Below are 57,671 nucleotides of genomic sequence, written 5' to 3'. Positions count from 1 at the left end.
TTGTGGTGGTTTAGGCGATGATGGGGGCGATGGCACGAATGCAGGCGTCGGCTGCCGTAAAAGTGGTGCTATCGTCGCTGACGATAAAGATGATTTTGCCTTTAATGCCAAAGTCGCCGATCTCGCTAAAGAGCACGTACGGCTCCTTGTCAAAGCCAGAGATGGGCGAGACGGCCGTTTTGGTTGCGCTCGTGAGCTCGTCTGCCAGCGCGTCAAGGGAAGCCCACTTAGACGTGTCCTTTACGGCAACGGGCACGGCCACGCGCCCAAAGGGCATCAGATGCACGAGCGTGTTCTTGGAGATGTTGGAGTTGGGCACAATGATGGTCTGCCCGCAGGCGTCCTCGATGGTCGTGTGACGCCAGGTGATATCTTGGACCACGCCCGACACGCCGCCGACCTCGATATTGTCGCCGGGTTTGATAATGCCCATAAAGGTCACCTGCATACCGCCGATAAGGTTCGACAGCGTGTCCTGAAAGCCGAGCGAGATGGCGATGCCGCCGACGCCAAGAGCGGCGACGAGGGCGTTTGCGTTGATGCCAAAACAGTTGTCGAGGATAAAGCTGCCGCCGATCATCCAGATGACGGCGCGCGCGATGTTGATGAAGATGCTCGATGCTGGGAGCGGGTTATCGTCGCGGTTAAGCAGGTGGTGCAGGGTCTTGGACGCGACTTTGGCGGCAACGGCGGTGCCGATGGCCAAGATACCGGCCCAGATGATGTTGTGGACCCATCGTTGTGCAAAGAAATGAAGAATTGGCTCAAACAATTCCATGTAGGGAAACCTCCTCATGATCATCCAACCATGATACCCACCAAGAAGCCCGTCCGATCAAATTCGGACGGGCTTCTGTGCTCGATATAAGGTTTACGCGGCGGGGCTGCAAGGACCGGCGGTGTAACTTAGCGTCGACGCTTCCAGATAATGCCGAGAATGATGGTGACGATGCCGCCGATGAGGCATGCGCCGATCACGGCCAGCGTGCGGTCTCCCGTTGCGGCGAGCTTGCCGGTCGTCTTCTTGGTGATGACCTTCGTGGTCGTCGCGTCCGTCTTAGGCGAGGGCTCAGGCGTCGGGGCCGGTGTGGGCGTGGGGTCCACGGCAGCGGAGCCAAAGCTGATGGTGCCCGCGAGCGAGGCCATCTTGTTCTCCCAGCCGTTCTGCCCGATCAGCGCCCTAAGCGCTGACTCGCAGGTACCCCACTCGGTGTGCTTGGTGGCGTTTGCGAAGGTGGGGAAGTCAGTCGTGTTGGTGATGATGTAGTTGTTAGTGGCGACGGTATAGTCCTTGGCGGGATCAAGTGCCGTGCCGTCCTTGGTGAGTGTGGCGCTCACGATGCGCTTGCCTTCGGGCTGCGTCCAGTCGATCGTTACGTTAATGCCACCGAAGGAAAGGACGCTACCGGAATCGTTGCGCCACTTGTACTTGTCTTGCGCCTCCTGCTCGGTGTGACCGGCCGCCACATAAGCCTGCTGAAGCTCGTAGCTGTGATTGCACTCGTCGCTGATCTGCAGCGAGTGCTCGAGCGCTGCCAGGAAGTCCTCACCGGTCATGGTCCAGGTCTCCACGGTGTTGCCGTAGGGCGAGATAGCGATGACGTTGCCGGCGGTCACATCGCCCGCAGCGATGCCGCCGCGGATGCCGCCCGCGTTCTCGATGGCAAGGTCCGCGCCCGTCAGGTCAAGATAGGAGCCGCAGATCACATGTCCGATGGTCTGGGCCTTGGTGGTGTCGCCTTCCTTGCTGGGGCGGAAATCGGTGGTGCGCACCATCTCCCAGCCGTGCGTGCCAGATGCGTTCTCGCCGTAGAAATAATTGGTAGAGCTCGTGCCGAGCACCTCGCTCGATGCGGCGCTAAAGGCATCGTCGAGCGGCTTGATCTTGTTGTCGTGGACCTCATCAAGGATGCTCTGATAGGTGGAGCCCTTGTTGGGGTCGGTCAAAAGAACGTTTACGTCCTTGGCGGTATAGAGCTTCTCGTCGCTTTTGCCTGCGTATACCGCCACCGTGTCATCGTCGGTGCTTTCGGTGCCCTTGGTGTCGTACTCGTAGGGGACGGAAAGCAGCCCCACCTCGGCAAAGGCACTGCCCGCCTCGACAACGTGGATTGTCTTGCCGTCGGCTCCCGTCACTTTCTCGTTAAGGTTGATGTGCTCGTGGCCTGCGATAAGGGCATCGACGCCACGGAGCCGCGTGGCAAAGGTCTTGGCGTCGAGCGTGTGCGCGATACACACAACAACATCGCAGCCCTCCTTGCGCAGCTGCTCTGCCTCGGCATTGATGGCGTCCGCGGCACTCGAGAAGCTGGTACCCGCGACCAGGTCCGCGCGCAGCGAGGAGCCAAGCGACTCATCCATGGCTCCTACAACGCCGACCTTGATCTGGTAGGCGAACGTTGAGTGACTTTCACTGTCCTCCCAGGTGCGGTTGAGCGTCTTCGTGATGCTCGAGCTCCATACGCCGTTCGAGGACGTTGCATTCGCGCAAAGCATGGCGAAGGGCGTGCTGGTGGTGCTGGAGCCGGTCATGGTGCGAAGCTTGTCCGCGCCATAGCTCCAGTCGTGGTTGCCTGGCGTGGTCGCGTCGTAGCCGTCGGCGTAGAAGGTGTCCATGAGCTCGGCGATGCTCTTGCCCTCGCTCATGGTGGCGAAGGACTGTCCGTGGAAGGTGTCGCCCGCATCGAGCAAAAGATCGGGGGCGTTGCCCTGGGCGCTATAGAGAACCGCCAGTCCGTCAAAGCCGACGGTGCCGGTGCCCTTGCTTTCGTTGTAGCTGTACTTGTAGCTGCCGTGGATGTCGTTGGTGTGCATGACGGTCACGGTGCCGTCAATAGCGGCAGGCAGGTTCCCCGCGAAAGCGAGGCTGGGTGCGCCAGTGAGCACGCCGGCAAGCAGCGCGGCGGTTAACGCAAGGCGGGGGACGAATCTTCTCATGGCAGTCTCCTTAGTCCTTAACAAAAACCACCACAAAGGTGCCTGTCCCCTTTGTGGTGGTTTTCTAAGTCGTTAGCTTAGTAGCATGCGGTCGTTGGCGAGCTCGCCGCCCGAGACCTCCTCGAACTTCTGCAGCAGGTCGGCTACAGTGAGCGACTTCTTCTCGTCGCCGGCCACGTCGTAGATCACGTGGCCCTCGTGCATCATGATCAGACGGTTACCCAGACGGATGGCGTCGTTCATGTTGTGCGTGACCATGAGCGTGGTCAGGCGGTTCTCGTCGACGATCTCCTCGGTCAGGTTGAGCACCTTAGAGGCCGTCTTGGGGTCGAGGGCCGCCGTGTGCTCGTCGAGCAGCAGCAGGCGCGGCTTGGTGAGCGTGGCCATCAGCAGGGTGAGTGCCTGGCGCTGGCCGCCCGAGAGCAGGCCGACCTTGGCGTTGAGGCGCGTGTCCAGACCAAGGTCCAGACGCTTGAGCAGTTCAACGTACTCGTCCTTCTCGGCCTTGGTGACGCCCCATGAAAGGCCGCGACGCTGGCCGCGGCGCTTGGCGAGGGCCAGGTTCTCGGCAATTTGCATGTCGGCTGCGGTGCCGCGCATGGGATCCTGGAACACACGGCCTAGGTACTTGGCGCGCTGCGACTCGCTCAGACGCGAGATGTCGGTGCCGTCGAGCTCAATAACACCCGAATCGAGTGGATACACGCCGGCGATCATATTGAGCAGCGTGGACTTGCCGGCGCCGTTGCCGCCAATCACGGTTACAAAGTCGCCATCGTTGAGGGTGAGGTCGACGCCGGTGAGCGCGCGCTTCTCGGTGACGGTGCCCTTGTTAAAGGTCTTCTTGACGTGCGAGAGCTTAAGCATCTGCCTCATCTCCCTTCGTGTAGGAGCTGCGGAGCTTATAGCGCTCCCAAACCACGGGCACGCACAGGGCCACGGCGACGATCACGGCGGAGAGTAGCTTCATGTCGTTGGCGTCCATGCCCAGCTGCAGCACGATGGCGCGGATAAGGAAGTACACCACGGAGCCAAAGACGGCGGAAGCAAGACGGACGCTAAACTGCGTGAGGCCGCCGGGCAGCAGGCGACCGAGCACCTCGCCGATGACGATGGCGGCAAGACCGATAACGATGGCGCCGGTGCCCATGCCAATGTCGGCGTACTTCTGGCTCTGGCAGATGAGCGCACCCGAAAGGCCAATGAGGGCGTTGGAGAGCACGAGGGCGATCATTTTGGTGGTGTTGGTGTTAACGCCCAGGGCGCGGATCATGTACTCGTTGTTGCCGGTGGCACGCAGCGCCGAGCCGATCTCGGTGCCAAAGAACCAGTACAGGATGGCGACGATGGCCACGGCCAGCACAATGCCTAGGATAATGGCAACAGTGGACTGCGGCAGGCCCGTCATGTTGCTGACGGATGAGAAGATAGTGCCCTTGGCAAGGATGGGCGTGTTGGACTTGCCCATGATGCGCAGGTTGATGGACCACAGACTGATCTGCGTAAGGATTCCGGCGAGGATTGCGGGAATCTCAAAGACGGTGGTCAAGATGCCCGTGACGGCGCCCGCGATGGCGCCGGCGCACATGCCGGCCAGCACGGCGAGCAAGGGGTCGACGTTATTGTTGACGATGAGCACGGCGCAGACACAGCCACCGAGGGCAAAGCTGCCGTCGCAGGTCATATCGGGGATGTCGAGCAGGCGGAACGTGATAAACACGCCAAGCACCATGATGCCCCAGAGGACGCCCTGCGAAACGGCGCCCTGCAATGCAATGAGCATGCTTCATACCTCCTAGGATAGGGTGGACACGTGATTTTCCATAATAGCGGTACCAATGCATAAAAGAGCGGCGGACAGACGTTTTGTTTTACCTGAAACAAGCAGGGCGAACGCCGGCCTTTAGCGTTCGCCCCAATGACTCAGATATTGAATAACGCGGCTGTGGCGCGCGTGCGGGCCCTAGACGCGTTACCGCGCATGGCGCTACTCGTCCAGAGCGGAAAGGTCGATGCCTAGGGCCTCGGCCATCTCGTCGTTCTTGACGACGACCAGGTCCTTGCTCGAGAGGTGCTTGATCGGCATATCCTCGGGCTTGGCCTCGCCCTTCAGGATCTTAACGGCCATCTCGCCTGCAGCGTAGCCCAGATCCTCGTAGTTGATGGAGAGGGTGAACAGGCCGCCGGCCTTGCACATGCCCTCCTCGCCAGTCACGAAGGGGAGCTTGTTCTCCTTGCAGATCTGGCCGACCTGCGAAGCACCCGCGGCGATGGTGTTGTCAGTGGGGGAGTAGAGTGCGTCGACCTTGCCCACGGCGGACTCGACGACGGACTGAATCTCGTTGGAGCTCGAGACGGTGAAGTCGGTGTACTCCAGGCCAAGCTTGTCGAGTTCCTTCTTGGCGGCCTTGATTTGGACGTCGGAGTTGGACTCGGCGGTGCAGTAGAGCAGGCCGACCTTCTTAACGTCGGGCAGGACCTTCTGCATCATCTCGAGCTGCTCGGCGACCGGGGTGAGGTCGGAGGCGCCGGTGACGTTGGTGCCGGGCTTGTCGTTGTCCTGGACCAGGCCGGAAGCGGCGTAGTCGGTGATGGCGCAGCCAACGATGGGGATATCAGCGGTGGCGCCGGCGGCAGCCTGCGCGGCGGGCGTAGCGATGGCATAGATCAGGTCGACGCCATCGCCCACGAACTTGTCGGCGATGGACTTACACGTGGACTGGTCGTTCTGGGCGTTCTTCTGGTCGATCTTGACCTTAAGGCCGCTCTCCTTGATGGCCTTGACGAAGCCGTCGTTGGCGGCATCGAGTGCGGAGTGCTCGGTGAGTTGCAGAACGCCGATGGCGTAGTCGGAACCGGCGGCAGCGGAGCCGGAACCAGAGTTGCCGCCGCATCCGGCGAGCGGGGCGAGCGCGAGCAGACCGGCGGAGACCAGAAGGCTCCTGCGGCTGATGGTGATGTCCTTCATATCATTACCCCCAGTATAAAAATGGCTGGAAACACTGCACTGGGACAAAGTGCAAGTGGAACTATAGTAGCGCTGATGTCCATTTTTACAACAGCCTGGCGGGTTTTTTAATACAGAATCGGATGGGCGGTACGGGTAGTCGAATGGGCGGCGGAGGGTCTTATGCGGCGGAGGAGGCATCGTCCTCGTCCAGGGCGGCGAAGAGCTTCTTGCCGTCGAGGAGACGTGTGGTGACGTTTCTCATTCGGCCGATCTCTACGGTACGCAACGTGTCATCGGCGCCTCGCGCGTCATAGACCGTTCCCAGCAAATACGAGATGCCGTCTCGTTGCTTGATGGCAAAGGGCCGGAGTGTCATCCGTGCCACTTCGACCTCTCCGCGTGCCGTGACACTCGAAATATCAAAACTCACCGTGGTTCCGTGGTCGATGGCCTGCTCGATGAGCTCGCAGGCATCGATGCGCTTGACAGGCGTGTGCGTGGTCTTGGTGGATTTGCCGCCCACGCTTGGAGCGGGTTCGGGTGCATCGAGGTAGCCGCGAACGTCGGCGCTCGCCATGGCGACCAAGTGCTGCGCCATGCTTTTTCGAATGGCGATGGGCGTAGAGCGGTTGCGCATGACCATGCCGTGGAGTCGGATGATCTCTTCGTCGGTGAGCGGACGGGTCAAGAGCCGATACCCCACGCCGCGCTTGTATTCAATTTCGTATCCGGCATGGCGAAGTGCGGAGATGGCGGTGTAGATGCTGCGCCGCGCCGCCGAGATGGGCATGCGGGCGGGGTCGTCGGGATGGGCGAGACGCCGGATCAACTCATCGGAAAGCATGGCCTTGTCCTCGCCGGTGTTTTCGCTTAATAGTTGCAGGATGCGAACGGCGCGATAGGCTGCCATCGAGGCGGCGCCTCTCGTCGTGGTCTCGTAAGTTTCAACAGCGGTTTCGGTCATGGCGTCCACGTCCTTTCCGTTTTGGGTGGCGACGGTATGGAGCCTAGGGCGCGGGGCTTTCCCAGGGGTGCAGGACACTCCGGGCGGTCGGTAGTCGTCGGCAAGCGGCGGGTCGAGTTTTCAACAGCCCTGCTCAACTGACCAAAATCTTGCCAAAAGCTTGACGGATACTGTTGAAAAAAGCGCCCCTCGGCTTGCCGAGAGGCGCTGGCGTGATGCGCTGGAACGCGTTCGGTGGCGCTGTGGCGATTAGAAGTCGGCGTTGCCCACGGTGCGCGGGTGCGGCAGGACGTCGCGGATGTTGCCCACGCCGGTCAGATACATGACCAAGCGCTCGAAGCCCAAGCCGTAGCCGGCGTGCTTGCAGGAACCGTAGCGGCGCAGGTCAAGGTAGTACTTGTACTGCTCGGGATTCATGCCCAGGTCCTTGATGCGGGCCTCGAGCAGATCCAGGCGCTCCTCGCGCTGGGAGCCGCCGATAATCTCGCCGATACCCGGCACCAGGCAGTCGGCGGCGGCGACGGTCTTGCCGTCCTCGTTCATGCGCATGTAGAACGCCTTGATCTCGGCCGGGTAGTCGGTTACGAAGGTCGGTCGCTTAAAGTGCTCCTCGGTCAGGAAACGCTCGTGCTCGGTCTGCAGGTCGATGCCCCAGCTGACGGGGTAATCAAACTGGTGGCCAGCAGCGACTGCCTGCTCCAGGATTTCGACAGCCTCGGTGTAGGTAACGCGGGCAAAGTCGGAGTTTGCCACATGGTCCAGGCGCTCGATCAGGCCCTTGTCCACAAACTTGTTGAGCATATTGAGCTCGTCGGGGCAGGTGGCCATAACGTCCTTAAGGACGTACTTGAGCATGGCCTCGGCGTTATCCATGTAGTCGTTCAGGTCAGCAAAGGCCATCTCGGGCTCGATCATCCAAAACTCGGCGGCGTGGCGCGTGGTGTTGGAGTTTTCGGCGCGGAAGGTGGGGCCAAAGGTGTACACGTCGCCAAAGGCCATGGCAAAGTTCTCGGCATTGAGCTGGCCGGACACGGTAAGGCTCGCGTGCTTGCCAAAGAAGTCCTGGCTCCAGTCGACCTCGCCGGACTCGGTGAGGGGCGGGTTTTTGGGGTCAAGCGTGGTCACGCGGAACATCTCGCCGGCACCCTCGCAGTCACTCGTGGTGATGATGGGGGTGTTGACGTAGACAAAGCCTTGCTCCTGGAAGAAGCGGTGGATGGCGGCAGCCGCGACAGAGCGGATGCGGAACACGGCGCGGAACAGGTTAGTGCGCGGGCGCAGGTGCTGCTGGGTGCGCAGGAACTCGACGGTTGCGCGCTTCTTCTGCAGCGGGTAATCCGGGGCGCTGACGCCCTCGACCTCGATGGAGGTGGCAGAAAGCTCGAAAGGTTGGGGCGCATCGGGGGTCAGCTTGACGGTGCCGGTGCAAATGAGTGCGGCCGAGACGTTTTGATGGGCGATCTCGTCGTAGTTGTCGAGTGCCTCGCGGTTCATGACGACCTGCAGGTCGCGGAAGCAGCTGCCGTCGTTGAGCGTAACGAAGCCAAAGTTCTTCATGTCGCGGATGGACTTGACCCAGCCGGCGACGGTGACGGTCTGGCCGCCGAGCGACTCGGCATCGGCATAGAGCTGCGCGATTTTGGTGCGGTTCACGTATCCTCCCATAACGGTTGAATGATAGTTATCCATACAGTTCGATATTCTAGCAGCTCGGCTCATTTGGGCTATACAGATAAGGCATTGGCGGGATGGTTTTTCAAACGAAAAGTGCCCGCGGCCAAATGGTCGCGGGCGCTTGACGAGGTGCCTTTTGGTTGTGTGGCGCGGGGCCTGGCTACTTGGTCTTGGCAACCAGCAGCGGGTCGCCAAGCTTGACGAGCGGGTTGCCGCCGATAAGCGTTCCAGACTCGCCGACATGGTCGATGCTCTTAAGACGATCGAGCTCGGAGACGATGACGGTCACGATGTCCTCGTGGCCGGCGGCCTTGATGGCCTCGCGATCGAAGCTGATGAGCGGCTGGCCGGCCTTGACCACATCGCCCATCTCGACAAAGCGGGCAAAACCCTTGCCGTTCATTTCCACGGTGCCCAGGCCAACATGGATGAATACGCGCAGACCGTCCTCGGTAATCATGCCGATGGAGTGGTTGGTGACAGTGGTGGCGCCGATGCGGCCGTTGGCGGGCGCATAGATGGTGCCGGTAATGGGCTCGATGCCATAGCCCTGGCCAAGCATGCCCGAGGCGATCGTCTCGTCGGGAACCTCGTCCAGGCTGACGAGCACGCCGTTGACGGGGGCATAGATGACGCCTTCGCGGGTGGCGAAGCTTGCTGCGGGCGGAACGGACGCCTCGCCGGTCGAGGTGAAGGTGGACTTAAGCGAATCGAGCAGACCCATAGTTGCCTCCAACTTAAATAGGCGCATATCGCGCGTTTGGTTTGCCGGAAACGTTTCATATCTGTTTCGCGGCTTGGTCAACACCCCCTATTCTACGCTGCTCAGCGATACCTCTGAGCTGGGATTATGTGATATATCAGTTGAAGGGAAACTTATTGCTGGCGTGTTTCTGCGTCACGGGTTCAAGTGGGGTACGCTTGAAGGCGAAAAACAATGGCGCTTAATTTGCGCGAAGGGAGCACATATGATTGTCGAGAACCATGCGCTGTGGGGCGAGGAGCCGACCGAGGAATATCCGGCGACGTTTACGTATTTGGGTGCCGAACCGCTGCCCGATAAACCGAATGGTCGCCGCCCTGCCGTGATTATCTGCGGCGGAGGTGCGTTTACGCATATCGCTCCGCATGAGCAGGATCCCGTGGCGTTTGCGTTTTTGGATCACGGTTACCAGGCCTTTGTGCTCAACTATGTCACAAGTTCTACGGGTGACGTGAGCTTTCCGCACCCCCAGGCAGATCTTGCCAAGATGGTCGCCACGGTGCGTGCGAATGCCGACGAGTGGCATGTCGATCCCAAGCGCGTGTGCGTCGTAGGCTTTTCTGCTGGCGGCATGATTTGCGCCTCGCTGGCAACGCAGTGGAAGACCGGCCCCTTCGCGGCACTTGCCGGGGCGCGTCCGGACGACATTCGTCCCGACGCCGTGGTGCTGGGCTATCCGTTGCTCGACCTTGCCTATGTGCGCGATATGCAGACGCGTGACCCGCGCATCGACCTGCGCGTGCCCAAGACGGGTGGCAAGACAGGGCGCGATTTGCTCAACGACTATCTGTCGATGGTGACGGGCGGCGAGGCGACCGATGAGCACCTGACCGACATTTGCCCTACCACGCATGTTTCGCGCCAGATGCCGCCGACCTTTGTGTGGGGCGTGTCCGACGACAAGACAGCGCCGATCGCACAGGTCTATCCGTTTGCGCAGCGCATGGCCGAGGAGGGCGTCGCTTGCGAGATGCACGTCTTTGACCAGGGCGGTCACGGCCTTTCGCTCGGCAACGCCAACACCGCGGTCGACAACGAGGACAAGCAGGTGGCGGTCCGTCCATGGATTCGCTTGGCCTTCCGCTTCCTGGAGCGCCACGGCTTCTAGTTACGCGGTTTTACCAAACCGCGTAACAGCTCGACGCTGCGCCTTTGGTTCCGCCGTTCTAACGAACGGCGGACCGGTCGACGCTGCAAGCCCGCCAGAGCGGCAATCTGACGTTCAGCTTCGGCGGCATGACCAGAAGGTCAATGCCGCCTCGCTTCGCGTCACCTTGCTCGCTCTGGCGGGTTTTCGCTGTCCGCGCCAAAACATCGGCGTTGCCATGGCCCAGATGCGGCACTTGGGGACGTTCCTTTTGTGCCGGTACTTGGGGACGGTCCTTGCACCGATCTGTTGATTGAACGTCGCTGTGTGTTCGCGCTATCATGCATGGTTACAATTGGTTAGCCATGGCAAACGGTTAGCCAAGATAAACAAAATGCAACGCCCAGTGGGCGCCGGGGGAGGAACGCGGACGTGAAGCTCGATACACTCGAGATCGGAAAGGACGCCGTTGTCGCATCGGTGGCATCGGACGATCAGGCACTCCGACAGCATATTTTGGACATGGGTCTAACGCCGGGCACCGAAGTCACCATGATGAAGTACGCCCCCATGGGCGACCCGCTCGAGATCCGCCTGCGTGGCTACGAGCTGACACTGCGCAAGGACGATGCCGCTCGCATCGAGCTCGTGGGTATTCACGACACCGATGCCGGCCCGCGCGTTAACGCCGCAATCGGCACGACGGAGCATCCGGCCCTGGGCGAGGGGACGTATTCGCCCCGTGCGGCAAAGACGGCCGTGCCCGAGGGCGCGCCGCTGCACTTTGCCCTCGCCGGCAACCAAAACTGCGGCAAGACTACGTTGTTCAACCAGCTGACGGGCTCCAACCAGCACGTCGGTAACTTTCCCGGTGTGACGGTCGACCGCAAGGACGGCACTATTCGTAACCACCCCGAGGCGAGCGTTACCGACCTGCCTGGCATCTATTCGCTGTCACCGTACACGGGCGAAGAGATCGTCAGCCGCCAATTCATCTTGGACGAAAACCCCGACGCCATCATCGATATCATCGACGCCACCAACATCGAGCGTAACCTGTACCTGACGCTGCAGCTTATGGAGCTCGACCGCCCCATGGTCATCGCGCTCAACATGATGGACGAGGTGACGGCCAACGGCGGCGCCGTGGACGTCAACCTTCTCGAGAGCCTGTTGGGCGTGCCGGTTGTCCCCATTAGCGCTGCCCGTAACGAGGGTATCGGCGAGCTGGTGGATCACGCCTTGCACGTGGCACGGTTCCGTGAGCGCCCCGGCCGCCTGGACTTCTACGCGCCCGATGGCCCAGACGGCGGCGCGCTGCATCGCTGCATTCACGGCATCGCCAACCTTATCGAGGACCATGCCGCGACGGCGCACATTCCCGTGCGTTTTGCGGCGACCAAGCTGGTTGAGGGCGACGAGCTGGTAACCGAGGCGCTTCACCTGGACCGTAACGAGCTTGACGCCATCGAGCACATCATTACCCAGATGGAAGGCGAGGCCGGCACCGACCGTCTATCTGCGCTGGCCGACATGCGCTTCGGCTTTATCGGCGACGTGTGTGGGCGCTGCGTCGTCAAGCCGCACGAGAGCCGCGAGCACGTGCGTTCCGTCAAGATCGACCGCATCCTGACGGGTCGCTACACGGCCATTCCGGCGTTCCTGGTGATCATGGGTCTCGTCTTTTGGCTGACGTTTGGCGTGATCGGCGCGGCGTTGCAGGGACTTATGGAGGACGGCATCGCTGCCATCATCGCCTCGGCCGATGCGGGCCTCAAGGCGTTCGGCACCAACGACGTGGTGCGCTCGCTGGCTGTCGACGGTGTGCTTACGGGCGTGGGCAGCGTGCTGACCTTCCTGCCGATTATCGTCGTGCTCTTTTTGTTCCTCTCCATTCTGGAAGACTCCGGCTACATGGCGCGCGTGGCCTTTGTCATGGATAAAGTGCTGCGTCGCTTTGGCCTGTCGGGCCGCAGCTTCGTGCCTATGCTCGTCGGTTTTGGCTGCACCGTGCCGGCTATCATGTCGACCCGTACGCTCCCATCCGAGCACGACCGCAAGATGACGGTCATGCTCACGCCGTTCATGAGCTGTTCGGCCAAGTTGCCGGTCTACGGTCTGCTGTGTGGGGCGTTTTTCCCGCAGGCGACGGTTCCCGCCATGGTCTCGCTCTATCTGATTGGCATTGCGGTCGGTTGCATCGCGGCTTTGGTACTCAACCGCACGGCATTTAAGGGCGACCCGGTGCCGTTTATCATGGAGCTTCCCAACTACCGCCTGCCGAGCATCAAGACGACGGTGATGCTGGCATGGGATAAGGCCAAGGACTTCATCACCAAGGCCTTCACCATTATCTTTGCCGCTACGGTGGTCATTTGGTTCCTTCAGACGTTCGACATCCGCTTTAATGTGGTCGCCGATCAGTCGCAGAGTCTGCTTGCCGGTCTGGGCAGCATTATCGCTCCGCTGCTGGCGCCGCTCGGCTTCGGCGACTGGCGCGCCTCGACGGCGCTCGTCACCGGACTTATCGCCAAGGAGAGCGTCATTTCGACCCTCACGGTGCTTTTGGGCGCAACGTCGCCCGCGGTGCTGTCAACCATGTTTTCGCCGTTTACCGCTTACGTGTTCCTGGTCTTTACGCTGCTGTACCCGCCCTGCGTAGCGGCAATCGGCGCCGTTAAGAGCGAGTTGGGCGCGCGCTATGCCGTGGCCGTGTTCGCGTTTCAGGTGACGGTCGCCTGGATCGTGGCGTTTGTCGTGCATTCGGCGGGCATATTGTTGGGGTTGGCTTAGCTATTTATTGACGGCGCAACCCCTGTGTATTGAGTTGATTGCGGTCCCGCATCTGTTGCTGACGGATGCGGGACCGTTGCTATATAATCGCCTCCGCTCAAAATGATTGGAGACGTTATATATGAGTCAGGCAAGACAAGATGGCATCTCACTCAGGCAGTGGCTCCCGCTTATCGGGCTCGCCTGCTGCGCATTCGTGTTCAACACGTCGGAGTTCATGCCCATCGGCCTTCTGACCGATATCGCCGCGTCGTTCTCGCTCACCGAGGCCCAGGCAGGCATCATGATCTCGGTCTACGCCTGGGGCGTCATGTTGCTGTCGTTGCCGCTTATGGTGTTTGCCTCGCGCTTCGAGTTCAAGCGTATGCTGCTGGGCGTGCTCGCCGTGTTCTCGCTCGGGCAGTTTCTGTCGGCCGTGGCGCCTACCTATCCTATTTTGGTTTGCGCGCGTCTGGTGGTCGCCTGCGCGCATGCCGTGTTCTGGTCGGTCGCCTCAATCATGGCCTCGCGCCTGGTTGACAGTCGCCACGGGGCGCTCGCCATTAGCATGATCGCCACGGGCTCGTCCATCGCGCAGATCTTTGGCCTGCCGATCGGCCGCGCCATCGGGCTGGCCGTGGGCTGGCGTATGACGTTTGCCGTGGTCGGAGCTTTTTCTGCCGTCGCGGTCGTCTACCAGGCCGCGGTGTTCCCGGCCATGCCGGTGGGCGAGCGCTTTACCGTTAAGCAGCTGCCCGAGCTGCTCAAGAATCCGTTCCTCATCGCGCTTTATGCGGTCACGGTCTTTATGGCGACCGGCTACTACGCGGGTTACAGCTATATCGAGCCCTTCCTGGCGCAGGTCGCCCATGTCGACGCAAGCGCCATCACCATGACGCTGACGGCGTTTGGCTGCTCCGGTCTGCTCGGAAGCTGGCTGTTCGGCCGACTGTTCGATGGCCATCGCTTTCCGTTCTTGGCTATCACACTCTCCGGCGTGCCTGTGGCTCTGCTGCTCATGGGTCCGGTTGCACCGTCGCTCGTCGCCGTTCTCGCTGTTTGCGCGCTATGGGGCTGCTGCTCCACGGCTTTTAACGTGGCGTTTCAGGCCGAGCTCATCAAGTACACGCCGGCGGATTCGTCGGCCGTCGCCATGTCGATCTTCTCGGGCCTGTTTAACCTCGGCATCGGCACGGGCACCGCGATCGGCGGCGCCGTGGTTTCGGGCCCCGGTATCTCCTGGATTGGCTTCGCGGGCGGGGCGATTACCGTCGTGGGCGTCATCCTCGCCATTACGGTGCTGTTTCCGGCCATACGCCGCGCAAAGCCCGTCGCCTAATCACGTTCCCTCATCAGTTGCGGTGGAATAGAGACTGTTTGCCCGGTTTATTGGTCTCAACAGTCCCTATTTCACCGCAACTTATTTTGGGGGAGGGGATGCACGGCAGGCATACAATGGATGGCGTTGTGTTGAGCTTACCGGGAGGCTGCTATGTGGGCATACGAGACGACGTTCTATCAGGTCTATCCGCTGGGCTTTTGCGGAGCTCCGCGCGAAAACGCCGCGCCCGTTGCCGAGGATGAACTCGCCCAGGCTGCCAACGCCGCGCCTAACCCCGATGCTCCCATTATGAAAATCGCCCAATGGGCCGGCTACCTGCAGGAACTCGGCATCGGTGCTGTGCTCATTAACCCGCCGCTCGAATCCGACAGTCACGGTTACGACACGCGCAGCCTGCGCCATATCGACCGTCGCCTGGGTGGGGATGCCGACTTTGCCGCCGTGTGCGAGACACTGCATGCCCATGGCATCCGTGTGGTGCTTGATGCCGTCTTCAACCATGTCGGTCGCGGTTTTTGGGCCTTCCGCGATGTTCAGGAGCGCAAGTGGGACTCGCCCTACAAGGACTGGTTTCACATTAGCTTTGACGGCGACTCCTGCTATGGCGACGGCTTTTGGTACGAGGGCTGGGAAGGCCATTTTGAGCTTGTGAAGCTCAACTTGCAAAACCCCGCTGTGGTCGATTACCTGCTTGAGTCCGTGCGTCGCTGGGCCGAGGGCTTTGGCATCGACGGCCTGCGCTTGGACGTCGCCTATATGCTCGATCGCGATTTTATGCGCCGCCTGCATACTTTTACCCGTGAGCTCAAGCCCGACTTTGTGCTGATTGGTGAGACGCTCCACGGCGACTACAACCAGATCGTCAATGACGAGATGCTTGACTCCTGCACCAACTACGAGTGCTACAAGGGCCTGTACTCCAGCTTTAACTCGGTCAACATGTTCGAGATCGCCCACTCGCTGCATCGCCAGTTTGGCGGTGACCCGTGGTGCATTTATCGCGGCAAGCATCTGCTGTCGTTTGTCGACAACCACGATGTGCCGCGCCTGGCGAGCATCCTTACCGACAAGTCCTGTCTGCGCCCCGCTTATGGCATGCTCTTTGGCATGCCGGGCATTCCGTGCGTCTACTATGGCAGCGAGTGGGGGATTCCTGGCGAAAAGGGCGGCCCCGATGGTGACTGGGCGCTGCGACCTGCGCTCGATGAGCCTGCGCCCAACGAGCTGACGGCCTTCATCAAGCAGCTCGCGCACCTGCGCTCGGCAGACGACGCGGCGGCCCGTGCCCTCAACTATGGTGCCTATCGCAACGTGGTGATCCAGAACAAGCAGCTGCTGTTCGAGCGCGCCTACGACGATGCGACGGTGCTCGTGGCGGTCAATGCCGTGAACGAGCCCTATACCTTTGGAGCCGGCGAACTCAACGGCTCCTTCGTCGACCTGCTTGCCGACGATGCACCCACGGTCGAGCTGCCGGGCTCCCTTGAACTTGCGCCCTATGAGGTGCGTTATCTGCTGAGAGCCTAGCCCATGCCTGTGTCTGACGAGGGCTATCAACATATTGAGCATGGGTTTGAGCCCGTGTTCGACCGGCGCTCGCGCGTTTTGGTGCTGGGGTCGTTTCCCTCGGTGCTCTCGCGCGCCAACACCTTCTATTACGGTAATCCCCAGAACCGCTTTTGGCGCGTGATGGCCGCGTGCCTCGGTGTGCCCGTGCCGCCCAACGAGGGAGACGCTTTGGCGAGCGGCGAGCCCGCGACGCTCGGCGCCTCGATTGCCGCCAAGCGATCCATGCTGCTGTGCGGTGGCGTAGCCCTGTGGGATGTGATTGAGAGCTGCGACATTAAGGGCTCGAGTGACGCCAGCATCCGTAACGTCGTGCCGGCGCGCATCGAGCTCATCACGAGCAACGCGTCCATTGAGCAAGTGATATGCAACGGCGGTACGGCGGGGCGCCTCTACAAGCGCTATCTGCAGGAGCGGACGGGCCTGCCCGCTGTCGTATTGCCGTCAACAAGTCCCGCCAACGCGGCATGGCGCCTGGAGCGCCTTGTTGAGCGCTGGGGTAGCGCCACGACCTGGGCCCTCTGACTTCCTCCCATGGGGATGGGCTCGTTTCGCGAGATTTTTCCTTTCCCGGGGCAGGTTCGAGGTTCGGTTTTATTGCGGTGAGAACGGGGGGGGTGCGAGGCGCACCCCCGGCCTTTTTGTGCGTAATGGTTTCCGGCTGATAGTTGCGTACGCTGCCAACGTCAAATTGCCCTATCGGACGGTTGAAGATGCCATTTTCTACGAACCAAGGCTACACAGAGTTTTGCAATTGTATATCGAGATTAAGCAATGGCGGAATTAGTTAAATTGCAATTCACCTTCGGGACTCGATTTGCTCTATGTTGCAAGCTATCTTGTCAGATTTGTCTCTCGGGATATGCCGAGAGCCGTCCGATAGTCAGCTGGCGTCAGCCCCGTGTCTTCTTTGAACTTGCGATAGAAGAATGACATGTTGTCGTATCCGACCTGCTTTCCTATTGCCGTCACGGCAAGGTCGGTATTTGCGAGCAGCGCCTTGGCAATGGAGATTCTTTGCCTCTGTAGTAACTTGTTGAAGCTGTCTCCCGTTTCGCGCTTGAGCATGCGTGAGAGGCTGTCGGGCGCCATGCCAAAATGTTCTGCGGCTCCTTTAAGGGTGCAGCATGAATATTCTTTTTCTATATATGTGAGTACTTCGAGTGCGGGATTTTGCCCGTGTGACGCGTTGGTGATGTCGCTTTCGTAGACGTTGGCAAGCTCGGCCACGATGGTTCCAAAAAGAGCTTGAAGCATGTTCTTGCTGTACCGGCTCGGCTCCATCCACTCACAGAGAAATTCCTTCATAAAAAGCGATAGCCGCCGGCTTTGATCGGAATGGAATAGAACGTAGCCGTCATGTGCGCGGTCCTTTGAAATGGAATTGGCAAAAAACGATCCCACGATACTTCCGCATTCGAGCTGAGAGAAGAAGCTCGGAGTTATGCCGCCCTTAGTGAGCTTGATAACGATCAAGATGTCGTTTTCGCCCAAGGGAAGCGTCGTGTGCACGGTGTCCGAGTCCACAATGAGCATTTGCCCCCGTTTGAGTTTGAAAGTTGAACCGTTAACGATTTCGGTCGCAGAGCCGTCATACATATAGGCAAGTTCAATTTCATTTTGGCGATGCAGGGGATATTCCCTAAAACGCGAGTGACGCTTGATGTAGAAGCCTGCAACTACTTGCTGGGGCGCAACTGCAGCGGAACGGGGGATGCCATCGGCCTCCGCAACCGATGGGTACGGCGTTACTTGGTTGGGGTCTATGCCCCGCTTATAGAGCTCCTCGTGTGCGCTGAGTTGCCTCAGCTGGGCATCCATCTGCTTGGGCGTCATCGCCGACCTTTCTCCAAACGGCATTCGATGATATTGATCATAGTGTCGGAAATGGATATATCAATCAGTTGATGTGGTTATACCGTTTATCCGAATGTAGCTACCGTTTGCCGATGAACTGGCAAAACTGAAGGTGGTTACTAAGCTCATTTTAATCAAACATAGCGGATTAACTGCGAAAACTATTAACAGTCTGATTTGGTCAATCTTCAACATATTTTGGTTATGTTGCATCAGTTTCTGAGCTGTTAGTTTTAAGCCAATGTCCAAGGGGGACATGAGGCCTCATAACAGCGTGGAGTTCTTGCGCCCGGACCGTTCATAGGGCGCCGTGCAAACCACCTGCGATATTCCGAAGGGAGCATTCATGGCTAAAAAAGACTATCCGGCGATTGCGTCGTCAGTTGTCGAGCTTGTAGGCGGCAAAGACAACATTTCTTCTGTCAAGCACTGCATTACCCGCCTGCGCTTTGTGCTTAAGGACCAGGACAAGGCCAAGACTGACGATATCAAGGCCGTTTCGGGCGTCGTGGACGTTGTTATTGGCAACGGTCAGTATCAGGTTGTTATCGGCCCCGATGTTGAGGATGCCTTTGACGAGGTCATCAAGCTGCTCGGCGCCGGCTTTGATGGCGGCGCAGTTGCCGCCGAGTCCGAGGACGAGGGCAAAAAAGGCAGCATCGTTGAACGCGCTGCCGACCTGGTTTCGAGCATCTTCATGCCTTGCCTGGGCGGCATGGCGGGTGTCGGTTTGCTGCGCGCTCTGCTGGTCGTCTTTACCAACACTGGTCTCATGAGCGCGGACTCCGGTGCGTATCAGATCCTGTACGCGGCTTCCGATGCCTTTATGTATTTCCTGCCGCTCGCGCTTGCCATCACGGCGGCCGATCGCTTCAAGACCAATAAGTTTACGGCGTTTGCCGTAGTCGGTGCGCTCTTGTATCCCGCGATTACCAAGGCCTATTCGGACGGCGCGGCGCTCGACTTCTTCGGTCTGCCGGTCAACCTTATGAACTATGGTCAGTCCGTGCTGCCGGCGCTCCTCACCGTCTGGGTGCTCTCCAAGCTTGAGCATGTGGTGAGTAAGTTCATGCCTAAGTCACTGCGTTTTATGCTTGTGCCCACCATCTGCGTCGCCGTCATGGTCCCTGTCGAGCTTATCGCGATCGGCCCGGTCTCCATGGTCATCGGTAACGTCTTTGCCGACGCCTTCATGGTTGTCTACAACCTGGCGCCGCAGGTCGCTGCCTTTATCTACGGCTGCCTGTATCCCTGTCTGATCATCTTTGGTGCCCACTGGGCGCTCGTTCCCATCGCCATGAACAACTATGCCGTGCTCGGCTATGACTGGCTCATGCCGCTCGGTTTTGGCTGCACGTACGCTATTGCTGGCGCCACCCTGGGCGTCATGCTCAAGACCAAATTCAAGCCCCTCAAGGAGCTCGCTGGCACCAATGCCGTCGTTGCCGTCTTTGCCGGCATTACCGAGCCCGCCATCTACGGTGTTCTTCTCAAGTACAAGCGTCCGTTTGTGTGCGCCTGCCTCTCTGCCGGCGTTGGCGGCGTGATCATCTCCATCGCTGGATTCCAACGTCTGGCCCAGGTTGGTCTCAACCTCTTTACCATCCCGGCCCTGGCTATGTTCCCTGGCGGCTGGAGTGTCCCGGTCTGCGTCGTGTTGAGCTTTGTCCTCTCCGTTGCGCTCACGTACTTCTTTGGCTTTAACGACAAGATGCTGTCCGAAGCCGATAAGAAGGCCCAGCAGGCCGAACTTGATGCGGCGTAGCCGACGCGCCCCAAACGATCGGTAGGTAGGCGGCGCGGGCCGCGGTGCAGGGGCGCCGCGGCCGGTCGCCTCTTTCTGTTTTCCAATCAACCGAAAGGATGATCCATGCCATTCGATTCGCTCTACCCGCGCACCACGGTAACCCGCCGTATCCAGGTACTCGACGGTACGTGGGATTTTGCCTTTGACCGCGAAAAGGTGGGCGAGGAACTGGACTGGCCTGCTAAGGGCCTTGTTGATGCTGTCGACATGCCGGTTCCGGCGAGCTTTGCCGATATCTTCACCGATAAGGAGAGCCGCGAGTTCTGCGGTGACGTGTGGTATGCACGTCGCATTTTTGTTCCGGGCGAGTGGCGCGACGGCAATGTCGATATACGCTTTGACGCCGCCACGCATCGAGCGACGGTCTACCTCAATGGCACGGAGCTGGCGGAGCACGAGGGCGGGTTTACGCCGTTTTGCGCCCATGCCAACGATGCCGTGCACTGGAACGACTGGAACCTGCTCGTTGTCAAGGTTAACAACGAGTTGAGTCATGAATCGCTGCCCCTCGGCCGCGTCAAAGAGCTGCGTGACGGCACGCGCATCAACCAACCTTACTTTGATTTCTTCAACTATTCCGGTCTTCAGCGCAACGTGCGCATGGTCTATACCCCGGCTGAGCGCATCGAGGACATGACCGTGGTGACCGAGTCGGTTATCGATGGTACGGCATACGTGCACTACGAGGTCACTACCAATGGGTCGCACGAGGTTGAGCTGACGGTCGCCGATGAAGACGGGAACGTGGTCGCACAAAAGCGCGGCACTTCCGGCGGCATCGAGATTGAAGACGCGCATCTTTGGAATCTGCGCGCTGCCTACCTCTACACCTTTACGGTGCGAATTGTGGACGGCGACAAAGTTGTCGACGAATACTATGAGCAGATTGGCTTGCGTACGGTTTCGATCGATGGCCGCGATTTTCTGCTTAATGGACATCCCGTCTATCTCAAGGGCTTTGGTCGCCACGAGGATAGCCCGATTCACGGCAGAGGGTTTGACCCCGTGGTTGCCCGCCGCGACTTTGAGCTCATGAAGTGGATGGGCTGCAATTCCTTCCGCACGAGCCATTACCCGTATGCGGAGGAAGAGCTTCAAGAGGCAGATCGCGAGGGCTTCCTGGTGATCGATGAGGTCGCGGCCGTAGGCTTTTTGGTTTCGACGCAGAATTTCGACGATGCCACCAAGACTTCTGTTTCTAAGACGCTCTTTGATCTTCCCGGCATCGAGAAGACGCTTGAGGTCCATAAACAGGCAGTACGCGAGCTTATCGAGCGCGATAAAAACCATGCGTGCGTTTGCGCTTGGAGTCTTTTCAACGAGCCGGATTTCTCGACCGAGGGGAGCCTTCCGTACGCGACGGAGATTTTCGACCTTGCTCGCAAGCTTGACCCGCAGAAGCGTCCCCGTTCCTACACCAATGTCACGCGTTGTCGTGCCGGTATCGACAAGTGCACGCATTTGGCCGACTTTATGATGCTCAACCGTTATGACGGCTGGTACGTGTCTCCCGGCCCCGAGATCGAGGATGCACGCGAGATTCTGATCGAGGAGATGCATAAGTGGGAGAAGCTTGAGCCCAACAAGCCGTTCTTCTTTACCGAGTACGGATGCGACACCATGGCCGGCGTTCACAAGCTGCCGAGCGTGATGTGGAGCGAGGAGTACCAGGTCGAGTATTTCAAGATGCAGCACGAGATCTTTGACATGTTCGAGTGGGTGGTGGGCGAGCAGCCCTGGAACCTGTGCGACTTCCAGACGGTCGAGGGCAAGATGCGCGTCGACGGCAACAAAAAGGGTGCGTTCACCCGTGATCGTCAGCCCAAGGCCGTCGCGTTTTTGCTGCGCGAGCGCTGGTGCAACAAGGCAGATTACGTGGACGGCTTTGATCCGCGCGCGATGCGATAGGAGAGAGCATGGCAAAGCTATCCGATTGGAAAAACCAGACAGAAGAGCTCCGGCGCATGGGCGTGAAGCTACCCCAATGCGATACTGACACAATCAAGGCTACGGGTTGGGAGCAGCCCAGGTGGATCCATTTTGGCGCCGGCAACCTCTACCGAGCCTTTCATGCCGCAATAGCCCAGGAGCTTGCCGACCAAGGAAAGCTCGACCGCGGCGTCGTGGTGGCAGAGACCTTTAGCCCCTTTACGCTCGTTGAAGTTTTTGCGCCTTACGGGAATGACGGCCTGCAGGTAATCATGAATGCCGATGGGACTCTTGACGAGCGCGTGATCGCTGTCAATGCGGGCGGCGTATTTGCAAACCCTCAGTGTCCTGAGGACTTGGCTCGCGCCGAGCGCTACTTTGAGAGCCCCGAGCTTGAGATGGCAACGTTTACCATCACCGAGAAGGGTTATGGGCTACGCGATGCGCGCGGCGAATTGTTGCCCTATGTTGCCGCCGAGCTCGAGGCCGGTCCGGAGGGCGCTGCGAGCACGATGGGTATTGTCTGCCGTCTGCTTTGGGCGCGCTATCGCGCCGGTGCAGCGCCGATCGCTATGGTTTCGACCGACAATTTCTCGCAAAATGGGCGGCGGTTTAAGGAGGCAGTGCTCACGGTTGCGCGTGGTTGGTTCGATTGCGGCCATGTCGACCAAGGCTTTATCGATTACCTCGACGATGAGGCGCGTGTGAGTTTTCCCTGGTCCATGATCGACCGCATCACGCCCAACCCATCACCCGAGACGGCTGCGGCGCTTGCCGAGCAGGGTTGGGAGGACTTGTCGCTCATGCCCACGGACGGTCCTGCGTTTGCGGGCTTTGCCAACACCGAGGCGGCGCACTACCTGGTTATCGAGGACTCCTTCCCCAACGGGCGCCCTGAACTCGAGGCAGCGGGTGTCATCATGTGCGATCGCGAGACAGCTGAGCGGGCCGATACCATGAAGGTCACGGCCTGTCTCAACCCGCTGCATACGTGTCTTGCGGTCTTTGGATGCCTCATGGGCTATGACCGCATCTGGAAGGAGATGGAGGACTCGCGTCTGGTCGCGCTTGTAAAACATCTAGGCTACGACGAGGACTTGCCCGTAGTGGTCGATCCGGGCGTGATTGACCCACGTGCCTTTATCGATGAGCTCGTGGGACAACGCCTTCCTAATCGCAGCCTTCCCGATGCGCCGCAGCGCATTGCAACGGATACATCCCAGAAGGTCGGTATTCGCTTTGGACACACCATCTGCTCCTATCGAGACCGGGGTTTCGATGTCGCAAACCTTACCTATATTCCATTGGCAATCGCCGGATGGCTGCGCTATCTCCTGGGCGTCGACGATGCGGGTAACGATTTTGAGCTGAGCCCCGATCCTTTGCTGCCCGAGCTTACCGAATGCGTCAGCTCACTCGCTCTGGGCGTGTGCGATGCGTCGGCCATTCATGATGCCGTATCGCCCATCCTTTCCAACGCCGAGATTTTTGGGCTTGATCTTTACGAGGTGGGCTTGGGCCGCAAAGTTGAGCATTTTTTGGCAGAGATGCTCGCTGGCCCGGGCGCTGTTGCCGCAACCATAGATATATATTGCAAGTAAGGAGGCAGAACTATGGAACTCACGTTTCGCTGGTACGGTCCCAAAGAAGAGAAAATCACATTGGAGCAAGTGCGCCAGATTCCGGGTGTGCGCGGCATCGTCGGTACGCTGTTCGACATCCCCGCGGGTGAGGTTTGGCCTCGCGGGCGCATTCACGCGCTTCGCAAGATGATTGAACACAACGGCCTGACGCTTAAAGTGATCGAATCCGTCAACATTCATGACGACATCAAGATCGGCTTGCCCACGCGCGATCGATACATCGAGAACTACAAGGAAACGATTCGCAACCTCGCTGCCGAGGGCGTCAAGGTCATCTGCTATAACTTCATGCCGGTGTTTGACTGGGTCAAGAGTGACTTGGACTATCGCTTGCCCGACGGGTCGTCAACGCTGGCCTTTATCAAGAAGAATATCCCCGATGACCCGCAGGAGATTATCGACACGGTTGCTCACGGTTCCGGCGATTTTACGCTGCCCGGCTGGGAGCTCGAGCGCTTGGCGCAGGTAAAGGGTCTGTTTGAGGCCTATCGAGATATCGATGAGGATAAGCTACGCGAGAACCTCGTCTACTTCCTCGAGGCTATTATGCCCACCTGCGAGGAATGCGACGTCAAGATGGCTATTCATCCTGATGACCCGCCCTACTCCATGTTTGGCCTTCCGCGAATCATCAAGAACCGCGAGGACCTCGACTGGCTCTGTTGTACTGTCGATATGCCCTATAACGGCATCACGCTCTGCTGCGGTTCGATTGCCGAGGAGCCTGGAAACGATGTCTATTCCATTCTTTCCGAGTTTACGCAGCGTGGGCGTATTCACTTTGTGCATATGCGCAATATCAAGTACATCGCGCCCGAGAACTCCGCTAACAAGGATTTCTACGAGGCGCCTCACCCGAGTGAATGCGGCTCGCTCGACATGTATCGCATGATGAAAGCTCTCCATGACAACGGTTTTGAGGGCTACATTCGCCCCGACCACGGTCGCATGATCTGGGGTGAAACCGGGCGTCCAGGCTACGGTCTCTATGATCGTGCCTTAGGCATTGCCTACATTAACGGCATGTGGGAAGCGCTTGAGAAGGCTGGTTTTGTCGACAAAGGACAGATATAGTCCACCGCATTTGATTGCTTATGGGTACGGAGCTTTGCTCTGTACCCGTTTTTGAAAAGGTATAGATCATGCTTTTAAATGATGACTTTTTACTCGCTACGCCATTGGCCCGCAAGCTCTATCACGACCATGCCGAGCACATGCCCATTATCGATTACCATTGCCATTTGGATCCCCAGCAGATTTGCGAGGACAAGCGTTTCGATGACCTCACTCGGCTTTGGATTTGCGATGAGGGGGCGGGCGACCACTACAAGTGGCGTCTCATGCGTGCAAATGGCGTGCCGGAGCGTCTGATCACGGGGGATGGAGAGCCGTATGACAAGTTTCTTGCCTACGTTCATACTATGGAGCGCGCATACGGTAATCCACTCTACGAGTGGAGCCATTTGGAACTGAGACGAGCATTTGGGATCGATCTCACAATTTGCGGAAAGAATGCCGCCGAGATTTGGGAGCGCGCAAACGCGAGAATCGCAGAACCCGATTTTTCAGCTCGGGGCCTGATGCGCTTATTTGACGTGCACTGTGTTTGCACTACGGATGATCCCGTGAGTGACCTTTCCTGGCATCGGAAGATGCGCCAGTCTGCAGGTGCTGCTGTGGTGCTTCCGACGTTTAGGCCCGACGGCCTGATGGGAATCGATAAGCCAACGTTTTCCGAGTATCTTGAGCAACTATCCAGTGCCGCGGGACTGGAGGTTGCAACTTGGGATGCGATCAAGGAGGCCGCTTCGGGGCGCGTAGGATACTTCCATGCCCAGGGTTGTCGTCTGGCCGATCACGGCATGAACTCCTTTAGGTTTGCTTGGGCGGACGATAGCGGGCTCCAGAGAATCGTTGACAACGCATTGTGCGGAAAGACGTTGTCGCATGAAGACGTTGATGCGTACCAGACGGCGTTGACGCTTCATCTGATGGGGGAGTATGAACGTCGTGGATGGGCGCTCCAATTGCATATGAATTGCCTGCGTAACGCAAACTCTGCCGGATATATGTCCGTAGGCGCGGATGCGGGATTTGACTCATGCGGTGATCAGGCGGGGTTTGTTTCCGAGCTTGCAAGCTTGCTCGATGCGGCTAATGGGGAAGGAGCGCTTCCAAAAACCATTCTCTATTCGCTGGACGAGAGCCAATGGATGGGCCTGGCGACGCTGATGCAGTCCTTCCAGGGAGGGTGTCGCCAAAAGCTGCAGTTGGGGTGCGCATGGTGGTTCCACGATGCGTTCGATGGCATCAGGAAGCAACTGAGCGTGTTTGCGCAGGAGAGCCTGCTTGGCAATTTCACTGGCATGTTGACTGACTCGCGTAGCTTTTTGAGCTATCCACGACACGAGTATTTTCGTCGCGTGCTCTGTGGCCTGCTTGCCGAGTGGGCGGAGCAGGGTCGCGTTCCGGATGACGAGGAGTGCCTGGGCAAGTTGGTGGAGGATATCTCTTACAACAATGCGCGCAGCTATTTTGGCTTTGACCTGAATCGCTAGGGGCCATATTGTTGCCTGGCGCGATTTGCTCGACCTGGCTAAAGTCGCCATCGGCAAAGAGGGCGGACTTAACCATCCGGGTACCGCCGCGGGCAATACTATTCTTGTCGCTGAGGTACTCATCGACGTTTCTCGCAGAGGATTAACGGCTCGCTAACCGCAGTGCCTTGTGGCTAAGCGCCAAAGCCAGGTGGGGATTGCCGGCTTGGCGGTGATGACGCCGTCCGGGTCAAAATTCGAGACGCCGCCACCGCCAAGCAGTTGTGCGTGCTCAACCGAGCAGCCCATGCGCACGGCGCCCACCAGCTTATCCATCGCTTCGGAAAATGGTCGGCGCAAGATGCCCATGCGTGGTGAATGGCGAAGCTTTGCGATGCCGCTGCCGGTGCAGGCGATAACGCCGCCGCACCACGTTAGCCTGCGGAGTTCGCAAGCTTGGCGTAGACGCTCGATGAGCATGCGTGCCCCTTCGCTGCGCTCACAGGCGGCCCGGACGACAACATAGACGCGCGTCCCCGTATCGCCAAAGCGATCGAGCGCTTTGGCGATGTCTGCCATTGCCTCGTCATCGGTCATATCCTCAACGGCGAGCACGATGCCATCGGCAGCATCGGCGCTATTTGCCTTCAAGTCGACTGGATGGGGGAGTACAGTGCCGGAAAGCTGTGCATAGGCCGCGATGGCATCCTGCAGGTCCCAGAGCAAAAACTCAAGATCGGCACTCTCGGGAATACTGACAAACGCGATGTTATGCAGTGTTTTTGGTACATTGCCGCGTGCGGTCGTCTCCATGCCGCCTCCTTTCCGGTTCATTTCCGTTTAGGTTACACCGCCCGGCGGTGTCTCGCCGCGCTATCCTAGTGCAACCCTTACGAAAGGAACGCCATGCGCCTGCCTATGAATACCTCGCTTGCCACGCTCAAGCCCTCCGGCATCCGCCGAATCAACGCGCTCGCCGCTCAGCATCCGGGATGTATCGCGCTTGCGCTCGGCGAGCCCGATTTTCCCACGCCCGATGTGATTAGCGCCGAGGTGACTGCTTCGTTGGACCGCGGCGACACGCACTATCCGCCCAACAACGGTCGCCCCGCCCTGCGTGAGGCGTTATCTGCCTACATGGGGGATGCGGGCCTTGCGTTTTCGGCCGACGAGGTCATCCTGACCGACGGCGCGACCGAGGCCCTGTCGGCAACATTCATGGCTATGCTCAACCCCGGCGACGAGGTTATTATCCCCACGCCGGCCTTTGGCCTGTACGAGAGCATCGTCGTAGCCAATCACGCCAAAGCGGTCTTTTTGGATACGGAGCCTGCGCAATTTCAGATTGACGAGGATGCGCTTCGCGCCTGTGTGACCCCGGCGACCAAGGCCATCGTCATCTGCTCGCCCAACAATCCTACGGGCTGTATCCTCAACGCGGCTTCGCTCGACGCCGTGGCGCACGTGGCGGAGCAGGCGGGCATCTACGTGGTCTGCGACGACGTATACAACCGCCTGGTTTATGTGGATGGCTACGAGCGCTTTGCCCAGCGGCACTCAGGGCTGCGTGAGCAGACGGTCGTCATCGAGAGCTTCTCCAAGCCCTGGGCTATGACCGGCTGGCGCCTGGGCTGGCTCGCAGCAGCGGCACCCGTCATCGCCGAGATCGCAAAAGCTCACCAATACCTAGTATCGAGCGCCGTCTCCTTCGAGATGGACGCCGCAGCGCGAGCCCTGACCGTCGACCCAACCCCCATGCTCAAAGTCTACCGAGCCCGCCGTGAGCGCGTACTCGCAGCCTTAGACGCCATGGGCCTCGACGTAGTAGAGCCCGCAGGAGCCTTCTACACTTTCCCGTGCATCAAAAAGTTTGGTCTAACCAGCGAAGACTTCTGCATCAAAGCCATCAAAGAGGCCAACGTAGCCCTAGTTCCCGGAAACTGCTTCGGAACCGAAGGCCACATTCGCCTCAGCTATTGCGTTTCCGACCAAGATTTGGACGAAGGCCTAAATCGCCTGTCCACCTTCATTTCAACCTTATAGCCCAACGGGACGCAACACATCAGCCCACCGACCCAAGCATTATGAGTGGGGGCGGCAGCCAACGAAAACCCGGGCTGCCCAAAGTCAACGCAGGCCGCGCCGCCAAAGGCCAGGCGCAAGGTTTTCGTAGATTCCGCACGAGCCGAAGAGCACTTAATGTGCTCTTCGTGCGAGCCAGGACTTGACCGAGCGAAAACCTTGCGCCTGGCGTTTGGCGGCACGGCCGGATGGTGGAATTGTGTGCAGCCCGGTTTTCCGTTGACCGACGCCGGGGTCCCCGCCATAATACTTTCGGTTCACGCACGAATCCGCTGCCAGAGACAGCCGGTGCAAACGGGCATCGCCCGCGAGCTTAATGGGATATCCCGCCAGCCGAGGTGGTCGAGTAGATATGTCTTCTCGCCCCCGTCGCTCATGCAGCGCGGGGGCTTTCTTTTTGGACATGCCCCCGTCACGTCCTTGTGGCGGACCGTGCCCGGAAAGAATTCGAGGAGGTGTAATTCATGCCCCAGCAGTACAAAATCGACAAGGTTGCAGAGATCGAGTCCCGTATCGCCGAGAACGCCGGTCTGTTCGTCGTCAACTACAACGGTCTGACGGTTAAGCAGGCTCAGGAGCTGCGTCATCAGCTTCGCGAGTGCGGCGCCGAGATGAAGGTCTACAAGAACAACCTGGTCAAGATCGCTCTCAAGAACCAGGAGCAGCCCGAGCTCGACGAGATCCTCGCCGGCCCCGTCGCTTATGTGTTCTACGAGTCCGAGCCGGTCGAGGCCGCTAAGGCCCTTAAGGACTTCTCTGCTAAGTCCAAGGGCGTCCTTGAGATCAAGGGCGGTATCTCCGACGGCAAGGCCGTTTCCGCTGATGATGTTAAGGCTATCGCCGAGCTGCCCACCAAGGATCAGCTTCTCGGCCAGATCGCCGGTCTCATCTCCGGTTTCGCTCGCGACATCGCTGTCTGCGTCAACGGCGTTTCCTCTGGTCTCGCTCGTTCGATCCAGCAGGTCTCCGAGCAGAAGGCAGCCTAGTCGCTGTTTTCACCCGCGGCGGCAACGCCGCACCCCTGGCGCATTCGCGCCGTGTTTTAACTGATCTCCGTGCACAGACACGGAAACCGAAAGGACTTAGAAATGGCTAAGCTTACCACCGATGAGATCATCGATGCTCTTAAGGAAATGACCCTTCTCGAGGCTTCCGAGCTCGTCAAGGCTATCGAGGACACCTTCGGCGTTTCCGCCGCTGCTCCTGCCGCTGTTGTCGCCGCTCCCGCTGCTGGCGCTGCTGAGGCCGAGGAGAAGACCGAGTTTGACGTCGTGCTCGAGGGCTTCGGCGACAACAAGATCCAGGTCATCAAGGCCGTCCGTGAGCTCACCAACCTTGGCCTGAAGGAGGCCAAGGAGGTCGTCGAGGGCGCTCCCAAGGCTGTTCTCGAGGGTGCCAAGAAGGAGGACGCCGAGGCTGCCAAGGAGAAGCTCGAGGCTGCTGGCGCTGCTGTCACCCTCAAGTAATCAGGCTTTCTCGCCAGATTTCTTTGCAGACGGGGTTCGCATTGCGAGCCCCGTCTTTTTTGTTTTTCGGTCCCTCGGCATCGGTTGCTCAAACTGCCATGTTCTGTGATTTGCGTCGTATCGGGTGCCCTGCCGTTGGGCAATAAAATTGCACCATTCGAGCAATAATTTGCGTTGACCTGCTGAAGAATTGTCTCTGCCTTGTAGCGACATATAGTTCCAGCGGTAAGATGCTTGGGTATCGCAATTTGGTCTGCGGCTGTGTGCCGCACGCACGGGGCGCTTTTGCGCCTGCGAAAGGATCTTTGAATAACATGAAGGCAATCATCCCCGCCGCCGGTCTTGGCACGCGTTTTCTGCCTGGCACCAAGTGCACGCCCAAAGAGATGCTGCCGGTTCTCGACAAGCCGGTCATCCAGTATGTCGTCGAGGAGGCACTCGATCCCGAGGAGGTCGACGACGCCATCATCGTTACTTCGCCCGGCAAGCCCGAGCTGCTGAACTACTTCCAGCCCGACCGTTCGCTCGAGAACCTGCTGCGCGAGCGCGGCAAGAACGCCTATGCCGATGCCGTCGCCCACGCTGGCGGTATGCCGGTCGACTTCCGTTATCAGTACGAGCCCAAGGGCCTCGGCCATGCTATTCGCTCTGCTGCCGACGCCGTGGCAGGGGAGAACTTCCTGGTTCTTCTGGGCGACTACGTTGTACCTAACCGCGACATCTGCGACAAGATGCTCGCCGTTTCCAAGGAGCACGGTGGCGCTTCGGTTATCGCCGTCGCTGCTTGCTCGCCCGAGGAAGTCAGCCGCTACGGTGTTATCGCCGGTGAGCGCGTCGGTTCGCTCGAGGGTGCCGAGGACGTTGCCGATGCCGAGCCGGGCGCTGTCTGGCGCATCGGCGGTCTGGTCGAGAAGCCCGCTCCCGAGGCGGCTCCGTCCAACCTGTACATCGTCGGTCGCTACCTGCTGAGCCCGCTGGTCATGGACTTGCTGGCAGATCAGCAGGCCGGCAAGGGCGGCGAGATCCAACTCACCGACGCCATGGCCCGTTCGCTCGACCGCGAAGCCATGTACGCCGTCGTCATCGACCCGCTGTCGGGCTACGACACCGGCACTCCCTCTGGCTGGATGGCCACCAACGCCCTCATGGCTGCAAGCGACCCCCGCTTTGCCGATGCCTTCTGGGACGCCATCGACGAGCGCGGCGGCTTGATGCGCAAGTAAGCCTTCGGTCATCGACATTTACGGGCGCGGACCTCGGTTCGCGCCCGTTTTTTATAAGAGCTGCGATTGCTGGCCCTCTGTTCACAGAAAATATATGAACAGATGTTCGATACACATACATCTACCTGCGTGTTTTCTGTCAAAAAACTTTACTACTCCAAAAACTCAATCGCGTCAAGGCTTTTCTTGCCCAACGGTCGGTACCTGATAAACTATTAGGTTGCGATAACTGGCGAAGCTATGCCTCGCCAACCCACCGAGCATTTCCGTGAAGGAGGAAAAACCTGGTGACCTACGCATACACTGCCACTGAGCGCAAGCGCGTCAGCTTCGGGAAAATCCCGGAGGCCATGGAGCTCCCCAACCTTATCTCTGTTCAAAGGGAATCCTTTGAGCGTTTTAAGGACGAGGGTCTTCGTGAGGCGTTCAAGGAATCCAGCCCCATCCAGAGCCAGAACCATGTTCTCGAGGTTACCTTCGGCGAGCATCAGTTCGGCGACCCCGCGCACACCGTCGAGGAGTGCCGCGAGAAGGACATGACCTATCAGGCCCCGCTTCTGACCGACGTCCGTCTCACCAACAAGGAGACCGGCGAGATCAAGGAGCAGCTCGTCTTCATGGGCGACTTCCCCATGATGACCGATCAGGGCACCTTCATCATCAACGGTACCGAGCGTATCGTCGTCTCGCAGCTCGTCCGTTCCCCGGGCGTGTACTACAGCTCCGAGATGGATTCGGGCAAGCAGATCTACAAGGCCCAGATCATCCCGTCCCGCGGTGCCTGGCTTGAGTTTGAGGTCGACAAGCGCGACCAGCTCATGGTCTCCATCGACCGTAAGCGCAAGCAGAGCGCCACGATGTTCCTGCGCGCCCTTGGCATCGCCGTCACCAACGACGACATCATCGAACTGCTCGGTAACTCCGATGTGATCAAACGTACCCTGGAGCGCGACACCGCTCTCACTCGCGAGGACGCCCTCATCGAGATCTACCGTCGTCTGCGCCCGGGCGAGCCTCCCACCGTGGACGCTTCCCGCAGCCTGCTCGAGGGTCTGCTCTTTAACCCGCAGCGCTACGACCTGGCCCGCGTCGGTCGTTACAAGGTCAACAAGAAGCTCAACCTCACCACCGAGGAAGAGGTCACGGTGCTCACCGACGAGGATATCGTCGCGACGCTGCGCTACCTGCTGTCCCTCGCTGCCGGCGAGCAGGGTTTCAAGGTCGACGACATCGACCACTTCGGCAACCGCCGCATCCGTACCGTCGGCGAGCTCGTTGCCAACCAGTTCCGTATCGGCATGAGCCGTATGGAGCGCGTCGTCCGTGAGCGCATGAGCTCCCAGGACATCGACGAGATCACCCCGCAGTCGCTCATCAACATCCGCCCGATCGTGGCCTCCATCAAGGAGTTCTTCGGTTCCTCGCAGCTCTCGCAGTTCATGGACCAGGCGAACCCCCTGACCGGTCTGACCCACAAGCGCCGTCTGTCCGCACTCGGCCCTGGTGGTCTTGCCGGCCACAAGTCCGGCTCCAGCCGCCGCACCAACGTGCCGACGGCCGTCCGCGACGTTCACAACTCGCACTACAGCCGCATGTGCCCGATCGAGACCCCCGAAGGCCCCAACATCGGCCTGATCGGCTCGCTCGCCCTCTACGCCCGCGTCAACGAGTATGGCTTCATCGAGGCCCCGTTCCGTCGCGTCGAGAACGGCGTTGCCACCGACCAGATCGACTGGATGACCGCTGACGAGGAAGAGAAGCACGTCATCGCGCCGGCCAACACGCCGCTCGACCCCAAGACCAACGAGTTCATCACGACCGATGCCGAGGGCAAGATCGTCCGTCCGCACACCGTGATCGCCCGTACCCGCGACTTCGACGGCTCCTTCGGCGCTCCCGCCGACGTGCCTGTCGAGGACGTCGACTACATGGACGTCTCGCCGCGTCAGATGCTCTCCGTCGCAGCCACGCTGATCCCGTTCCTCGAGCACGACGACGCCAAGCGTACGCTCATGGGCGCTAACATGCAGCGTCAGGCCGTGCCGCTGGTTCACCCCGCCGCTCCCTATGTCGGTACCGGCATGGAGCGCCGCGCCGCTCTGGACTCCGGCGAGGTCACCCTGGCCAAGAACGCCGGCGAGGTCATCTTTGCCGACGCCGCCAAGATTATCGTCAAGCATGCCGGCGGCATGGACGAGTATCACCTGGCCAAGTACCAGCGCTCCAACCAGTCCACCTGCATCAACCACCGTCCGCTCGTGCGCGTCGGTGACACCGTTGAGCAGGGCGAGCCCCTGGCTGACGGTCCTTCGACCGATCATGGCGAGCTTGCACTGGGTCAGAACCTCACCGTGGCATACATGCCGTGGGAAGGCTTCAACTACGAGGACGGTATCGTCGTGTCCGAGCGCCTGGTGGCCGAGGACCTGCTGACGACCATCAACATCACCCGTCACGAGATCGACGCCCGCGACACCAAGCTCGGCCCCGAGGAGATCACCCGCGAGATCCCGAACCTCTCCGAGGATATGCTTGCCAACCTCGACGAGGACGGCATCATCCGTATCGGCGCCGAGGTCGGCCCTGGCGACATCCTGGTCGGTAAGGTCACGCCTAAGGGCGAGAGCGCTCTGACCGCCGAGGAGCGCCTGCTGCGCGCCATCTTCGGTGCCAAGGCCCACGACGTCCGCGATACCTCCCTTAAGATGCCTCACGGCGCTTACGGCCGCGTCATCGACGTCGTCCGCTTTAGCCGCGAGAACGGCGACGACCTGGCCCCCGGCGTCAACGAGCAGGTGCGCGTCTACGTCGCCCAGCGTCGTAAGATCCAGCAGGGCGATAAGATCGCCGGCCGCCACGGCAACAAGGGTGTTATCTGTAACGTTCTGCCGGTCGAGGACATGCCCTACATGGCTGACGGTACCCCGATCGACGTTATCCTCAACCCGCTGGGCGTTCCTTCGCGTATGAACGTCGGCCAGCTGCTCGAGTGCCACCTTGGCTGGGCTGCTGCCTGCGGTTGGGATACCGAGCAGGCCGACTCCGACAAGTACGTCCCCGGTCCGTTCTTCACCGCCACGCCTGTCTTCGACGGCGCCAAGGAGGACGAGATCGCCGAGGTCATCCGTCGTGCCAACAAGAACATGCTCAACAAGGCCACCGCTGCCTTTGGCGATCACATGCGTCCCGAGTTCGTCACCCAGCTTGACGAGCGCGGCAAGACCCGTCTGTTCGACGGCCGCACCGGCGAGGAGTTCCGCGAGCCCATTACCGTGGGTACGTCCTACATCCTCAAGCTCGGCCACATGGTCGACGACAAGATCCACGCCCGTTCGACCGGCCCTTACAGCCTGGTTACCCAGCAGCCCCTGGGCGGCAAGGCTCAGTTCGGCGGCCAGCGCTTCGGCGAGATGGAAGTTTGGGCACTGTACGCTTACGGTGCTTCCAACGTCCTGCAGGAGATCCTGACCGTCAAGTCCGACGATACCGTGGGCCGCGTCAAGACCTACGAGTCCATCGTCAAGGGCGAGAACGTTCCTGTCCCGGGTATCCCCGAGTCCTTCAAGGTTCTCGTCAAGGAGATTCGCTCCCTCGCACTGGACATCGAGCCCATGCACGATGCCGACGAGGACGCCTCCGCCCCTGTGACCGCCGAGGAGACCTCTGCTCTCGACGACCTGGCTGCGCTCGCCGGCGTTGACGCCGACGTCGAGGCCGAGGATGCCGAGACCGCCGAGGCACCCGAGGCTGTCGCCGCCACGACCACTGATAAGGAGTAGTTGACTGTGGCAGATTTCGAAGCTACTGATTTTGACTCGGTAAAGATCTCCCTTGCCTCCGCCGACCAGATCCGTTCCTGGTCGCACGGTGAGGTCAAGAAGCCGGAGACCATCAATTACCGTACCCTCAAGCCCGAGAAGGACGGCCTGTTCTGCGAGAAGATCTTCGGTCCCGCCAAGGACTGGGAGTGCTCCTGCGGCAAGTACAAGGGCATCCGCTTTAAGGGCATCGTCTGCGAGCGTTGCGGCGTCGAGGTCACCTCGGCCAAGGTGCGTCGCGACCGCATGGGCCACATCGAGCTCGCCGCTCCCGTGTCCCACATCTGGTACTTCAAGAGCCCCACGAGCTTCCCGATGAGCCGTATGCTCGACATCAAGTCCAAGGACCTCGAGAAGGTTCTGTACTTTGCCAGCTACATCATCACCGAGGTTGACTACGAGGCTCGCGAGGCCGACGCCGACGACCTGCGCGAGGAGCTCGCCGCCGATCTGGAAGAGATCGATGCCGAGTGCGCCCGCCAGATCGAGTCCCTCAAGGAGCAGGGCGACCCCGAGAACTTTGACGAGTTCTCCGACGAGGAGCCGCTGACCCCCGAGGAGATCGCCTCCGGCATCGTCGACATCGAGGAAGAGTGCAAGGACGAGAAGCAGCTCCGCACGGACGCCTTCAACGCCTTCATGAAGCTCACCGAGCGCGACCTCATCTCCGATGAGCCGCTGTTCCGCGAGATGACCCGCTACTACTCCATGTACTTCAAGGGTGGTATGGGTGCCGAGGCCGTCCGCGACCTGCTCGCTGCCATCGACCTTCCTTCCGAGGCCGAGAAGCTCAAGGCCATCATCGCCGACGAGGACTCCCAGAAGCAGAAGCGTGAGAAGGCCGTCAAGCGCCTCGAGGTCGTTGACGCCTTCCTGAAGGGTGGCAACAGCCCCGCGAACATGATCCTGGACGTCATCCCGGTCATTCCGCCCGATCTGCGCCCGATGGTCCAGCTCGACGGCGGTCGCTTTGCCGCGTCCGACCTCAACGACCTGTACCGTCGCGTGATCAACCGTAACAACCGACTCAAGCGCCTGCTCGACCTGGACGCCCCTGCGATCATCGTGAACAACGAGAAGCGCATGCTCCAGGAGTCCGTGGACGCCCTGTTCGACAACGGCCGTCGTGGTCGCCCGGTCTCTGGCCGTGGCGGTCGCCCGCTCAAGTCGCTCGCCGAGGCCCTCAAGGGCAAGCAGGGTCGTTTCCGTCAGAACCTGCTGGGTAAGCGTGTCGACTACTCCGGCCGTTCGGTAATCGTTACTGACCCCAAGCTGCTGCTGCACCAGTGCGGTCTGCCCAAGACCATGGCGCTGGAGCTCTTCAAGCCCTTCGTCATGAAGCGCCTGGTCGAGCTTGGCAAGGTCGAGAACATCAAGGGCGCCAAGCGCGCTATCGACCGCGGTGCCACCTTTGTGTGGGATATCCTCGAAGAGGTCATCGACGGCCGCGTCGTGCTGCTCAACCGTGCACCGACCCTGCACCGTCTGTCCATCCAGGCCTTTGAGCCGGTGCTGGTCGAGGGCAAGGCTATCCACCTGCATCCGCTGGTCTGCTCGCCCTTCAACGCCGACTTCGACGGCGACCAGATGTCTGTCCATGTGCCGCTGTCCAGCCAGGCTCAGGCCGAGGCCCGCGTGCTCATGCTCTCTGCGAACAACCTGCGCTCGCCGGCATCCGGCAAGCCGGTCAACATCCCTTCGCAGGACATGATCATCGGTGTGTACTACCTGACCCAGGTCCGCGACGGTCTGCCGGGCGAGAACCACGTGTTCGCAAGCTTCGACGATGCGCTGCACGCCTATGACTGCCGCTCCGAGGTCGACATGCAGGCCAAGATTCAGGTCCGTGTGTCCGCTGCCGACGCCAATGTCATCAACGAGGACGGCACCCGTATCTTCCGCGTCAAGAACGGCAAGAACGAGTTCGTCGACTACGACGTCACCGGCAACAAGACCGCGCGCTTCGAGACCTCCATCGGCCGCATCATCTTCAACCGCCAGTGCCTGCCCGAAGACTATGAGTTCATGAACTACAAGATGGTCAAGGGCGACGTGGCCAAGCTGGTTGCGGACTGCTGCGATCGCTACCCCGAGGCCAAGGTCGGCCCGATCCTCGACGCCATCAAGTATTCCGGCTTCCACTACGCTACCCGCGCCGGCCTCACCATCTCGGTGTGGGACGCTCTCATCCCTGCCGAGAAGCAGGAGCTGCTCGACCGCGCCCAGGCCAACGTCGACCAGATCAACGAGTACTTCGAGGAGGGCTTCATCAACGAGACGGAGCGCCACATCGAAGTCGTTAACGAGTGGACCGCTTGTACCGACAAGGTCGCAGCGCTCATGCTCGACTTGTTCGACGAGGAGAACCCGCTCTACATGATGGCCGACTCCGGCGCCCGTGGTTCTAAGACCCAGCTGCGTCAGCTCGGCGGCATGCGTGGCCTGATGGCAGACATGTCCGGCGAGACGATCGACCTTCCCATTAAGGCGAACTTCCGCGAGGGCCTGCTGCCGCTCGAGTACTTCATTTCGACCTACGGCGCCCGTAAGGGCCTGGTCGATACCGCATCCCACACCTCGGACTCTGGTTACCTGACCCGTCGTCTGGTCGACGTGGCCCAGGACGTCATCGTCCGCGAGGAGGACTGCGGTACGCACGAGGGCGTCACCTACAACCTCGTCATCCCCGGCACCACCGACCTCAACACCGACCTCGTCGGCCGTTGCTTCATTGAGGACGTCGTGGCTCCCGATGGCACCGTGCTCTTTGAGCAGGACGGCTACATCGAGAAGGTCGCCGACATCCAGAAGATGGTCGATGCCGGCCTTAAGAAGGTCAAGCTTCGCGCGCTGCTCACCTGCCGCTCCAAGTACGGCGTGTGCCAGAAGTGCTACGGCTGGGATCTTTCCACCCGTCGTCCGGTCGCCATCGGTACTGCCGTCGGCATTATTGCCGCCCAGTCCATCGGCGAGCCCGGTACGCAGCTTACGATGCGTACCATTCACTCCGGCGGCGTCGCTGGCGTCGACGATATTACGCAGGGTCTGCCTACGGTCAGCCGTATGTTCGATATCGTCGGCAACGTCAACGAGAAGATCCTGGGCCGCGAGGCCGAGCTGGCTCCGTACTCCGGCCACCTCTCGATTAAGCCCGAGAAGTCCGAGTACGTGCTGACGCTCACCGACTCCGAGGATCACACCCGTGTCCTCGACGAGCGTCGCGTCCCCGCTTCGGTGCGCTTTATGCCCGAGATCGAGGACGGCTGCGAGGTTCGCGCCGGCGACCAGATCACCAAGGGCTTCGTCAACTTCCGCAACCTGCGCAAGCTGACCGACATCGAGTCGACGATGCACACCTTCGTCGAGAGCGTCAAGGACGTTTACACCAGCCAGGGCGTCGACCTGAACGACAAGCACATCGAGGTGCTCGCACGTCAGATGCTGCGTCGCGTTCAGATCACCAACCCCGGCGACTCCAAGTACCTGCTTGGTCAGTACGTCGACCGCTACGAGTTCGCCGACGAGGTCGAGCGCGTTGCCCGTCTGGGCGGTCAGGCTCCCGTGGCCGAGCCCGTCATCCTGGGTACGCTCAAGGTCGCGTCCAACATCGACTCCTGGCTGTCGAGCGCTTCGTTCATCCGTACCGCCGGCGTCCTTACCGAGGCTGCCATCGAGGGCAAGGTCGATCACCTGCTCGATCTTAAGTCCAACGTCATCGTCGGTAAGAAGATCCCTGCTGGTACCGGCCTCAAGCCGTACGCCAACGCCAAGATGACGTATCGCACGGCCGACGGCTACGTGGACATCGACGGCCCGGCTTCGCCCAACGCCAAGTCGCTGCCCGAGTGGGCTCCTGTGGAGCTCAAGGACCTGGACGAGCAGCTCCCGCAGCAGCTCGACTGGGCCGGCTACGACGAGTTCGGTGGTGCTGACGGTTCGTTCACCCGCAACGGCCACACCATCTCCGCCGAGAAGGCTCGTCTGTACCTGTTCGACGACCTGGGCGTGTCGCAGCGCTGGACCAACAAGTTCAGCGAGGTCGGCATCGAGACGGTCGGCGACCTGGTTGGCAAGTCCGAGGAGGATCTGCTGCGCATCGATGGCATCGGTGCCAAGGCGATCGAGGAGCTCCGTGACGGCCTGGAGGCCCACGATCTGCTCTACATCCTCGAGAACAACGACGACGTTGCCGACGAGGAAGACCTCTCGCAGCTGCTGCAGATGGTCTTTAGCCCCGACGGTCCGGACGATATCCTGCTGGGTACCTCCGCTCCGACGCATCACGCCGACGCCGACGAGGAGCTCCTGGGCGCCCCGATCGACGACAAGAAGGCTCCCGCCAACGGCGCGATCAACGAGGACATGGCTTCCCTCGACGAGCTGCTCAACCAGCTCGTGGACACCGACGACGCCGAAGAGGCCAAGGACAACGACGAGGAGTAATTTCCTAGTACGTTAACCGCCCTTCCAAAGACCCGTTTCCCAACAGGGAAGCGGGTCTTTTTTGGTGAGGAACGTTGCCCCGACGAGCACGTCGGATTCCCGGAACGGGCCGCCCGCTGTTTAAGTTTGTCGCGAGTTCCGCACGCAAAGGAAAGCACTTAATGTGCTTTCCGTCTTGCGCAGGACTGCAGAGCAGCAAACTTAAACAGCGGGCGGCCCGTTCCGGGAATCCGCCCCCGCGCACAGAAGGGGATTCCTTTTGCCAAAAAGGGACGGGTTTATTTTGGTAGGTTTTTTCCTGCTTGAATTTGAAACATTCTGTTCGGTCAAAGCGTATCTATGGTGAGGACCTCATCAAGAACCATCAGCGTCACCGGGAGGTGATTATGGAAGAACAAGCTTTTAGACAGGCGGTCGAAGATCACCGGGATGTCGTGTTTCGAATCGCGTTGACGTACCTGCGCGATCGTGCCGATGCCGACGACATTGCCCAAGATGTCTTTCTAAAGTTGCTTAAAAGCGATGGACACTTTGAAAGTTGGGAACATCTTCGCCGCTGGCTTATCCGGGTCACGATCAATGAATGCAAATCTCTCTTTCGAAAGCCATGGAGGCGTGTGGAGGATATTGAGAACCTGGCCGATTCGCTTTCGGCGGCGCAGGATGAGACCAAGGCGGTCCTGTCAGACGTTATGCGACTTCCGGAGCGATTCCGTGTCCCCATCGTGCTCTATTACTATCTGGGCTTTTCGACCTCAGAGATTGCCGAGTTGTTGCATGTACCAGCCGCGACCGTTCGAACGCGTTTAGCTCGCGGCAGATCGAAACTCAAGTTCATCCTAGAGGAGGGCGACCGTGAAATCCAATCAAATCAAGCAGGCCTTCGAGTCCGTCCAAGCCGATAGCGATCTTGCTGACCGTGTTCTTTATGCCGCTGCTGGTGAGCCGCTTCGCCGAAAGGGTCACGCGAAGCCTCTGTATGTTGCCGTGATCGGATGCCTTGCCGGAGTGCTGGCGACCGGAGGGGTCGCCTACGCCGTTGTCAATTCCGGCTATTTTGCCTCAGCCTGGGGAAACCACGGCAATGGGGATTCCATTACCTGGACCAACGGTGGCTCATCGGGGACTAAATACACCTACACCAGAGAGTTTGGTGATGGCATCGCGCCCCAAAGCCTGGAGGGTGCAGTCCAGAAGGTCAATCTGTCCGCCGAGGGCAACGGCTATACACTCGACATTCATGATATGGCTATCGACCAAAACGGCTGCGGTGCTGTGACGTTTACGCTGTCCAATCCAAATGGCGTTAACTACTACAAGCCGGCGGCAGAGCTTGGCGAACTTGTTCTCTATGGTGAAGAAGAAGGGGGCGTCAGTACACCCAGCATGAACTTCGGCGAGGAATGGGCTGATACACGCTGCACCATTGATAAAGACACAACAAGCGACACGGTCATTAACGGCACGATGTACTTTGCATCTTGGAATCGCGATCGAGATTTACGACATGCGGTCACCTGGAATATCAGTTGGACGGAGGGCAAAGGTGAGGATGCGAAGGTGATCGAGGTATCGACGCCAGAGTTTAACGTCGGAGCGCACGTCGATACAAAAGAACTCCGCTCCGATGACTCGCCTCTCGAGATCAGTCCGTTTTCCATCCAGACGCACATCGATGATCTGGGCTATGAAGCAGTTGATCATAAACTGACCGTCACCTACAAGGATGGGTCAGAGCAGATTATCGAAGATGACGACGCAGGGGCGTACAATTTCTATGTTTCGATGGGACGCAATAGCGGAGAGAACATTTGGGTGCCAACGAAGTTGATTGATGTCGACCAAGTGGTTTCAGTAACGCTCGAAGGCACACGCTGCACTTCAACAGGGGGCGCCGAAACGTCGGAACCCTTTACCATCGTCTATTCGTAAGATTTGGGGCCGCTTTCTACTAGGGGAAGCGGCCTTCTTTGCGGTAAATGGGCGGTTAGACCGCACGATATTCGCCTGCATTCCTGAAGTATGCGGCAAAATCTTGATGGGTCGACCACACCGTATATGCTCAAGCGCTCTACCTGCGGGTTTATTATCGCAAAACCCCGGTGCGCTCGGCGGGTCCAGAATTTGCCGCATACTTCCGAAAGCGCCGCCGATTTCCATGCGACAGGTGAGAGCAGATCACCGTTGGAGCGCGACGTTTCCCCAGATAAAACCGACCAAAATAAACCTGTCCCTTTTTGGCAGGTAACGTTGCCCCGACGAGCACGTCGGATTCCCGGGCCGGGCGGCGCAGGGGTTAAGTTTGTCGCGAGTTCCGCACGAGCCGGAGGCCACTTAATGTGGCCTCCGTGCGAGCCAGGACTGTAGAGCAGCAAACTTAACCCCTGCGCCGCCCGGCCCGGGAATCCGCCCCCCGCGCACAGGAGGGGATTCCTTTTGTGTAGGCTTTGCGGAAATGTGCCAATTTTGGGATACGCCCGGCGGCGTGGTCTGTTGACGGCACAGCTAACGCCACGTATCCTATCGAACTGCGTGTTTCGTAGGGGGATGCTGACCCCTCGATTCAAGCCGTTGCACTTTACAGAAAGCTGGAATCATTCGAGAAGGAGTACGCTTTGCCTACTATTAACCAGCTGGTTCGCCAGGGCCGTCGTTCCGTGCCCAAGAAGTCCAAGAACGCTGCCCTGCAGCACAACTCCCAGAAGCGCGGCGTGTGCACCCGCGTCTTCACCACGAGCCCCAAGAAGCCGAACTCGGCTCTTCGTAAGGTTGCCCGTGTTCGCCTCGTCAACGGCATCGAAGTTACTGCTTACATCCCGGGTGAGGGCCACAACCTGCAGGAGCACTCCATCGTGCTCGTCCGCGGCGGTCGTGTCCGTGACCTCCCTGGTGTCCGTTATCACGTCATCCGTGGCGCCTACGACGCTGCTCCGGTCCAGAACCGTATGCAGGCCCGTTCCAAGTACGGTGCTAAGCGCCCCAAGGCTAAATAAGCCAGATAACGTTTTGATACTTTCGCCGTGTGCCGCCTAAGCGCCGCACGGTAGACACTTAAGGAGATTTCACATGCCGCGTCGTGCAGCAGCTAATCGTCGTGAGGTTCAGCCTGACGCCGTTTACAACAACCGCCTGGTGACTCAGCTCATCAACAAGGTCCTTCTTGACGGCAAGAAGGCCACCGCTGAGCGCATCGTTTACACCGCTTTCGAGATCGTTGCCGAGAAGTCCGAGGGTGGCGACGCTCTCGCTACCTTCAAGAAGGCTATGGACAACGTCAAGCCCACGCTCGAGGTTAAGCCCAAGCGTGTCGGTGGCGCTACCTATCAGGTCCCGATGGAGGTCAACTCCCGTCGTTCCACCGCTCTGGGTATCCGCTGGATCGTCAACTTCTCCCGCGCTCGCAAGGAGAAGACCATGGCCGAGCGTCTCGCTAACGAGATCCTCGACGCCTCCAACGGTCTTGGCGCTTCCGTCAAGAAGCGTGAGGACGTCTTCAAGATGGCCGAGGCCAACCGCGCGTTCTCTCACTATCGTTGGTAAGTTAAGGTAAGGAACTAACATGGCTAAGCCTAAGTACAAGCTTTCCGATACCCGTAACATCGGCATCATGGCCCACATCGATGCCGGTAAGACCACCACGACCGAGCGTATTCTTTACTACACCGGTAAGACCCACAAGATCGGTGAGGTCCATGAGGGCGCTGCCACCATGGACTGGATGGTTCAGGAGCAGGAGCGCGGCGTAACCATTACCTCCGCTGCTACCACGTGCTTCTGGAAGAAGGACGGTACCGACTACCGCATCCAGATCATCGACACCCCGGGCCACGTTGACTTCACCGCCGAGGTCGAGCGCTGCCTGCGCGTCCTCGATGGCGCTGTCGCCGTCTTCGACGCCGTTGCCGGCGTTCAGCCCCAGTCTGAGACCGTTTGGCGTCAGGCTTCCACCTTCAACGTCCCCCGCATCGCCTTCATCAACAAGTATGACCGCGTGGGCGCTGACTTCTTCAACGCTATCGAGACCATGAAGGATCGTCTCGACGCTAACGCCGTGGCCGCTCAGGTCCCGATGGGCGCCGAGGACAACTTCTGGGGCGTCATCGACCTGGTCACCATGACTGCATGGGACTTCAAGGCCGACGAGAAGGGTATGACCTACCCCGAGCCGATGGACGAGATCCCGGCTGAGTTTGCCGACATCGCTGCCACCAAGCGCGAGGAGCTCCTTGACGCTGCTGCCAGCTTTGACGACGAGCTCATGGAGAAGATCCTCATGGAGGAGGACTTCACCGTCGAGGAGCTCAAGGCTGCTCTGCGCAAGGGCGTTCTGGCCAACGAGCTCAACCTCGTCTTCGTGGGTTCCGCCTACAAGAACAAGGGCGTTCAGGAGCTGCTCGACGCTGTCGTCGACTACCTGCCCAGCCCGCTCGACGTTGAGGCCGTCACCGGTACCGATCCGGACACCGGCGAGGAGATTCAGCGTCATCCTTCCTTCGACGAGCCCTTCTCCGGCCTGGTCTTCAAGATCATGACCGACCCGTTCGTCGGTAAGCTCACCTACGTCCGCGTTTACTCCGGCCGCGCCGAGTCCGGCTCCTACGTTGTCAACGCTTCCAACGGTCAGCGCGAGCGCCTCGGCCGCATCCTCGAGATGAATGCCGCCGAGCGTATCGACCGTGACGACGCTGCCGCCGGCGACATCGTCGCTTGCGTCGGCTTCAAGAACTCCACCACCGGTGACACCCTGTGCGCCGAGGGCAAGGAGATCGTCCTCGAGAAGATTGAGTTCGCTAAGCCCGTTATTGACGTTGCCATCGAGCCCAAGACCAAGGCCGAGCAGGACAAGATGTCCCTGGCTCTGACCAAGCTCGCCGAGGAGGACCCGACCTTCCAGGTGTCCACCAACCACGAGACCGGCCAGACCATCATCGCCGGCATGGGCGAGCTGCACCTCGAGATCATCGTCGACCGTCTGCTCCGCGAGTTCAAGGTTGACGCTAACGTCGGTAAGCCCCAGGTTGCCTACCGCGAGACCGCCGGTCACGACGTCGAGAAGGCTGAGGGCAAGTTCGTCCGTCAGTCCGGCGGTCGCGGTCAGTACGGCCACGCCGTCATCAAGCTCGAGAAGATGGAGGAGGGCTTCGGCTACGAGTTCGTCAACGCTATCGTCGGCGGCGTCGTGCCCAAGGAGTACATCCCGTCCATCGACAAGGGCATCCAGGAGGCCCTGAACACCGGTGTTATCGCCGGCTTCCCGGTCCTCGACGTTAAGGTCACCCTGTTCGACGGTTCTTACCACGAGGTCGACTCCTCCGAGGCCGCCTTCAAGATCGCCGGTTCCATGGCTATCAAGGACGCTCTCAAGAAGTCCGATCCGCAGCTGCTCGAGCCGATCATGGCTGTCGAGGTCGAGACCCCCGAGCAGTACATGGGCGACGTTATGGGCAACCTCTCCGGTCGTCGCGGCAAGATCGAGGGCATGGAGGATCGCAAGAACAGCAAGCTCATCCGTGCCAAGGTGCCGCTGGGCGAGATGTTCGGTTACGCTACCGACCTTCGCTCCCAGACCCAGGGCCGTGCATCCTACACGATGCAGTTCGACTCTTATGAGCCCGCGCCCAAGTCCATCGTGGACGAGGTCATGAGCAAGAACGCCTAAGTTCGAGCTCCCTGTTACGTAATCCGCGAGAACATCTCTCGCACTCTTTGGAGGTTTAAGTTGGCTACCCAGAAGATCCGCATTCGCCTCAAGGGCTATGATCACGAGGTCGTCGATCAGTCCGCGAAGCTCATCGTCGAGACCGCTCAGAAGACCGGTGCTCGCGTTTCCGGTCCTGTCCCCCTGCCCACCGAGCGCAACCTGTACACGGTTATCCGCTCGCCGCACGTGAACAAGGACTCCCGTGAGCAGTTCGAGATGCGCACCCACAAGCGCCTCATCGACATCCTCGACCCCACCTCGGGCACCGTTGATTCGCTTATGCGTCTCGACCTCCCCGCTGGCGTCGACATCGACATCAAGCTCTAAGCGATATTCCTCATAGCTTAAAGGGCCCCGCTGCCATTACGGTAGCGGGGCTCTTTTGTTTTGCATGATGGGTTTGGATCGCCGGGTAAGGCTGCCGAGCGGCTGGCTGTGGCGACCTACTCACTCAAGGGGCGCAATGACGCCTCCTCAAAATGGAAGGATCGCAAGCCGTCTTCTGTTTCGATGCACGCACGACCAAAGCCATCGACCGTTATAAAGATGCCTCGCGCCAGCTCGTCACCGGCAGGGAAGCGGGCGATAACGTGCTTTCCAATCCAATTGAGGTGAGCGACATATTCGCCGTGGACGGGCGCGAGCGGTCCGGTGTTTTCTTCCATGGCGTTGAGGCGTTCTGCCCAGGCATCTACAGCGTCTATAACTGCGTGATAGACCTCATCGAGGAGCATGTCGACAGCAGGAACGTTCTCGTTAAGGTCCGAGAGACCGATTGCCGGCAGGCCGCCATCGGGAACCTCCGAGGGCACATAGTTCACATTGACGCCAATGCCGCAGACGGCAAAGGGCTTGCCCTCGTTGTCACGAGCCGCCTCGACCAGGATGCCGCCGAGTTTGCGCCCTCGCGCGACGAGGTCGTTGGGCCATTTGAGGCCGATCTCGTTAGCAAGACCTTGCTTTTCGAGCGCCTCGAGCACCGCTAAGCCGCTGACGGCGGCAAGACCAGAGTACTTGGTGGGATCAACACGTGGACGTAGGACAATCGAGAGCAACAGGTTGCCGGCGGTTGAATCCCACTTGTGGCCGCGTCGGCCGCGTCCTGCTGTCTGAGCCCGGGCGGCAAGTCCCGTGCCGTGTGGCGCTCCCTGTTTTCCTGCTTCGAGCAGGTCATCGTTGGTCGATCCGGTTACGTCGACTATCGTTAATTTGGCATCCATAACGGCTGCTACCTCCTTAATGAATAAGTGAATAACGCAATGGTGTCGAGAGATAAACACAATGTGAAGCCTTTGTCGCATTTGGGCAATTTAATGTTAACACGTCAACAACGACTGAAATGCGCTATCCTCTCTTGGTCGATGTAAACACGTCAACAACTCAAAGGAGGTTAGTGATGGGTTTCACGATTCTTGGAACGGGCTCGGCGCTTCCTAAGCGCAGTGTTTCCAATGACGAGCTGTCCGAGTTCCTCGATACCTCGGATGAGTGGATTTTTACCCGCACGGGTATCAAGAGCCGCCACGTCTGCACCACCGAGTCACTTGATGACCTTGCCGTAGCGGCGAGCGAGCGGGCACTCCAGGTGTCCGGAATCGACGCGAGCCAGTTGGATTTGATCGTCTGCTCGACGACGACGGGTGACCATCTTGTTCCCGCTGAGGCATGTGCCGTCACTGAGCGACTAGGCGCGACGTGCCCTGCCTTCGATGTCTCGGCGGCCTGTGCCGGCTTCGTATTTGCGCTCGATGTTGCCGAGGGCTATATCGCCCGGGGTCGTGCCAAGCGCGTGCTTATCGTTGCTGCCGAGCAGATGACGCGCGCGCTCGACTGGACCGACCGCGCCACCTGCGTGCTCTTTGGCGATGGGGCGGGCGCCGCGGTGATTGAGGCTGGGGGAGACAGCCCCCTTGCCGTTGAGCTTTCGACGGCGCCCGACGTCGAGACGTTGCGCGTTCCCGGTCTGGTCGGCACCTCGCCGTTTAAGGCCTCCGCAGATAGCGAGAGCGTGCTGTCCATGAATGGCCGCCGCGTGTTCAAGTTCGGCGTCAACGCCATCTGCGACACGGTCCATAAGCTTGCGAGCGATGCGGGCATTTCGGTCGAGGACATCGACCATTTTGTATTCCATCAGGCTAACGAACGAATCCTGAGTCAGGCGGTCAAGCGCCTCGGTGTGCCAGACGAGCGCGTGGTTCGAACGCTACGCGAGACCGGCAACATTTCGAGCGCCTGCATTCCCTTTGCGCTTGACCGGCTGGCACGCACCGACGCACTGAATACGGGCGACACCATCGCCCTCGTTGGATTTGGCGCCGGTCTGGATATAGGTGGCTATCTGCTTCGTTGGAAGTAGTCGCACATAGGAAATGAAAACGCCCCTGGGGCACAAACAAAGGAGAACTACCATGGCAGATCAGAAGACCTTCGAGCGCGTTTGCAACGTTATCCGCGAGACCGCTGGCCTTGACGACGTCGAGATGAAGCCCGAGTCCACGCTCGAGGAGATTGGTCTCGACAGTCTGGGCACCGTCGAGATCCTCGTCGCCGTCGAGGACGAGTTTGGCATCCAGCTCGATACCGAGGAGAACCCCAAGACGGTCGGCGAGTTCGCCGATACGGTCGAGGCGGCATTGGAGAAGTAGAGATGCTCAAGACTCCTCTCTGCGATCTGCTCGGCATCGAAAAGCCCGTGTTCCAGGGCGGTATGGCCTGGATTGCCGACGCCTCGCTGGCGTCCGCAGTGTCCGAGGCGGGCGGCTTAGGGATTATCGCGGCCATGAACGCCGACGCCAACTGGCTGCGCGACCAGATTCATGAGCTGCGCGCCAGGACGGATAAGCCCTTTGGCGTCAACGTCATGCTCATGAGCCCGTTTGCCGACGAGGTCGCGCGGGTCGTGATTGACAAGCGAGTGCCGGTCGTCGTGACGGGTGCCGGCAATCCCACCAAGTACATGAAGGCGTGGAACGAGGCGGGCATCAAGGTCATCCCGGTCGTTGCCTCGGTGGCGCTGGCGCGTCTCGTGGCGCGTCGTGGAGCCACTGCCGTGGTTGCCGAGGGTACCGAATCAGGCGGCCATATTGGCGAGACCTCGACGATGGCACTGGTGCCACAGGTTGTCGATGCGGTCGATATTCCCGTGGTTGCGGCTGGCGGTATCGCCGATGGCCGCGGCGTGGCGGCCGCCTTTATGCTGGGCGCCGCCGGCGTGCAGGTGGGTACGCGCTTTCTGATCGCAGATGAGTGCACCGTATCGGAACAGTACAAGGAGATGGTCCTGAAGGCCAACGACACCTCGACGCGTGCGACCGGCCGCTCGACGGGACACCCGGTGCGTGCCCTCAAGAGCCCCTTCACCAACGCCTACGCAAAGAGCGAGGCGGCGGGCGTAAGCGTCGAGGAGCTCGGGGCCATGGGCACGGGCGCCCTTCGCAAGGCCGCCAAGGACGGCAATTACGAAGAGGGCTCGTTTTTGTGTGGACAGATTGCCGGCATGGTCAACGAGCGCCAAAGTGCACGTGAAATCGTTGACGACCTGGTCGATGGCGCCGAGCACGTCCTGAAGGGTGCGTGCGCATGGGTGGCGTAGCGTTTCTGTTTGCCGGCCAGGGCGCCCAGCACCCCGCGATGGGCGTCGACCTGATCGAGGCATCGCCGGCGGCCGCCGAGGTGTTCGCCATTGCCGACGAGGTGCGCCCGGGGACCAGTGAGCAGTGCCGAAGCGCCTCCAAGGAGGAACTCTCGCAGACCGAGAACACGCAGCCGTGCGTGTTCGTTCACGATCTGGCAGCGGCTGCCGCCCTGCGTGAGCGCGGCGTGGTACCTACCGCCTGTGCGGGTTTTTCGCTTGGCGAGGTCGCCGCGCTCACCTTTGCGGGGGCGTTCGATACGCGAGCGGGCTTTGAGCTCGTGTGCGAGCGCGCGGCGCTGATGGCCGCGGCTGCCGAGCGCCATCCGGGCGGCATGCGCGCCGTCATCAAGCTCGATGCGGCGCAAGTCGAGAACCTGGCAAAACAGGCCGGCGAGGACTGCTGGCCGGTCAACTACAACAGTCCGCAGCAGACGGTTGCTGCCGGAGCGCCCGAGGCGCTGCAGGAGCTCGACGTCCTAGTAAAAGAGGCTGGTGGCCGCGCTATGAAAGTCGCGGTGTCGGGCGCATTTCATAGCCCCTATATGGCCGAGGCGACTGAGGGGCTGGCGACGTATATCCAAGCCGGCCACGCGCCGTCACCGCTGCTGATTCCGGTCATGGCAAACATGACGGCGGCGCCCTATCCGGCGGACCCGCGAGCGGCATCGGATGTCTTGGCCAATCAGGTGAGTCATGCCGTTCGTTGGGTCGACACGCTGCATACTCTGCAGAATCAGGGCATCGACACGTTTATTGAGGTCGGCCCTGGCAAAACGCTGTCGGGCCTGGTCAAGCGTACGCTGAGCGACGTTCGCGTGTATTCGTGCGAAACGGCCGAGCAGGTCGCAGCTATTGCCGACGAGCTCGCATAGTCCACAGGGCTGTAACCCGAAAGGAATGACATGGGCAACTTGAACAACGGCGCGCTCGAGCGCAACGACTCACGTCGCGTGGCACTGGTCACGGGCGGCTCGCGGGGTATCGGCCGCGCCTGCGCTGTCGGTCTGGCGGAGGACGGCTTTGATATCGCCGTCGTCTATGCCGGCAGCGTCGATGCGGCGCGCAAGACGTGCGAAGCCTGTGAGGCGGTTGGCGCCACGGCACGCGCATATCAATGCGACGTGACCGATCCCGCTGCCGTCAACGCGTGCGTGGAAGCGGTCCTCAACGACTTTGGTTCCATTTGGGCGCTCGTCAACAACGCCGGCATCACCCGCGATGGCCTGCTCATACGCATGGGCGATGACGCATTCGATCGCGTGCTCGATGTCAATCTCAAGGGAACATTCAATATGACGCGCGCGCTCACCAAGACCTTTATGCGCCAGCGCGGCGGTTGCGTCGTCAACATGAGCTCGGTCGTGGGCCTGATGGGCAATGCCGGGCAAGCCAACTACGCTGCTTCCAAGGCAGGCGTGATAGGGCTTACCAAGGCGGTGGCGCGCGAGCTTGCGCCTCGTGGCGTACGAGCGAACGCGGTCGCCCCCGGGTTTGTCGAGACAGATATGACGGCAAAGCTCTCGGAGAAGGTGCGTACGGCAACCGAGGAACAGATTCCCCTTAAGCGCATGGCACGTCCCGAGGAAGTGGCCGGCGTGGTGCGCTTTTTAGCGAGCGATGCGGCTGCTTACATTACGGGCGAGGTCGTGCGCGTCGACGGCGGAATGGCGATGTAGAAACCAGGGCCGAAGAACGGCTTGGATGAGGAGACCATGATGGAACAGAGAGTTGCAATCACCGGCATCGGTGCCGTATCGCCGCTCGGCAACACCGCGCTTGCCACCTGGGCGGCCATGTGCGCCGGGACCTGTGGCATCGGCCCGATCACGCACTTCGATACCGATGCGTTTACCGTCAAGGTGGCGGCCGAAGTCAAGGGCTTTGACGGCAACGAGTACTTTGGCAAGCGTGACGCCAAGCATCTGGACCCCTGCGTTCAGTTTGCGATGGCGGCTTCGGACGAGGCAATGCACGATGCGGGCTTTGATGTCGAAGGCGCCATCGATCGTGAGCGCCTGGGCGTCTACGTGGGCTCGGGCGTGGGCGGCATGACGACGCTCGTCGACAACGTCCACACGATCGCCGATCGTGGACCTCGCCGCGCATCGCCCTATATGATTGCGATGATGATCCCCAACATGGCTTCGGGCAATATCGCGATCCGCCACAAGGCAAAGGGACCGACCCTGCCAGTCGTGACTGCTTGCGCGACCTCGGCCCATGCGGTGGGCGAGGCGTTCCGCGCCATCAAGCACGGCTATGCCGACGCGATCCTCGCGGGCGGCGCCGAGGCGGCCATTATCCCCGATGCCGTTGCAGGCTTTACGTCCTGCCGCGCATTGACCACCAACCCCGATCCTGCGACGGCTTGCCGCCCGTTCGATGCAGACCGCGACGGCTTTGTGATGGGCGAGGGCGCTTGCGTGCTGGTACTCGAGAGCATGGAACATGCGCAGGCGCGCGGTGCGCACATTTATGCCGAGGTCGTGGGCTACGGCAACACCGATGATGCTTATCACATCACGAGTCCCGATCCCGAGGCTGCCGGCATTGCCCGCGCGATATCGCTGGCGGTGGCCGAGGGCGACGTCAAGCCTTCCGAGGGCCTCTACATCAATGCCCACGGCACCTCGACCAAGCTTAATGATTCGTCCGAGACGGCGGGCATTAAGCGAGCGCTCGGCGAGGACGCGGCGCGCGCCGCACATGTCTCGTCGACCAAGTCGATGACGGGGCACATGATCGGTGCCACGGGGGCCATTGAGGTCATGGCCTGCGCCATGGCACTCGAGCAGGGCGTGGTGCCGCCGACCATTAACTACCACACGCCCGATTCCGCCTGCGATCTTGATTACACGCCCAATCGCGCGGTTCGCGCCGACCTTACCTGGGCGCTTTCGACCAACCTAGGCTTTGGCGGGCACAACGCCGCCATCGCGCTGCGTAGATATACGAGGAGCTAGAGCATGGATTCCAAAAGACTTGCCGAGATAGCCGATGTGATGGAGGACCGCGGCCTCACGCGCGTACGCGTTGAGGAGCCCGATGGCACCGCGGTCGAACTCGAGCGCGCGAGTGTGGCGCAGCCGGTTGCCGTGCCCATGCCTATGCCGGGTGCCGTGGCCGCTCAAGTTGCAGCTCCCACAGTCGCGCCTGCCGCACCGGAACCCGCCACGCAGACACCTGCCGCCGCGCCGGAGCCCAAGGGCACCGAGGTGACTGCTCCCATGGTGGGCGTCTTCTATGCTGCCCCTGCGCCGGGCGACGAGCCATTTGTGCGCGTGGGCTCCAAGGTCAAGGCCGGCGAGACCCTCTGCATCATCGAGGCCATGAAGGTTCTCAACGAGGTGACGGCCGAGGCAGACGGTGAGGTGCTCGAGATCTGCGTGGCCGACGGCGACCTCGTGGAGTTTGGCAGCTGCCTCATGAGGATCGGATAGGTGATATCCATGAACAAAGAAGAGCTCAAGAAGCTGTTACCGCATCGCGAGCCGATGCTTTTGCTCGACGAAGCCGAGCTGGTGGGCGACGAGGCCCACGGCAAGATCACGATTACAGGCGACGAGTACTTTTTGCAGGGACATTTTCCGGGAAACCCGGTCGTTCCCGGCGTGATTCAGTGCGAGATGCTCGCCCAGAACTGCTGCGTGCTGCTGATGGGCGATGAGGAGGCGCGCGGCGCGACGCCGTTCTACACGAGTCTGGACAAGGTGCGCTTTAAGCGTCCGGTGCGCCCGGGCGACACGGTGGATCTAGTGTGCTCCATCACGCGTGCGCGCGGGCCGTTCCGCTTTGCGACGGGTACTGCGAGCGTCAACGGTGAGGTTTGCTGCCGCGCCGATATGTCTTTTGCACTCATGCACGAAAGTTAAGGAAGGCTCCATGTTCGACAAAGTGCTCATCGCCAACCGCGGCGAAGTCGCGGTCCGTGTTATCCGCGCGTGCCGCGATATGGGCATCAAGACCGTCGCCGTTTATTCCACGGCCGATGCGGACGCGCTACACGTGCAGCTTGCCGACGAGGCGTATTGCATCGGCGGCCCGCGTCTTGCCGAGAGCTACCTCAACGACGATGCCGTGCTCACCTGTGCCGTAAAGTCGGGAGCTAAGGCAATTCATCCCGGCTATGGCTTCTTTTCCGAGAAGGCGAGCTTCGTGCGCGACTGCGACAAGTTCGGTCTGGCGTTTGTCGGTCCTTCGGCCGAGGTGATCGACAGCATGGGCGACAAGGACGCCGCACGCCGAACGGCCGCTGCTGCGGGCGTGCCCATCGTGCCGGGCTGCGATTTGCTCAAAAGCCCCGAGGAAGCAACGGCCGAGGCCGAGCGCATCGGCTGCCCCGTGCTTATTAAGGCGCGCGCGGGCGGCGGCGGTCGCGGTATTCGCAAGGTCGAGCGCGTGGAAGATGCGGCAAAGGCGTTCATCGAGGCGCGTGCCGAGGGTGAGGCCGTTTTTGGCGACGGCGAGTGCTACATGGAGAAGTTCGTTGCGCCGGCGCATCACGTTGAGGTACAGATTATGGCCGATAAGCAGGGCCATGTGTTTTCGCTCGGCGAGCGCGAGTGCTCGGTGCAGCGCCGCAACCAAAAGCTGATCGAGGAGAGCCCCGCGCCGTGCCTCGACGGACGCGATGATATTCGCGCGCGCATGCACAAGGCCGCGCGCGACCTGGCTCGTGCCGTTGGCTATGAGGGCGCTGGCACCATCGAGTTTTTGTACTCAGATGACGGCAATTTCTACTTTATGGAAATGAACACGCGCTTGCAGGTGGAGCATCCGGTTACGGAGTTTGTGACCGATACCGACCTGGTCAAGTGGCAGCTGCGCGTGGCTGCCGGCCAGCCTCTGCCCTTTGAGCAGGAGGACGTACCGGTCCGCAACCACGCCATGGAGTGCCGCATCAATGCCGAAACGCCGGACTTTCTACCGTCATGTGGAACGGTCACCGCGTTGCGTGTGCCGGGTGGTCCGCGCGTGCGCTGGGATTCCGCCATGTTTACCGGAGCGAAAGTTCCGCCGTACTACGACTCCATGCTCGGCAAGCTCATCGTGTGCGCGCCCACGCGTGACGGTGCCATTCGCAAGATGCGCTCGGCCCTGGGCGAGCTCGTGATTGAGGGCGTGAGCGAAAATAGCGAGCTTCAGCTCGACGTGCTGGCAAACGACGAGTTTTTGTCGGGCATGTATCACACCGATCTGATGGGGCATCTCTATGCTGATGAATAGAAAAGCGAAGACGGTCAATGTCCTTGAGGGGCCGATAACCGAGTCGTGCGCCGAGTTCCCCGCGCGCCACGTGTTTGTCAAATGCCCGGAGTGCCGCCGTGTGATCGATGAGGCGCGCCTGCACGACAACCTCGAGGTCTGCCCTCGTTGCGGCAAACACTTTCGCGTGAGCGGTCGCGCGCGCATGCGCATGACGGTCGACGCGGGTACCTTTGAGGAATGGGATGCCAATCTGGCGTCGAAGGACTTCCTCTCGTTTCCCGGTTATGCCGACAAGCTTAAGAGCGTGAGCGAGCGTTCGGGCGAGCGCGATGCCGTTGTGTGCGGCAGGGGCAAAATCTGCGGCTGCGATACCGCGCTCTTCTTTATGGATGCCAACTTTATGATGGGCTCAATGGGCTCCGTGGTGGGCGAGAAGATCTGTCGTGTCTTTGAGCGCGCGGCCGAGTTGGGGCTGCCGGTCGTTGGCTTTACCGTATCGGGCGGCGCCCGCATGCAGGAGGGCGTGACCTCGCTCATGCAGATGGCCAAGATTTCTGCGGCGGTTAGGCGCCACAGCGAGGCGGGCGGCCTGTATATCACGGTGCTCACCGATCCCACGACCGGAGGTGTAACCGCGAGCTTTGCCATGGAGGGCGACATTATCCTGGCCGAGCCCGATGCCCTGACGGCATTTGCCGGCCCGCGCGTGATCGAGCAGAACATGCACAAGCGTCTGCCCAAGGGATTCCAGCGTTCCGAGTTTTTGCTGGAGCACGGCTTTTGCGATGCCGTTGTTCCGCGTGGTGAGATTGCGCTCACGGTAGGCGAGCTGCTGGCGCTGCACGAAGGGCACGCGCCCGGCCTGGGGGCACCGCATGAGATCGTGCATACGGGTCGTCGCGACAAAAAGCTGGGACACTTGTTTAAGCGCTCGGCCGCACCAAAAAGCGCGCTCGAAATCGTCAAACAGACTCGCTCGGCGAACCGCGCCACGGCAGGCGAGATGATCTCGTTGGGTCTCGACGGATTCGTAGAGCTGCACGGCGACCGCTACTTTGGCGACGATGCTGCCGTGGTGGGCGGCATCGGCTGGAAAGACGGGCGACCCGTGACGGTTATCGCCATCGAGCGCGGTACCACGACCAAAGAGCGCATGCGTCGCAACTTTGGCATGGCGCATCCCGAGGGTTACCGCAAAGCGCGTCGCCTTATGCGCCAAGCCGAGAAATTTGGTCGACCGGTTCTGTGCCTGGTTGATACTTCGGGCGCGTTTTGCGGTATCGGTGCCGAGGAGCGCGGCCAGGGCGAGGCGATTGCCCAGAATCTCATGGAGATGAGCGGCCTTAAGACGCCGATTGTCTCGGTGGTGACAGGCGAGGGCGGCTCTGGTGGCGCGCTGGCGCTGTCCGTGGCCGACCGCATCCTGATGCTCTCGAGCTCGGCCTATTCGGTCGTGAGCCCCGAGGCCTGTGCGTCGATCCTGTGGAAGGATACCGAGCGCGCGAATGAGGCCGCCGAGGCGCTTAAGCTCACGGCCCCCGATCTGTTGGCGCTCGGCATCATCGACGGCATTGTTGACGATAGGGGCCTGTCGCATGAGGAGATCGCCGGTGCCGTCATGTCCTCGGCATTTGATGCCTTCGATACGCTTGGGCAGCTCGACGACGCGACCCTCACAAACCTCCGCTACGAAAAGTACCGCGCAATCGGTCGGTACCGCACGATGTGACAAAGGGACAGTCCGCATGTCACATTCCAAGGTCGTGGCCCGTGTGGGTTGCGGCCTTTTTGTATCTGTGGGGCAAAGTGGCTACACTACAATCCGTTTGAGCAATAGATATATAGGTAGTACCGTGGGGGCGGATGTAGATGGTCGAGTGGATTGTTAAGCGTGCGCAGGGCGACCGTGCGCGCGTGGGCACGTTGACGGGCGTGGTGTGTATTCTCGCCAATGTGGCACTATGCGCTGCGAAGGGCGTAATTGGCGTGCTGTCGGGATCGGTTTCGATCGTGGCGGATGCCATGAACAACCTGTCCGATGCCAGCTCGAATATCGTGAGCGTGCTGGGCTTTAAGCTGGCGAGCAAGCCGGCCGACCCCGAGCATCCTTACGGCCACGGTCGCTACGAGTATCTCTCGGGTCTGGTCGTGGCTGCACTCGTGCTGCTGATCGGCCTTGAGCTGGTGAAGTCCTCGGTCGAGCGCGTCATCCACCCCGAACCTGTCGAGTTCTCGCTTGCCCTGGTGGCAGTTCTAGTGCTTTCGATGGTCGTAAAGCTCTGGATGGCGGCCCTCAACCAAAAGCTCGGCGATCGCATTGAGTCCGAGACGCTGCATGCGACCGCGCAGGATTCCAAGAACGATGTTCTTGCTACGGGCGCCGTGTTAGCGTGCGCAATTGTTTCGCAGGTGACGCACATCAATCTTGACGCATGGGTCGGCCTTGCCGTTGGCGCCTATATTGGCTGGAGCGGTTTTGAACTCATCCAGGATACGGTGAGCCCGCTTTTGGGCCAGTCGCCCGATCCTAAGCTGGTCAAGCACATTCGAGACAAGATCATGAGCTATCCCGGCGTTTTGGGCGTTCACGATCTGATGGTTCACGACTACGGCCCGGGCAGGAAGTTCGCAAGCGCTCACGCCGAGATGGCGGCCGAAGCCAGCCCGCTGGAAAGTCACGACACGCTCGATAACATCGAGCAGTCGTTTAGGAACGAAGACGGCATGATTGTCACACTTCACTACGACCCCATCGTGACCGACGATCCAAAGGTGGCGAGCATGCGCTTGCGCATCAACGCTATGGCTCAAGAGATCGATAGCCGCCTTTCGATTCATGATTTGCGCTGCGTGCCGGGCCCCACGCACACCAACGTGATTTTTGACTGCGTGCGTCCCTCGGATCTGCAAATGAGTGCCGAAGACTTAAAGCACGCGCTGGCACAACGGGTCGAATCGGAATACCCCAGGTCGATTGCCAAGATTACGATCGACGAAGACTACGTAGGACATACCCACGAGTAAGGCTGTGCCGGCAAAGCAGGTTATGCAGAAGGGGAGAGCATGAAGAAACTGTATCTACTCCGCCACGGGCAGACGGAGTTCAACGTCAAAAAGCTGGTCCAGGGCCGCTGCGATTCACCGCTCACCGACCTGGGCCGTCAGCAAGCCGGGATGGCAGCCGCGTGGCTCAAAGCCCACAACGTCGTTCCCGACAAAGTGGTCTCTTCGCCCTTAGGCCGAGCCATGGACACAGCTCAGCTCGTCGCAACCGAACTCCTTGGCCCGGACGCAGTAGTCGAGTCCTGCGAAGGCATCATCGAGCGCTGCTACGGCACCTTCGAAGAAGGTCCGCACGACGCGCTACCCACCGACGTCTGGGATCCGGGCGAGGACTTAATTCCATTCGGAGGAGAAGGAAGCCAGGCACTGCAAGAGCGCATGGTAGACACCCTCACCAATATCATGGGCTCCGAGGGTATCGAAACCCTTCTAGCAGTAAGCCACGGCAGCGCCAGCCGCCAATTCATCAAGGCTGCAGCCCCAGAGGGCTTCGAGCTCCCAGCAAAACTCCCCAACTGCGCCATCATGATCTTCGATTTTGACGAGGCAAAGCCACAAGCAGAAGGCGAGCCTCATCAATGTAAGTTCACCCTCCAGCAAATAGTGGACCCCCAACAAAGTCATTAGCCTGAGCGAGCAAGGTTTAGCAGACATCAACGTGGCGTTCCCAGTGTGCGGCGGAGGGGGCGGGCCTGAGACATATTAAGGTTGTCGCGAGTTCCGCACGAACAGGAGAGCACTTAATGTGCTCTCCGTCGTGAGCAGGACTGTAGAGCAGCAACCTTAATATGTCTCAGGCCCGCCCCCTCCGCCGCACACTGGGAACGTGCCACGCACTTTACCTGCGTAAACAATGTGAGTGAAATATGAATCTCGATGGATACGCCCGCAGCCGTGTATACTAATCAGCTGTGTGTAACCAGGGGAGTATTCTGGCTGGACAAAATGCCTGCTTAATAGGGTTGTCAGGTAGTCGGGGCGAAATACAAGGCTGGGGAGCACGTCGTGTAAGTAGTGGTCCTCTAGGGGCGTACGCTCGGTGGTGTACGCATTGTCCCAAGACCACGCGAGAGTTGGGATCATATCTTGATCAGCATGATTCTCGGCCGCAAGATTGGCATGACCCAGGTTTGGGACGAGGACGACAACGTCGTTCCCGTCACGGTCATCCAGGCTGGCCCCTGCGCTGTCTCGCAGGTTAAAAC

46 protein-coding genes (1 of these 46 only partly in view) are annotated in these 57,671 nt (G+C 60.2%); 35 read left to right on the top strand and 11 right to left on the bottom strand.

Going from position 1 to position 57,671, the window contains the following annotated elements; all coding sequences use genetic code 11:
- Positions 1 to 10 precede the first annotated feature (10 nt).
- The 8 genes from ACEG18_RS05965 to ACEG18_RS05930 all read right to left on the bottom strand — a co-directional run bounded on the left by ACEG18_RS05965 (position 11) and on the right by ACEG18_RS05930 (position 9,249).
- Positions 11 to 778 carry a mechanosensitive ion channel family protein gene (locus tag ACEG18_RS05965; protein WP_372541725.1) on the bottom strand — a complete coding sequence of 256 codons (768 nt, stop codon included), beginning with the start codon at positions 776 to 778 and terminating at the stop codon, positions 11 to 13.
- Between the two features lie 128 nt (positions 779 to 906).
- Entirely contained in the window at positions 907 to 2,937 is a 2,031-nt protein-coding gene (locus ACEG18_RS05960; RefSeq protein ID WP_372541723.1) for a bifunctional metallophosphatase/5'-nucleotidase, read from the bottom strand.
- Between the two features lie 72 nt (positions 2,938 to 3,009).
- Positions 3,010 to 3,804, bottom strand: a complete 795-nt coding sequence (locus tag ACEG18_RS05955) for an ABC transporter ATP-binding protein (RefSeq protein ID WP_089572513.1) — start codon at positions 3,802 to 3,804, stop codon at positions 3,010 to 3,012.
- On the bottom strand, positions 3,797 to 4,720 hold the full coding sequence (locus tag ACEG18_RS05950) for an ABC transporter permease (RefSeq protein WP_099432089.1): 924 nt from the start codon (positions 4,718 to 4,720) through the stop codon (positions 3,797 to 3,799). Before ACEG18_RS05950 ends, ACEG18_RS05955 begins: the two co-directional genes overlap by 8 nt.
- Positions 4,721 to 4,924: 204 nt before the next feature.
- Positions 4,925 to 5,905: an ABC transporter substrate-binding protein gene (locus ACEG18_RS05945; protein ID WP_372541721.1), complete on the bottom strand. Its 981-nt coding sequence runs from the start codon at positions 5,903 to 5,905 to the stop codon at positions 4,925 to 4,927.
- 160 nt (positions 5,906 to 6,065) lie between these two features.
- Positions 6,066 to 6,851 carry a hypothetical protein gene (locus tag ACEG18_RS05940; RefSeq protein WP_372541719.1) on the bottom strand — a complete coding sequence of 262 codons (786 nt, stop codon included), beginning with the start codon at positions 6,849 to 6,851 and terminating at the stop codon, positions 6,066 to 6,068.
- Positions 6,852 to 7,100: 249 nt separating this feature from the next.
- Positions 7,101 to 8,504 carry an asparagine--tRNA ligase gene (gene asnS / locus ACEG18_RS05935; protein ID WP_117563868.1) on the bottom strand — a complete coding sequence of 468 codons (1,404 nt, stop codon included), beginning with the start codon at positions 8,502 to 8,504 and terminating at the stop codon, positions 7,101 to 7,103.
- Positions 8,505 to 8,685: 181 nt separating this feature from the next.
- A complete protein-coding gene (locus tag ACEG18_RS05930) occupies positions 8,686 to 9,249 on the bottom strand; it encodes a PTS sugar transporter subunit IIA (RefSeq protein WP_118266321.1) in 564 nt (187 codons plus the stop codon).
- A gap of 244 nt (positions 9,250 to 9,493) precedes the next feature.
- On the opposite strand from ACEG18_RS05930, the gene ACEG18_RS05925 reads away from it, so the two are divergent.
- The 5 genes from ACEG18_RS05925 to ACEG18_RS05905 all read left to right on the top strand — a co-directional run bounded on the left by ACEG18_RS05925 (position 9,494) and on the right by ACEG18_RS05905 (position 16,580).
- Entirely contained in the window at positions 9,494 to 10,396 is a 903-nt protein-coding gene (locus ACEG18_RS05925; RefSeq protein ID WP_372541717.1) for an alpha/beta hydrolase, read from the top strand.
- Positions 10,397 to 10,807: 411 nt separating this feature from the next.
- Positions 10,808 to 13,168, top strand: coding sequence for a ferrous iron transport protein B (gene feoB / locus ACEG18_RS05920; RefSeq protein WP_372541716.1), 2,361 nt, complete (start codon positions 10,808 to 10,810; stop codon positions 13,166 to 13,168).
- A gap of 121 nt (positions 13,169 to 13,289) precedes the next feature.
- Positions 13,290 to 14,486, top strand: coding sequence for an MFS transporter (locus ACEG18_RS05915; protein WP_349075949.1), 1,197 nt, complete (start codon positions 13,290 to 13,292; stop codon positions 14,484 to 14,486).
- A gap of 153 nt (positions 14,487 to 14,639) precedes the next feature.
- The gene (locus ACEG18_RS05910) at positions 14,640 to 16,016 is read left to right on the top strand and encodes an alpha-amylase family glycosyl hydrolase (protein ID WP_372541714.1); all 1,377 of its coding nucleotides are present in this window, start codon (positions 14,640 to 14,642) and stop codon (positions 16,014 to 16,016) included.
- A gap of 3 nt (positions 16,017 to 16,019) precedes the next feature.
- Complete coding sequence (locus ACEG18_RS05905) at positions 16,020 to 16,580, top strand: uracil-DNA glycosylase family protein (protein WP_372541712.1); 561 nt, start codon at positions 16,020 to 16,022, stop codon at positions 16,578 to 16,580.
- 309 nt (positions 16,581 to 16,889) lie between these two features.
- On the opposite strand, the gene ACEG18_RS05900 is transcribed toward ACEG18_RS05905, so the two are convergent.
- On the bottom strand, positions 16,890 to 17,891 hold the full coding sequence (locus ACEG18_RS05900; RefSeq protein ID WP_372541710.1) for an AraC family transcriptional regulator: 1,002 nt from the start codon (positions 17,889 to 17,891) through the stop codon (positions 16,890 to 16,892).
- A 367-nt stretch (positions 17,892 to 18,258) separates the two neighbouring features.
- Between ACEG18_RS05900 and ACEG18_RS05895 the strand changes: the two genes are divergently transcribed.
- The 5 genes from ACEG18_RS05895 (at position 18,259) to uxaC (ending at position 25,849) form a co-directional block, all read left to right on the top strand.
- A complete protein-coding gene (locus ACEG18_RS05895) occupies positions 18,259 to 19,677 on the top strand; it encodes a PTS transporter subunit EIIC (protein ID WP_368129922.1) in 1,419 nt (472 codons plus the stop codon).
- Positions 19,678 to 19,782: 105 nt separating this feature from the next.
- Positions 19,783 to 21,627, top strand: coding sequence for a beta-glucuronidase (uidA, locus tag ACEG18_RS05890; RefSeq protein ID WP_372541707.1), 1,845 nt, complete (start codon positions 19,783 to 19,785; stop codon positions 21,625 to 21,627).
- Between the two features lie 8 nt (positions 21,628 to 21,635).
- Positions 21,636 to 23,249: a mannitol dehydrogenase family protein gene (locus ACEG18_RS05885; RefSeq protein ID WP_372541705.1), complete on the top strand. Its 1,614-nt coding sequence runs from the start codon at positions 21,636 to 21,638 to the stop codon at positions 23,247 to 23,249.
- Between the two features lie 12 nt (positions 23,250 to 23,261).
- Positions 23,262 to 24,365, top strand: coding sequence for a mannonate dehydratase (uxuA, locus tag ACEG18_RS05880; protein ID WP_372541704.1), 1,104 nt, complete (start codon positions 23,262 to 23,264; stop codon positions 24,363 to 24,365).
- A gap of 68 nt (positions 24,366 to 24,433) precedes the next feature.
- Complete coding sequence (gene uxaC, locus ACEG18_RS05875) at positions 24,434 to 25,849, top strand: glucuronate isomerase (protein WP_372541702.1); 1,416 nt, start codon at positions 24,434 to 24,436, stop codon at positions 25,847 to 25,849.
- 153 nt (positions 25,850 to 26,002) lie between these two features.
- Here uxaC and ACEG18_RS05870 read toward each other — a convergent pair whose 3' ends face one another.
- Positions 26,003 to 26,641, bottom strand: coding sequence for a hypothetical protein (locus ACEG18_RS05870; RefSeq protein ID WP_372541701.1), 639 nt, complete (start codon positions 26,639 to 26,641; stop codon positions 26,003 to 26,005).
- Positions 26,642 to 26,734: 93 nt separating this feature from the next.
- Here ACEG18_RS05870 and ACEG18_RS05865 point away from each other — a divergent pair, with 93 nt between their 5' ends.
- From ACEG18_RS05865 to rpsJ, 12 genes are all read left to right on the top strand, one after another.
- On the top strand, positions 26,735 to 27,871 hold the full coding sequence (locus ACEG18_RS05865; RefSeq protein ID WP_372541699.1) for a pyridoxal phosphate-dependent aminotransferase: 1,137 nt from the start codon (positions 26,735 to 26,737) through the stop codon (positions 27,869 to 27,871).
- 503 nt (positions 27,872 to 28,374) lie between these two features.
- Positions 28,375 to 28,896 carry a 50S ribosomal protein L10 gene (rplJ, locus tag ACEG18_RS05860; protein ID WP_006235004.1) on the top strand — a complete coding sequence of 174 codons (522 nt, stop codon included), beginning with the start codon at positions 28,375 to 28,377 and terminating at the stop codon, positions 28,894 to 28,896.
- Positions 28,897 to 28,998: 102 nt separating this feature from the next.
- Complete coding sequence (gene rplL / locus ACEG18_RS05855; RefSeq protein ID WP_006235005.1) at positions 28,999 to 29,376, top strand: 50S ribosomal protein L7/L12; 378 nt, start codon at positions 28,999 to 29,001, stop codon at positions 29,374 to 29,376.
- 314 nt (positions 29,377 to 29,690) lie between these two features.
- Positions 29,691 to 30,599, top strand: coding sequence for a UTP--glucose-1-phosphate uridylyltransferase (locus tag ACEG18_RS05850; RefSeq protein ID WP_055250255.1), 909 nt, complete (start codon positions 29,691 to 29,693; stop codon positions 30,597 to 30,599).
- Between the two features lie 287 nt (positions 30,600 to 30,886).
- Positions 30,887 to 34,378 carry a DNA-directed RNA polymerase subunit beta gene (gene rpoB / locus ACEG18_RS05845; RefSeq protein ID WP_199408987.1) on the top strand — a complete coding sequence of 1,164 codons (3,492 nt, stop codon included), beginning with the start codon at positions 30,887 to 30,889 and terminating at the stop codon, positions 34,376 to 34,378.
- Positions 34,379 to 34,384: 6 nt separating this feature from the next.
- On the top strand, positions 34,385 to 38,860 hold the full coding sequence (locus ACEG18_RS05840) for a DNA-directed RNA polymerase subunit beta' (RefSeq protein WP_372541696.1): 4,476 nt from the start codon (positions 34,385 to 34,387) through the stop codon (positions 38,858 to 38,860).
- Between the two features lie 386 nt (positions 38,861 to 39,246).
- Positions 39,247 to 39,765 carry an RNA polymerase sigma factor gene (locus tag ACEG18_RS05835; protein ID WP_372541694.1) on the top strand — a complete coding sequence of 173 codons (519 nt, stop codon included), beginning with the start codon at positions 39,247 to 39,249 and terminating at the stop codon, positions 39,763 to 39,765.
- On the top strand, positions 39,716 to 40,792 hold the full coding sequence (locus tag ACEG18_RS05830) for a hypothetical protein (protein WP_372541693.1): 1,077 nt from the start codon (positions 39,716 to 39,718) through the stop codon (positions 40,790 to 40,792). The genes ACEG18_RS05835 and ACEG18_RS05830 overlap by 50 nt, the downstream gene beginning before the upstream one ends.
- 683 nt (positions 40,793 to 41,475) lie before the next feature.
- Positions 41,476 to 41,853, top strand: a complete 378-nt coding sequence (rpsL, locus tag ACEG18_RS05825) for a 30S ribosomal protein S12 (protein ID WP_006235012.1) — start codon at positions 41,476 to 41,478, stop codon at positions 41,851 to 41,853.
- A 73-nt stretch (positions 41,854 to 41,926) separates the two neighbouring features.
- A complete protein-coding gene (gene rpsG, locus ACEG18_RS05820; RefSeq protein WP_006235013.1) occupies positions 41,927 to 42,400 on the top strand; it encodes a 30S ribosomal protein S7 in 474 nt (157 codons plus the stop codon).
- A 19-nt stretch (positions 42,401 to 42,419) separates the two neighbouring features.
- The gene (gene fusA, locus ACEG18_RS05815) at positions 42,420 to 44,519 is read left to right on the top strand and encodes an elongation factor G (RefSeq protein ID WP_117843496.1); all 2,100 of its coding nucleotides are present in this window, start codon (positions 42,420 to 42,422) and stop codon (positions 44,517 to 44,519) included.
- Between the two features lie 60 nt (positions 44,520 to 44,579).
- Positions 44,580 to 44,888 (top strand): 30S ribosomal protein S10, encoded by a 309-nt coding sequence (gene rpsJ, locus ACEG18_RS05810; protein WP_022094184.1) that lies wholly within the window; start codon positions 44,580 to 44,582, stop codon positions 44,886 to 44,888.
- Positions 44,889 to 45,004: 116 nt separating this feature from the next.
- Here the strand turns inward: rpsJ and ACEG18_RS05805 are convergent, their stop codons facing one another.
- Positions 45,005 to 45,781, bottom strand: coding sequence for a biotin--[acetyl-CoA-carboxylase] ligase (locus tag ACEG18_RS05805; RefSeq protein WP_372541691.1), 777 nt, complete (start codon positions 45,779 to 45,781; stop codon positions 45,005 to 45,007).
- A 176-nt stretch (positions 45,782 to 45,957) separates the two neighbouring features.
- Here ACEG18_RS05805 and ACEG18_RS05800 point away from each other — a divergent pair, with 176 nt between their 5' ends.
- The 13 genes from ACEG18_RS05800 to rplC form a co-directional block, all read left to right on the top strand.
- Positions 45,958 to 46,917 (top strand): 3-oxoacyl-ACP synthase III family protein, encoded by a 960-nt coding sequence (locus ACEG18_RS05800; RefSeq protein WP_372541689.1) that lies wholly within the window; start codon positions 45,958 to 45,960, stop codon positions 46,915 to 46,917.
- Positions 46,918 to 46,969: 52 nt separating this feature from the next.
- Positions 46,970 to 47,206, top strand: a complete 237-nt coding sequence (locus ACEG18_RS05795) for an acyl carrier protein (RefSeq protein ID WP_195232331.1) — start codon at positions 46,970 to 46,972, stop codon at positions 47,204 to 47,206.
- Positions 47,207 to 47,208: 2 nt separating this feature from the next.
- Positions 47,209 to 48,153: an enoyl-[acyl-carrier-protein] reductase FabK gene (fabK, locus tag ACEG18_RS05790; RefSeq protein ID WP_161156485.1), complete on the top strand. Its 945-nt coding sequence runs from the start codon at positions 47,209 to 47,211 to the stop codon at positions 48,151 to 48,153.
- Positions 48,141 to 49,067: an ACP S-malonyltransferase gene (locus tag ACEG18_RS05785; protein WP_161156486.1), complete on the top strand. Its 927-nt coding sequence runs from the start codon at positions 48,141 to 48,143 to the stop codon at positions 49,065 to 49,067. Before fabK ends, ACEG18_RS05785 begins: the two co-directional genes overlap by 13 nt.
- A 30-nt stretch (positions 49,068 to 49,097) precedes the next feature.
- Positions 49,098 to 49,871 carry a 3-oxoacyl-[acyl-carrier-protein] reductase gene (gene fabG / locus ACEG18_RS05780; protein WP_118266299.1) on the top strand — a complete coding sequence of 258 codons (774 nt, stop codon included), beginning with the start codon at positions 49,098 to 49,100 and terminating at the stop codon, positions 49,869 to 49,871.
- Positions 49,872 to 49,910: 39 nt separating this feature from the next.
- Complete coding sequence (fabF, locus tag ACEG18_RS05775) at positions 49,911 to 51,158, top strand: beta-ketoacyl-ACP synthase II (protein ID WP_117629228.1); 1,248 nt, start codon at positions 49,911 to 49,913, stop codon at positions 51,156 to 51,158.
- A gap of 3 nt (positions 51,159 to 51,161) precedes the next feature.
- The gene (gene accB, locus ACEG18_RS05770) at positions 51,162 to 51,635 is read left to right on the top strand and encodes an acetyl-CoA carboxylase biotin carboxyl carrier protein (protein WP_118266298.1); all 474 of its coding nucleotides are present in this window, start codon (positions 51,162 to 51,164) and stop codon (positions 51,633 to 51,635) included.
- A 9-nt stretch (positions 51,636 to 51,644) separates the two neighbouring features.
- The gene (gene fabZ / locus ACEG18_RS05765; RefSeq protein WP_099432064.1) at positions 51,645 to 52,067 is read left to right on the top strand and encodes a 3-hydroxyacyl-ACP dehydratase FabZ; all 423 of its coding nucleotides are present in this window, start codon (positions 51,645 to 51,647) and stop codon (positions 52,065 to 52,067) included.
- A gap of 10 nt (positions 52,068 to 52,077) precedes the next feature.
- The gene (locus tag ACEG18_RS05760; RefSeq protein WP_117647602.1) at positions 52,078 to 53,421 is read left to right on the top strand and encodes an acetyl-CoA carboxylase biotin carboxylase subunit; all 1,344 of its coding nucleotides are present in this window, start codon (positions 52,078 to 52,080) and stop codon (positions 53,419 to 53,421) included.
- A complete protein-coding gene (gene accD, locus ACEG18_RS05755) occupies positions 53,408 to 55,132 on the top strand; it encodes an acetyl-CoA carboxylase, carboxyltransferase subunit beta (protein ID WP_372541686.1) in 1,725 nt (574 codons plus the stop codon). Before ACEG18_RS05760 ends, accD begins: the two co-directional genes overlap by 14 nt.
- Before the next feature lie 140 nt (positions 55,133 to 55,272).
- Positions 55,273 to 56,427 (top strand): cation diffusion facilitator family transporter, encoded by a 1,155-nt coding sequence (locus tag ACEG18_RS05750; protein WP_347479623.1) that lies wholly within the window; start codon positions 55,273 to 55,275, stop codon positions 56,425 to 56,427.
- A 39-nt stretch (positions 56,428 to 56,466) separates the two neighbouring features.
- Entirely contained in the window at positions 56,467 to 57,093 is a 627-nt protein-coding gene (locus ACEG18_RS05745) for a histidine phosphatase family protein (RefSeq protein ID WP_347479625.1), read from the top strand.
- Between the two features lie 459 nt (positions 57,094 to 57,552).
- Positions 57,553 to 57,671 carry the beginning of a 50S ribosomal protein L3 gene (gene rplC / locus ACEG18_RS05740; protein ID WP_035137484.1) on the top strand. The gene runs 502 nt beyond the window's last position, so only the first 119 of its 621 coding nucleotides appear in the window; it begins with the start codon at positions 57,553 to 57,555; its stop codon lies beyond the right edge, outside the window.

Origin of the sequence: Collinsella aerofaciens (assembly GCF_041537385.1) — a bacterium.
Lineage (GTDB): Bacteria > Actinomycetota > Coriobacteriia > Coriobacteriales > Coriobacteriaceae > Collinsella > Collinsella aerofaciens_BV.
Note: the sequence above shows the minus strand (reverse complement) of the source record. Positions and strands in the feature narration are given on the sequence as shown.

Coding starts and splice junctions, on each gene's coding strand:
- ACEG18_RS05905 (WP_372541712.1), top strand. CDS start 16,020: ATGCCTGTGTCTGACGAGGGCTATCAACATATTGAGCATGGGTTTGAG.
- fabF (WP_117629228.1), top strand. CDS start 49,911: ATGGAACAGAGAGTTGCAATCACCGGCATCGGTGCCGTATCGCCGCTC.
- accD (WP_372541686.1), top strand. CDS start 53,408: ATGCTGATGAATAGAAAAGCGAAGACGGTCAATGTCCTTGAGGGGCCG.
- accB (WP_118266298.1), top strand. CDS start 51,162: ATGGATTCCAAAAGACTTGCCGAGATAGCCGATGTGATGGAGGACCGC.
- ACEG18_RS05900 (WP_372541710.1), bottom strand. CDS start 17,891: ATGACGCCCAAGCAGATGGATGCCCAGCTGAGGCAACTCAGCGCACAC.
- ACEG18_RS05930 (WP_118266321.1), bottom strand. CDS start 9,249: ATGGGTCTGCTCGATTCGCTTAAGTCCACCTTCACCTCGACCGGCGAG.
- ACEG18_RS05745 (WP_347479625.1), top strand. CDS start 56,467: ATGAAGAAACTGTATCTACTCCGCCACGGGCAGACGGAGTTCAACGTC.
- ACEG18_RS05965 (WP_372541725.1), bottom strand. CDS start 778: ATGGAATTGTTTGAGCCAATTCTTCATTTCTTTGCACAACGATGGGTC.
- ACEG18_RS05850 (WP_055250255.1), top strand. CDS start 29,691: ATGAAGGCAATCATCCCCGCCGCCGGTCTTGGCACGCGTTTTCTGCCT.
- ACEG18_RS05870 (WP_372541701.1), bottom strand. CDS start 26,641: ATGGAGACGACCGCACGCGGCAATGTACCAAAAACACTGCATAACATC.
- uxuA (WP_372541704.1), top strand. CDS start 23,262: ATGGAACTCACGTTTCGCTGGTACGGTCCCAAAGAAGAGAAAATCACA.
- ACEG18_RS05910 (WP_372541714.1), top strand. CDS start 14,640: ATGTGGGCATACGAGACGACGTTCTATCAGGTCTATCCGCTGGGCTTT.
- uidA (WP_372541707.1), top strand. CDS start 19,783: ATGCCATTCGATTCGCTCTACCCGCGCACCACGGTAACCCGCCGTATC.
- ACEG18_RS05955 (WP_089572513.1), bottom strand. CDS start 3,804: ATGCTTAAGCTCTCGCACGTCAAGAAGACCTTTAACAAGGGCACCGTC.
- fusA (WP_117843496.1), top strand. CDS start 42,420: ATGGCTAAGCCTAAGTACAAGCTTTCCGATACCCGTAACATCGGCATC.
- ACEG18_RS05915 (WP_349075949.1), top strand. CDS start 13,290: ATGAGTCAGGCAAGACAAGATGGCATCTCACTCAGGCAGTGGCTCCCG.
- ACEG18_RS05835 (WP_372541694.1), top strand. CDS start 39,247: ATGGAAGAACAAGCTTTTAGACAGGCGGTCGAAGATCACCGGGATGTC.
- rpsG (WP_006235013.1), top strand. CDS start 41,927: ATGCCGCGTCGTGCAGCAGCTAATCGTCGTGAGGTTCAGCCTGACGCC.
- rplJ (WP_006235004.1), top strand. CDS start 28,375: ATGCCCCAGCAGTACAAAATCGACAAGGTTGCAGAGATCGAGTCCCGT.
- ACEG18_RS05885 (WP_372541705.1), top strand. CDS start 21,636: ATGGCAAAGCTATCCGATTGGAAAAACCAGACAGAAGAGCTCCGGCGC.
- ACEG18_RS05945 (WP_372541721.1), bottom strand. CDS start 5,905: ATGAAGGACATCACCATCAGCCGCAGGAGCCTTCTGGTCTCCGCCGGT.
- ACEG18_RS05785 (WP_161156486.1), top strand. CDS start 48,141: ATGGGTGGCGTAGCGTTTCTGTTTGCCGGCCAGGGCGCCCAGCACCCC.
- fabZ (WP_099432064.1), top strand. CDS start 51,645: ATGAACAAAGAAGAGCTCAAGAAGCTGTTACCGCATCGCGAGCCGATG.
- uxaC (WP_372541702.1), top strand. CDS start 24,434: ATGCTTTTAAATGATGACTTTTTACTCGCTACGCCATTGGCCCGCAAG.
- ACEG18_RS05865 (WP_372541699.1), top strand. CDS start 26,735: ATGCGCCTGCCTATGAATACCTCGCTTGCCACGCTCAAGCCCTCCGGC.
- ACEG18_RS05795 (WP_195232331.1), top strand. CDS start 46,970: ATGGCAGATCAGAAGACCTTCGAGCGCGTTTGCAACGTTATCCGCGAG.
- rplL (WP_006235005.1), top strand. CDS start 28,999: ATGGCTAAGCTTACCACCGATGAGATCATCGATGCTCTTAAGGAAATG.
- ACEG18_RS05925 (WP_372541717.1), top strand. CDS start 9,494: ATGATTGTCGAGAACCATGCGCTGTGGGGCGAGGAGCCGACCGAGGAA.
- ACEG18_RS05940 (WP_372541719.1), bottom strand. CDS start 6,851: ATGACCGAAACCGCTGTTGAAACTTACGAGACCACGACGAGAGGCGCC.
- ACEG18_RS05950 (WP_099432089.1), bottom strand. CDS start 4,720: ATGCTCATTGCATTGCAGGGCGCCGTTTCGCAGGGCGTCCTCTGGGGC.
- ACEG18_RS05805 (WP_372541691.1), bottom strand. CDS start 45,781: ATGGATGCCAAATTAACGATAGTCGACGTAACCGGATCGACCAACGAT.
- ACEG18_RS05800 (WP_372541689.1), top strand. CDS start 45,958: ATGGGTTTCACGATTCTTGGAACGGGCTCGGCGCTTCCTAAGCGCAGT.
- ACEG18_RS05895 (WP_368129922.1), top strand. CDS start 18,259: ATGGCTAAAAAAGACTATCCGGCGATTGCGTCGTCAGTTGTCGAGCTT.
- fabK (WP_161156485.1), top strand. CDS start 47,209: ATGCTCAAGACTCCTCTCTGCGATCTGCTCGGCATCGAAAAGCCCGTG.
- ACEG18_RS05960 (WP_372541723.1), bottom strand. CDS start 2,937: ATGAGAAGATTCGTCCCCCGCCTTGCGTTAACCGCCGCGCTGCTTGCC.
- ACEG18_RS05750 (WP_347479623.1), top strand. CDS start 55,273: ATGGTCGAGTGGATTGTTAAGCGTGCGCAGGGCGACCGTGCGCGCGTG.
- fabG (WP_118266299.1), top strand. CDS start 49,098: ATGGGCAACTTGAACAACGGCGCGCTCGAGCGCAACGACTCACGTCGC.
- ACEG18_RS05760 (WP_117647602.1), top strand. CDS start 52,078: ATGTTCGACAAAGTGCTCATCGCCAACCGCGGCGAAGTCGCGGTCCGT.